The sequence below is a fragment of the Aeromonas sp. EERV15 genome (assembly GCF_900079845.1).
GTDB lineage: Bacteria > Pseudomonadota > Gammaproteobacteria > Enterobacterales > Aeromonadaceae > Aeromonas > Aeromonas sobria.
The window spans coordinates 115,344-169,419 of sequence record NZ_FKKY02000010.1 but is presented as its reverse complement, the minus strand read 5'-3'; the positions used below and the strand labels follow the sequence as shown (position 1 = coordinate 169,419).

At 58.5% G+C, this 54,076-nt stretch carries 64 protein-coding genes and 1 tRNA gene (2 of these 65 only partly in view); 23 read left to right on the top strand and 42 right to left on the bottom strand.

Features of this window, described 5'->3' with window-relative positions:
• From rpsM to rpsJ, 24 genes are all read right to left on the bottom strand, one after another.
• On the bottom strand, nt 1-134 hold the beginning of the coding sequence (gene rpsM / locus BN4575_RS11070; RefSeq protein ID WP_005307991.1) for a 30S ribosomal protein S13. It extends 223 nt beyond the left edge of the window; the window shows 134 of its 357 coding nt (coding positions 1-134); its start codon is at nt 132-134; its stop codon lies beyond the left edge, outside the window.
• Nucleotides 135-273: 139 nt separating this feature from the next.
• Nucleotides 274-387 (bottom strand): 50S ribosomal protein L36, encoded by a 114-nt coding sequence (rpmJ, locus tag BN4575_RS21210; protein WP_005319705.1) that lies wholly within the window; start codon nt 385-387, stop codon nt 274-276.
• Between the two features lie 27 nt (nt 388-414).
• Nucleotides 415-1,743: a preprotein translocase subunit SecY gene (secY, locus tag BN4575_RS11065; RefSeq protein WP_042019379.1), complete on the bottom strand. Its 1,329-nt coding sequence runs from the start codon at nt 1,741-1,743 to the stop codon at nt 415-417.
• A gap of 8 nt (nt 1,744-1,751) precedes the next feature.
• Nucleotides 1,752-2,189, bottom strand: a complete 438-nt coding sequence (gene rplO, locus BN4575_RS11060) for a 50S ribosomal protein L15 (RefSeq protein WP_042019377.1) — start codon at nt 2,187-2,189, stop codon at nt 1,752-1,754.
• A gap of 2 nt (nt 2,190-2,191) precedes the next feature.
• On the bottom strand, nt 2,192-2,371 hold the full coding sequence (gene rpmD / locus BN4575_RS11055) for a 50S ribosomal protein L30 (protein WP_005307985.1): 180 nt from the start codon (nt 2,369-2,371) through the stop codon (nt 2,192-2,194).
• Between the two features lie 6 nt (nt 2,372-2,377).
• Complete coding sequence (gene rpsE, locus BN4575_RS11050; RefSeq protein WP_005319713.1) at nt 2,378-2,878, bottom strand: 30S ribosomal protein S5; 501 nt, start codon at nt 2,876-2,878, stop codon at nt 2,378-2,380.
• Nucleotides 2,879-2,892: 14 nt separating this feature from the next.
• Nucleotides 2,893-3,246, bottom strand: a complete 354-nt coding sequence (gene rplR / locus BN4575_RS11045; protein WP_042019374.1) for a 50S ribosomal protein L18 — start codon at nt 3,244-3,246, stop codon at nt 2,893-2,895.
• 9 nt (nt 3,247-3,255) lie between these two features.
• Nucleotides 3,256-3,789, bottom strand: a complete 534-nt coding sequence (gene rplF, locus BN4575_RS11040; RefSeq protein ID WP_042019373.1) for a 50S ribosomal protein L6 — start codon at nt 3,787-3,789, stop codon at nt 3,256-3,258.
• A gap of 13 nt (nt 3,790-3,802) precedes the next feature.
• Complete coding sequence (gene rpsH / locus BN4575_RS11035; RefSeq protein ID WP_042019371.1) at nt 3,803-4,195, bottom strand: 30S ribosomal protein S8; 393 nt, start codon at nt 4,193-4,195, stop codon at nt 3,803-3,805.
• A 21-nt stretch (nt 4,196-4,216) separates the two neighbouring features.
• On the bottom strand, nt 4,217-4,522 hold the full coding sequence (rpsN, locus tag BN4575_RS11030; RefSeq protein ID WP_042010205.1) for a 30S ribosomal protein S14: 306 nt from the start codon (nt 4,520-4,522) through the stop codon (nt 4,217-4,219).
• A gap of 10 nt (nt 4,523-4,532) precedes the next feature.
• Entirely contained in the window at nt 4,533-5,072 is a 540-nt protein-coding gene (gene rplE, locus BN4575_RS11025; RefSeq protein ID WP_005319725.1) for a 50S ribosomal protein L5, read from the bottom strand.
• Nucleotides 5,073-5,085: 13 nt separating this feature from the next.
• Entirely contained in the window at nt 5,086-5,403 is a 318-nt protein-coding gene (rplX, locus tag BN4575_RS11020) for a 50S ribosomal protein L24 (RefSeq protein WP_042019369.1), read from the bottom strand.
• 11 nt (nt 5,404-5,414) lie between these two features.
• A complete protein-coding gene (gene rplN, locus BN4575_RS11015) occupies nt 5,415-5,783 on the bottom strand; it encodes a 50S ribosomal protein L14 (protein ID WP_005890908.1) in 369 nt (122 codons plus the stop codon).
• A gap of 148 nt (nt 5,784-5,931) precedes the next feature.
• Entirely contained in the window at nt 5,932-6,180 is a 249-nt protein-coding gene (gene rpsQ, locus BN4575_RS11010) for a 30S ribosomal protein S17 (RefSeq protein WP_042019367.1), read from the bottom strand.
• Nucleotides 6,180-6,371, bottom strand: a complete 192-nt coding sequence (rpmC, locus tag BN4575_RS11005) for a 50S ribosomal protein L29 (RefSeq protein ID WP_042019365.1) — start codon at nt 6,369-6,371, stop codon at nt 6,180-6,182. Before rpmC ends, rpsQ begins: the two co-directional genes overlap by 1 nt.
• Nucleotides 6,371-6,784 (bottom strand): 50S ribosomal protein L16, encoded by a 414-nt coding sequence (gene rplP, locus BN4575_RS11000; protein ID WP_005319737.1) that lies wholly within the window; start codon nt 6,782-6,784, stop codon nt 6,371-6,373. Before rplP ends, rpmC begins: the two co-directional genes overlap by 1 nt.
• A 13-nt stretch (nt 6,785-6,797) precedes the next feature.
• A complete protein-coding gene (rpsC, locus tag BN4575_RS10995; protein WP_042019362.1) occupies nt 6,798-7,511 on the bottom strand; it encodes a 30S ribosomal protein S3 in 714 nt (237 codons plus the stop codon).
• A gap of 3 nt (nt 7,512-7,514) precedes the next feature.
• Entirely contained in the window at nt 7,515-7,859 is a 345-nt protein-coding gene (gene rplV, locus BN4575_RS10990; protein ID WP_005890899.1) for a 50S ribosomal protein L22, read from the bottom strand.
• Nucleotides 7,860-7,869: 10 nt separating this feature from the next.
• The gene (rpsS, locus tag BN4575_RS10985) at nt 7,870-8,148 is read right to left on the bottom strand and encodes a 30S ribosomal protein S19 (protein ID WP_005307960.1); all 279 of its coding nucleotides are present in this window, start codon (nt 8,146-8,148) and stop codon (nt 7,870-7,872) included.
• Nucleotides 8,149-8,170: 22 nt separating this feature from the next.
• A complete protein-coding gene (rplB, locus tag BN4575_RS10980) occupies nt 8,171-8,992 on the bottom strand; it encodes a 50S ribosomal protein L2 (RefSeq protein ID WP_033130006.1) in 822 nt (273 codons plus the stop codon).
• Between the two features lie 15 nt (nt 8,993-9,007).
• Entirely contained in the window at nt 9,008-9,307 is a 300-nt protein-coding gene (rplW, locus tag BN4575_RS10975; RefSeq protein WP_345893614.1) for a 50S ribosomal protein L23, read from the bottom strand.
• Nucleotides 9,307-9,912 (bottom strand): 50S ribosomal protein L4, encoded by a 606-nt coding sequence (rplD, locus tag BN4575_RS10970; protein WP_042019358.1) that lies wholly within the window; start codon nt 9,910-9,912, stop codon nt 9,307-9,309. The genes rplW and rplD overlap by 1 nt, the downstream gene beginning before the upstream one ends.
• 17 nt (nt 9,913-9,929) lie before the next feature.
• Nucleotides 9,930-10,562 (bottom strand): 50S ribosomal protein L3, encoded by a 633-nt coding sequence (gene rplC / locus BN4575_RS10965; protein ID WP_042019356.1) that lies wholly within the window; start codon nt 10,560-10,562, stop codon nt 9,930-9,932.
• A gap of 22 nt (nt 10,563-10,584) precedes the next feature.
• Nucleotides 10,585-10,896 carry a 30S ribosomal protein S10 gene (gene rpsJ / locus BN4575_RS10960; protein WP_042019353.1) on the bottom strand — a complete coding sequence of 104 codons (312 nt, stop codon included), beginning with the start codon at nt 10,894-10,896 and terminating at the stop codon, nt 10,585-10,587.
• Nucleotides 10,897-11,274: 378 nt separating this feature from the next.
• Here rpsJ and BN4575_RS10955 point away from each other — a divergent pair, with 378 nt between their 5' ends.
• Nucleotides 11,275-12,201, top strand: a complete 927-nt coding sequence (locus BN4575_RS10955) for a DMT family transporter (RefSeq protein ID WP_068978211.1) — start codon at nt 11,275-11,277, stop codon at nt 12,199-12,201.
• A 52-nt stretch (nt 12,202-12,253) separates the two neighbouring features.
• On the opposite strand, the gene envZ is transcribed toward BN4575_RS10955, so the two are convergent.
• A complete protein-coding gene (gene envZ, locus BN4575_RS10950) occupies nt 12,254-13,564 on the bottom strand; it encodes a two-component system sensor histidine kinase EnvZ (protein ID WP_068978210.1) in 1,311 nt (436 codons plus the stop codon).
• Entirely contained in the window at nt 13,561-14,283 is a 723-nt protein-coding gene (gene ompR, locus BN4575_RS10945; protein ID WP_042019348.1) for an osmolarity response regulator transcription factor OmpR, read from the bottom strand. The genes envZ and ompR overlap by 4 nt, the downstream gene beginning before the upstream one ends.
• A 249-nt stretch (nt 14,284-14,532) precedes the next feature.
• On the opposite strand from ompR, the gene greB reads away from it, so the two are divergent.
• Both greB and BN4575_RS10935 read left to right on the top strand, forming a co-directional pair.
• Nucleotides 14,533-15,006 carry a transcription elongation factor GreB gene (gene greB / locus BN4575_RS10940; RefSeq protein WP_068978209.1) on the top strand — a complete coding sequence of 158 codons (474 nt, stop codon included), beginning with the start codon at nt 14,533-14,535 and terminating at the stop codon, nt 15,004-15,006.
• Between the two features lie 265 nt (nt 15,007-15,271).
• Nucleotides 15,272-17,584, top strand: coding sequence for a Tex family protein (locus BN4575_RS10935; protein ID WP_068978208.1), 2,313 nt, complete (start codon nt 15,272-15,274; stop codon nt 17,582-17,584).
• Nucleotides 17,585-17,640: 56 nt separating this feature from the next.
• Here the strand turns inward: BN4575_RS10935 and BN4575_RS10930 are convergent, their stop codons facing one another.
• From BN4575_RS10930 to bioH, 4 genes are all read right to left on the bottom strand, one after another.
• Nucleotides 17,641-17,919 (bottom strand): hypothetical protein, encoded by a 279-nt coding sequence (locus tag BN4575_RS10930; RefSeq protein ID WP_068978207.1) that lies wholly within the window; start codon nt 17,917-17,919, stop codon nt 17,641-17,643.
• Between the two features lie 86 nt (nt 17,920-18,005).
• Entirely contained in the window at nt 18,006-18,776 is a 771-nt protein-coding gene (locus BN4575_RS10925; protein WP_068978206.1) for a putative metalloprotease CJM1_0395 family protein, read from the bottom strand.
• A gap of 1 nt (nt 18,777) precedes the next feature.
• Entirely contained in the window at nt 18,778-19,011 is a 234-nt protein-coding gene (locus tag BN4575_RS10920; RefSeq protein WP_042019342.1) for a flagellar hook protein FlgE, read from the bottom strand.
• 71 nt (nt 19,012-19,082) lie between these two features.
• Nucleotides 19,083-19,847 carry a pimeloyl-ACP methyl ester esterase BioH gene (gene bioH / locus BN4575_RS10915; RefSeq protein WP_068978205.1) on the bottom strand — a complete coding sequence of 255 codons (765 nt, stop codon included), beginning with the start codon at nt 19,845-19,847 and terminating at the stop codon, nt 19,083-19,085.
• A gap of 38 nt (nt 19,848-19,885) precedes the next feature.
• On the opposite strand from bioH, the gene BN4575_RS10910 reads away from it, so the two are divergent.
• A complete protein-coding gene (locus tag BN4575_RS10910; protein ID WP_068978204.1) occupies nt 19,886-20,614 on the top strand; it encodes a ComF family protein in 729 nt (242 codons plus the stop codon).
• Between the two features lie 81 nt (nt 20,615-20,695).
• Entirely contained in the window at nt 20,696-21,274 is a 579-nt protein-coding gene (gene nfuA / locus BN4575_RS10905; RefSeq protein WP_042019334.1) for a Fe-S biogenesis protein NfuA, read from the top strand.
• Between the two features lie 329 nt (nt 21,275-21,603).
• Here the strand turns inward: nfuA and pntB are convergent, their stop codons facing one another.
• From pntB to yqhD, 3 genes are all read right to left on the bottom strand, one after another.
• A complete protein-coding gene (gene pntB / locus BN4575_RS10895; protein ID WP_042018262.1) occupies nt 21,604-23,088 on the bottom strand; it encodes a Re/Si-specific NAD(P)(+) transhydrogenase subunit beta in 1,485 nt (494 codons plus the stop codon).
• An 11-nt stretch (nt 23,089-23,099) separates the two neighbouring features.
• Nucleotides 23,100-24,623, bottom strand: coding sequence for a Re/Si-specific NAD(P)(+) transhydrogenase subunit alpha (locus tag BN4575_RS10890; RefSeq protein WP_068978202.1), 1,524 nt, complete (start codon nt 24,621-24,623; stop codon nt 23,100-23,102).
• A gap of 508 nt (nt 24,624-25,131) precedes the next feature.
• The gene (gene yqhD / locus BN4575_RS10885; protein WP_068978201.1) at nt 25,132-26,295 is read right to left on the bottom strand and encodes an alcohol dehydrogenase; all 1,164 of its coding nucleotides are present in this window, start codon (nt 26,293-26,295) and stop codon (nt 25,132-25,134) included.
• Nucleotides 26,296-26,452: 157 nt separating this feature from the next.
• Here yqhD and BN4575_RS10880 point away from each other — a divergent pair, with 157 nt between their 5' ends.
• From BN4575_RS10880 to BN4575_RS10855, 6 genes are all read left to right on the top strand, one after another.
• Nucleotides 26,453-27,355 (top strand): AraC family transcriptional regulator, encoded by a 903-nt coding sequence (locus tag BN4575_RS10880; RefSeq protein ID WP_068978200.1) that lies wholly within the window; start codon nt 26,453-26,455, stop codon nt 27,353-27,355.
• A 17-nt stretch (nt 27,356-27,372) separates the two neighbouring features.
• Nucleotides 27,373-27,885: a lipocalin family protein gene (locus BN4575_RS10875; protein WP_068978199.1), complete on the top strand. Its 513-nt coding sequence runs from the start codon at nt 27,373-27,375 to the stop codon at nt 27,883-27,885.
• A gap of 536 nt (nt 27,886-28,421) precedes the next feature.
• Nucleotides 28,422-29,117 (top strand): DUF969 domain-containing protein, encoded by a 696-nt coding sequence (locus tag BN4575_RS10870; protein ID WP_068978198.1) that lies wholly within the window; start codon nt 28,422-28,424, stop codon nt 29,115-29,117.
• Nucleotides 29,117-30,040 (top strand): DUF979 domain-containing protein, encoded by a 924-nt coding sequence (locus BN4575_RS10865; protein WP_068978197.1) that lies wholly within the window; start codon nt 29,117-29,119, stop codon nt 30,038-30,040. The genes BN4575_RS10870 and BN4575_RS10865 overlap by 1 nt, the downstream gene beginning before the upstream one ends.
• Before the next feature lie 17 nt (nt 30,041-30,057).
• Nucleotides 30,058-30,702, top strand: coding sequence for a pyroglutamyl-peptidase I (gene pcp / locus BN4575_RS10860; RefSeq protein WP_068978196.1), 645 nt, complete (start codon nt 30,058-30,060; stop codon nt 30,700-30,702).
• On the top strand, nt 30,699-31,163 hold the full coding sequence (locus BN4575_RS10855) for a gamma-glutamylcyclotransferase family protein (RefSeq protein WP_068978195.1): 465 nt from the start codon (nt 30,699-30,701) through the stop codon (nt 31,161-31,163). Before pcp ends, BN4575_RS10855 begins: the two co-directional genes overlap by 4 nt.
• A gap of 71 nt (nt 31,164-31,234) precedes the next feature.
• Here BN4575_RS10855 and BN4575_RS10850 read toward each other — a convergent pair whose 3' ends face one another.
• Nucleotides 31,235-33,127 (bottom strand): methyl-accepting chemotaxis protein, encoded by a 1,893-nt coding sequence (locus BN4575_RS10850; protein ID WP_068978194.1) that lies wholly within the window; start codon nt 33,125-33,127, stop codon nt 31,235-31,237.
• A gap of 321 nt (nt 33,128-33,448) precedes the next feature.
• A tRNA-Trp gene (locus tag BN4575_RS10845) sits at nt 33,449-33,525 on the bottom strand.
• 201 nt (nt 33,526-33,726) lie between these two features.
• Between BN4575_RS10845 and BN4575_RS10840 the strand changes: the two genes are divergently transcribed.
• From BN4575_RS10840 to BN4575_RS10825, 5 genes are all read left to right on the top strand, one after another.
• Nucleotides 33,727-34,269: a hypothetical protein gene (locus BN4575_RS10840; protein ID WP_068978193.1), complete on the top strand. Its 543-nt coding sequence runs from the start codon at nt 33,727-33,729 to the stop codon at nt 34,267-34,269.
• Between the two features lie 98 nt (nt 34,270-34,367).
• Nucleotides 34,368-34,562, top strand: a complete 195-nt coding sequence (locus BN4575_RS22075) for a hypothetical protein (protein ID WP_176716430.1) — start codon at nt 34,368-34,370, stop codon at nt 34,560-34,562.
• A complete protein-coding gene (pyrB, locus tag BN4575_RS10835; protein WP_005339735.1) occupies nt 34,543-35,463 on the top strand; it encodes an aspartate carbamoyltransferase in 921 nt (306 codons plus the stop codon). Before BN4575_RS22075 ends, pyrB begins: the two co-directional genes overlap by 20 nt.
• A gap of 15 nt (nt 35,464-35,478) precedes the next feature.
• A complete protein-coding gene (gene pyrI, locus BN4575_RS10830) occupies nt 35,479-35,943 on the top strand; it encodes an aspartate carbamoyltransferase regulatory subunit (RefSeq protein ID WP_042018277.1) in 465 nt (154 codons plus the stop codon).
• Nucleotides 35,944-36,143: 200 nt separating this feature from the next.
• Entirely contained in the window at nt 36,144-36,635 is a 492-nt protein-coding gene (locus BN4575_RS10825; protein ID WP_042018278.1) for an arginine repressor, read from the top strand.
• 237 nt (nt 36,636-36,872) lie between these two features.
• Here BN4575_RS10825 and gpsA read toward each other — a convergent pair whose 3' ends face one another.
• Genes gpsA through BN4575_RS10810 form a run of 3 tightly spaced genes read right to left on the bottom strand, consistent with a single transcriptional unit; the run spans nt 36,873 to nt 38,833 of the window.
• Entirely contained in the window at nt 36,873-37,877 is a 1,005-nt protein-coding gene (gene gpsA / locus BN4575_RS10820) for an NAD(P)H-dependent glycerol-3-phosphate dehydrogenase (protein WP_068978192.1), read from the bottom strand.
• 2 nt (nt 37,878-37,879) lie between these two features.
• Nucleotides 37,880-38,350: a protein-export chaperone SecB gene (gene secB, locus BN4575_RS10815; protein WP_042018281.1), complete on the bottom strand. Its 471-nt coding sequence runs from the start codon at nt 38,348-38,350 to the stop codon at nt 37,880-37,882.
• Nucleotides 38,351-38,401: 51 nt separating this feature from the next.
• Entirely contained in the window at nt 38,402-38,833 is a 432-nt protein-coding gene (locus BN4575_RS10810) for a rhodanese-like domain-containing protein (RefSeq protein ID WP_042018282.1), read from the bottom strand.
• Between the two features lie 246 nt (nt 38,834-39,079).
• Between BN4575_RS10810 and gpmM the strand changes: the two genes are divergently transcribed.
• Complete coding sequence (gene gpmM / locus BN4575_RS10805; RefSeq protein WP_068978191.1) at nt 39,080-40,609, top strand: 2,3-bisphosphoglycerate-independent phosphoglycerate mutase; 1,530 nt, start codon at nt 39,080-39,082, stop codon at nt 40,607-40,609.
• A gap of 9 nt (nt 40,610-40,618) precedes the next feature.
• A complete protein-coding gene (locus tag BN4575_RS10800) occupies nt 40,619-42,022 on the top strand; it encodes a peptidoglycan DD-metalloendopeptidase family protein (RefSeq protein WP_068978190.1) in 1,404 nt (467 codons plus the stop codon).
• A 133-nt stretch (nt 42,023-42,155) separates the two neighbouring features.
• Here the strand turns inward: BN4575_RS10800 and BN4575_RS10795 are convergent, their stop codons facing one another.
• Nucleotides 42,156-42,806 carry a Qnr family pentapeptide repeat protein gene (locus BN4575_RS10795; RefSeq protein WP_068978189.1) on the bottom strand — a complete coding sequence of 217 codons (651 nt, stop codon included), beginning with the start codon at nt 42,804-42,806 and terminating at the stop codon, nt 42,156-42,158.
• Nucleotides 42,807-42,894: 88 nt separating this feature from the next.
• Between BN4575_RS10795 and BN4575_RS10790 the strand changes: the two genes are divergently transcribed.
• Complete coding sequence (locus BN4575_RS10790; protein ID WP_042018463.1) at nt 42,895-43,902, top strand: substrate-binding domain-containing protein; 1,008 nt, start codon at nt 42,895-42,897, stop codon at nt 43,900-43,902.
• Between the two features lie 124 nt (nt 43,903-44,026).
• Here the strand turns inward: BN4575_RS10790 and BN4575_RS10785 are convergent, their stop codons facing one another.
• The 3 genes from BN4575_RS10785 to BN4575_RS10775 are packed head-to-tail and all read right to left on the bottom strand — an operon-like array spanning nt 44,027 to nt 46,991.
• Nucleotides 44,027-44,668, bottom strand: coding sequence for a bifunctional 4-hydroxy-2-oxoglutarate aldolase/2-dehydro-3-deoxy-phosphogluconate aldolase (locus BN4575_RS10785; protein WP_042018289.1), 642 nt, complete (start codon nt 44,666-44,668; stop codon nt 44,027-44,029).
• Nucleotides 44,669-44,688: 20 nt separating this feature from the next.
• The gene (gene edd, locus BN4575_RS10780) at nt 44,689-46,485 is read right to left on the bottom strand and encodes a phosphogluconate dehydratase (RefSeq protein WP_042018290.1); all 1,797 of its coding nucleotides are present in this window, start codon (nt 46,483-46,485) and stop codon (nt 44,689-44,691) included.
• Nucleotides 46,482-46,991 (bottom strand): gluconokinase, encoded by a 510-nt coding sequence (locus BN4575_RS10775; RefSeq protein WP_068978188.1) that lies wholly within the window; start codon nt 46,989-46,991, stop codon nt 46,482-46,484. Before BN4575_RS10775 ends, edd begins: the two co-directional genes overlap by 4 nt.
• A 243-nt stretch (nt 46,992-47,234) precedes the next feature.
• On the opposite strand from BN4575_RS10775, the gene gntU reads away from it, so the two are divergent.
• The 4 genes from gntU to BN4575_RS10755 form a co-directional block, all read left to right on the top strand.
• The gene (gene gntU / locus BN4575_RS10770) at nt 47,235-48,575 is read left to right on the top strand and encodes a gluconate transporter (protein WP_068978187.1); all 1,341 of its coding nucleotides are present in this window, start codon (nt 47,235-47,237) and stop codon (nt 48,573-48,575) included.
• Between the two features lie 150 nt (nt 48,576-48,725).
• Nucleotides 48,726-50,075: a CDP-diacylglycerol--serine O-phosphatidyltransferase gene (gene pssA, locus BN4575_RS10765; protein ID WP_068978186.1), complete on the top strand. Its 1,350-nt coding sequence runs from the start codon at nt 48,726-48,728 to the stop codon at nt 50,073-50,075.
• A 180-nt stretch (nt 50,076-50,255) separates the two neighbouring features.
• Entirely contained in the window at nt 50,256-52,325 is a 2,070-nt protein-coding gene (gene recG / locus BN4575_RS10760) for an ATP-dependent DNA helicase RecG (RefSeq protein WP_068978185.1), read from the top strand.
• Between the two features lie 31 nt (nt 52,326-52,356).
• Nucleotides 52,357-54,076, top strand: partial view of an AsmA-like C-terminal region-containing protein gene (locus BN4575_RS10755; RefSeq protein WP_068978184.1) — the 5' portion only. The gene runs 398 nt beyond the window's last position; only the first 1,720 of its 2,118 coding nucleotides appear in the window; its start codon is at nt 52,357-52,359; its stop codon lies beyond the right edge, outside the window.

The window sequence follows — 54,076 nt, the reverse complement described above, 5'->3', positions numbered from 1 at the left end:
ATTTTCACATTCTCAGCGATACCGGCTGCGGCACAGATGGCCTTGGAGCGGGTACGACCGACGCCATAAATCGCAGTCAACGCAATGACTGCATGCTTATGGTCAGGAATGTTAATGCCAGCGATACGGGCCACTATTCACTCCTACATATAGTAGATTACGACCACCACAAAGCCCGTGAGCGGATACGTGGCGGTCAACCAATACACAACAAAAGTTGGCTGGCTATATTAGCCAGCACAACTATTTGTTGCAAGTACTAACCGTAAAAAATTAGCCTTGGCGCTGTTTATGCTTTGGCTCGCTGCAAATCACACGCACCACACCGTGACGCTTGATGATTTTGCAGTTACGGCAGATTGCCTTAACGGAAGCACGAACTTTCATTGCTTAACTCCGTAACTACGCCGACCTTTAGCGGCCGTAGCCCTTCAGGTTGGCCTTCCTCAGAACATCACCATATTGATGAGACATCATATGGGTTTGTACCTGAGCCATGAAGTCCATGATAACTACCACGATAATCAGCAGCGAAGTGCCACCGAAGTAGAACTGTACGTTCCAGGCAGTCATCAAGAACTGGGGTACCAGACAGATAAAGGTTATATAGAGCGCACCTGCCAATGTCAGGCGAGTCATAACCTTATCGATGTAACGTGCTGTCTGCTCGCCCGGGCGGATCCCCGGGATAAAGGCTCCACTCTTCTTCAGATTATCAGCTGTCTCGCGGGGATTAAACACCAACGCGGTATAGAAGAAGCAGAAGAAGATAATGGCTGCTGCATACAGCATCTCGTAAAGCGGTTGACCAGGCTGCAGGACCATAGAGACCTGCTGCAGGATATCAGCGACTTTACCCTCTCCCTGACCAAACCAAGAGGTAATGGTCCCTGGGAACAGGATGATACTGGATGCGAAAATCGCAGGAATCACACCGGCCATATTAACTTTCAATGGCAGGTGTGTGCTTTGCGCGGCGAATACCTGGCGGCCTTGTTGACGCTTTGCATAGTTAACGACGATACGACGCTGACCACGCTCCACAAACACCACAAAGTAAGTCACTGCGAAAACAATCAAGCCCAGCAACAACAACAGCAGGATGTGTAATTCCCCTTGACGTGCCTGTTCGGCCGTAGCGCCAATGGCATGCGGCAGACCAGCAACGATACCCGTAAAAATAATCAACGAGATACCATTACCAATCCCACGCTCGGTAATCTGTTCACCCAACCACATCAAAAACATGGTACCGGTGACCAGACTTACAACGGCTGTGAAGTAGAAACCAAGACCCGGGTGAGACACGAGCCCTTGCATCATATTCGGCAGACCTGTTGCAATACCAATGGCCTGGAAAGTTCCCAAAACCAGCGTGCCCCAACGAGTATATTGGTTAATCTTGCGACGGCCGGATTCACCTTCTTTCTTGAGTTCAGCAAGAGCGGGGTGAACCACTGTCAGCAGCTGGATGATGATCGACGCCGAAATATACGGCATGATCCCCAGCGCAAGAATAGAAGCACGCGATAGTGCACCACCACTGAACATGTTAAACATCTCAATGATGGTGCCCTTCTGTTGTTGGAACAACTCGGCCAGTACGGCGGCGTCAATACCAGGAATCGGCACATAAGAGCCTGCACGGAAAACGATAATCGCCCCGAGAACGAAGAGCAGACGGCTCTTCAATTCACTCAGACCACCCTGTGCTTTAACATCCAATCCTGGTTTCTTAGCCATTGTACTGATTATTCCTCGATTTTACCGCCAGCGGCCTCGATGGCTGCACGTGCACCTTTAGTGACGGACACACCACGAACGGTCACAGCACGGTCAATGTTGCCAGACAGAACAACTTTAGCGAAAACGATGTTCTTAGTAACAACACCGGCTTGCTTCAGAGTGCTCAGATCGACCACATCACCTTCTACCATGGCGATTTCGTTCAGACGCACTTCAGCTGAAATCAGCGATTTGCGAGAGAAGAAACCGAACTTTGGCAGACGGATTTTCAAAGGCATCTGACCACCTTCGAAACCGTTGCGGACTTTACCGCCACCGGAACGAGAGGTTTGGCCTTTAACACCACGACCACCAGTCTTGCCTAAGCCGGAGCCGATACCACGACCACGACGTTGTTTTTCAGGCTTGGAACCAGCGGCCGGAGACAGAGTGTTCAGACGCATGCTTAGCCCTCCACCTTAACCATGTAATAAACCTGGTTGATCATACCGCGTACGCAAGGAGTATCTTCCAGCTCAACGGTGTGACCAATGCGACGCAGACCCAGACCACGCAGAGTCGCCTTGTGCTTTGGCAGACGGCCGATAGAGCTGCGAGTTTGAGTTACTTTTACAGTGTTAGCCATGTCGCATTACCCCAGAATTTCTTCAACGCGCAGACCACGCTTGGCAGCGATCTGGGCCGGGGATTGACCCTGTACCAGAGCGTCTACAGTTGCGCGAACAACGTTGATTGGGTTGGTGGAACCGTAGGTCTTGGCCAGCACGTTGTGGATACCAGCAACTTCCAGAACAGCACGCATGGCGCCGCCTGCAATGATACCAGTACCTTGTGAGGCCGGCTTCATGAACACGGAAGAACCTGAGTGAACACCACGCACCGGGTGGTGCAGAGTGCCATTGTTCAGCTCAACCTTGCTCAGGTTACGCTTAGCCTGTTCCATTGCTTTTTGAATAGCAGCTGGAACTTCACGGGCTTTACCGTAACCGTAACCTACACGGCCGTTACCATCACCCACCACGGTCAACGCGGTGAAGGACATGATACGACCACCTTTAACAGTTTTCGAAACACGGTTGACTGCAATCAGCTTTTCTTGCAGTTCGCCGGCTTGAGATTCGACTTTAGCCATCTTCGACTCCTAGCTTAGAACTGAAGACCAGCGTCACGTGCAGCAGTTGCCAGAGCGGCAATGCGACCATGATACTTGAAACCGGAACGATCGAAAGATACGTTCTGAACGCCTTTGGCAATAGCACGCTCAGCGATTGCTTTACCCACTGCGGTAGCTGCATCAGCATTACCGGAGTGTTTGAGCCCTTCACTGATGGCTTTCTCTACTGTGGAAGCAGAGGCCAGAACTTCGGAACCGTTGGCTGCGATTACCTGCGCGTAGATATGACGCGGGGTACGGTGAACAACCAGACGGGTAGCTCCCAGTTCCTGCATCTTCTTCCGAGCACGAGTAGCACGACGGAGACGAGCTGCTTTCTTGTCCATAGTGTTACCTTACTTCTTCTTAGCTTCTTTAGTACGCACTTGCTCATTGGCATAGCGTACACCCTTGCCCTTGTAGGGCTCCGGAGCGCGGTAAGAACGGATATCGGCGGCGACTTGGCCAACCATCTGCTTGTCGACACCACGCAGAACGATTTCTGTGGCAGTCGGACACTCAGCGGTCACACCAGCCGGCAGCGCATGCTCTACCGGGTGAGAGAAGCCCAGAGCCAGCGCTACAGCATTGCCCTTGATGGAGGCTTTGTAACCTACACCAACCAGCTGCAGCTTGCGCTCGAAGCCTTGGGTAACACCGATTACCATGTTGTTGACCAATGCACGTGCAGTACCGGCCTGAGCGTCAGCACCAGCGATGCTGTCGCGCGGGGCGAACTTCAGTACATTGTCTTCTTTGGTCACTTCTACACCGGCGTGAATAGAGCGAACCAGAGAACCTTTACCACCTTTGATGGTCAGTTCCTGGCCGTTCAGAGTCACCTCTACGCCAGCAGGAATAGTGACGGGTGCCTTAGCAACACGAGACATTTCCTACCTCCTATTAAGCGACGTAGCAGATGATCTCACCGCCCATGCTTGCTTTGCGAGCAGCACGGTCAGTCATCACACCTTTAGACGTGGACACGATAGCAACACCGAGACCGCCCATAACTTTCGGCAGATCAGTAGTGCGCTTGTAAATACGCAGGCCGGGACGGCTCACGCGTTGGATCAGTTCTACAACTGGCTTGCCCTGGAAATATTTCAGTTCAATTTCCAGTTCCGGCTTCACATCACCAGCTACGGAGTAGCCAGCAATGTAACCTTCTTCTTTCAGCACGTTGGCAATCGCCACTTTCAGCTTGGAAGAAGGCATGGAAACCGCAACTTTGCTCGCCGCCTGACCGTTACGGATGCGGGTCAGCATATCCGCGATCGGATCTTGCATGCTCATAAGTCTAACTCCCGAGATTCGTTACCAAGAAGCCTTCTTCAGGCCCGGAATTTCGCCCTTCATGGCATGCTCACGCACCTTGATGCGAGACAAACCAAACTTGCGCAGGAAACCGTGCGGACGACCAGTAATATTGCAACGGTTACGCTGGCGGGACGGACTGGAATCACGGGGCAGCTGTTGCAGTTGCAGTACAGCATCCCAACGCGCTTCTTCAGAAGCGTTCATATCAACGATGATAGCTTTCAGCTCGGTACGCTTGGTGGCGTACTTGGCTACCAGCTTCGCACGCTTTGCTTCGCGCGCTTTCATGGATGTTTTAGCCATAACCCTAACCTTACTTGCGGAATGGGAAGTTAAAGGCAGCCAGCAGAGCACGGCCTTCTTCATCGGTATTCGCGGAAGTGGTGATGGTGATATCCAGACCACGGACGCGATCGACTTTGTCATAGTCGATTTCCGGGAAGATGATTTGCTCACGCACGCCCATGGAGTAGTTACCACGACCGTCGAACGCTTTAGCGTTCAGGCCACGGAAGTCACGGATACGCGGTACGGAGATGCAAATCAGCCGTTCCAGGAACTCCCACATACGCTCGCCACGCAGGGTTACTTTACAACCTATCGGGTAGCCTTCACGAATCTTGAAGCCCGCAACAGATTTGCGAGCTTTGGTGATCAACGGCTTCTGACCGGAAATGGCAGCCATATCGGCAGCAGCATTTTCCAGCAACTTCTTGTCAGAGATCGCTTCACCAACACCCATGTTCAGGGTGATTTTCTCGATCCGAGGGACTTGCATGATAGTCTTGTAACCGAACTGTTTGGCCAGTTCATTTACTACATCTGATTTGTAGTAATCATGCAGTTTCGCCATCGTTAAACTCCAATTACTTCACAAGTTCGCCGGTGGATTTGAAGAAACGAACTTTTTTGCCGTCTTCAATCCGGAAACCAACGCGGTCAGCTTTGCCAGTGGCAGAGTTGAACAGCGCTACGTTTGATACATCGATCGGGGCTTCTTTGGTGATGATACCGCCAGCCTGACCCAATGCGGGTACCGGCTTCTGATGCTTCTTCACCTGGTTGATGCCTTCGACGAATACCTTACCTTTTGCAATCAGGACTTGAGTGACTTTGCCACGCTTGCCCTTGTCTTTGCCGGTAAGTACGATCACTTCGTCTTCGCGACGGATTTTAGCTGCCATCGTTCGACTCCTTACAGTACTTCGGGTGCCAGGGACACAATCTTCATGAACTTCTCATTACGCAGTTCACGGGTCACCGGGCCAAAAATACGAGTACCGATTGGCTGTTGGTTGCCGTTAAGCAAAACAGCCGCATTGTTGTCGAAACGGATGACTGAGCCGTCCGGACGACGAACGCCTTTACGGGTGCGTACGACCACCGCGTTATATACATCACCTTTCTTCACTTTACCGCGAGGAATGGCTTCCTTGATGGAAACTTTGATGATGTCGCCGATGCCGGCGTAACGGCGGTGCGAGCCACCCAGAACCTTAATACACATTACACTGCGAGCGCCGGAGTTGTCGGCTACGCCCAGCATACTTTGCATCTGGATCATTTTAGTGCTCCGCTTTGTTTACTTCTTATCCCTTTCGGGATCTGGCTGCCCTCAAAAGGCGCGAAACTATAACACAGCTTTTTCAGAAAAGGTAGCCTAAAAAACAAACGGCCCCGCAATGGGGGCCGTTTGAAGTACAAAGTACCGATTAGGCCTTTTCTAAGATACCAACCAGGGTCCAGGACTTGGTCTTGGACAGCGGACGGCACTCGCGGATTTCCACGAGATCGCCAGCTTTACACTCGTTGTTCTCATCGTGCACGTGCAGCTTGGTAGTACGCTTGATGATCTTACCGTAGATCGGGTGCTTTACCTTGCGCTCGATAGCAACAGTGATGGATTTCTCCATCTTGTCGCTGATTACACGACCTTGCAGAGTACGGATTTTGTCAGTCATTACGCACCTGCCTTCTCAGTCAGTACAGTCTTGATACGTGCGGCGTCACGACGCACTTGTTTCAGAGTGTGAGTCTGAGCCAGTTGGCCGGTGGATGCTTGCATGCGCATGTTGAATTGCTCACGCAGCAGGCCCAGCAGCTCCTGGTTCAGTTCTTCGACGCTCTTTTGACGCAGATCTTGAGCTTTCATCACATCACCGTCTTAATTACGAAAGTGGTCTGAACGGACAGCTTAGCAGCAGCCAAGGCAAACGCTTCACGCGCCAGAGCCTCAGGTACACCATCCATCTCGTACAGAACCTTGCCAGGCTGGATCGGGCAAACCCAGTATTCCACGTTACCCTTACCTTTACCCATACGTACTTCGAGGGGCTTTTCGGTGATGGGCTTGTCCGGGAACACACGGATCCAGATCTTACCTTGACGCTTAACGTGACGGGTCATGGCACGACGGGCTGCTTCGATTTGACGAGCAGTCAGTTGACCACGGGATGTCGCCTTCAGGCCAAAGGTACCGAAGGATACTTCGTTACCAGTGTTGGCCAGACCGCGGTTACGACCCTTATGGGTCTTGCGGAATTTGGTACGCTTAGGTTGCAACATTTACCGAATCTCCTTACTTAGCAGCGCGGCGCTTGTTGTCACGCTTGGGCTTTGCAGGAGCTTGCTCTTGAGCAGCAGCGGCAGCAACAGCAGCCAGACCGCCCAGAACTTCACCCTTGAAGATCCAAACTTTAACGCCGATCACACCGTAAGTGGTGTGGGCTTCAGAAGTTGCGTAGTCGATGTCGGCACGCAGGGTGTGCAAAGGCACACGACCTTCACGGTACCATTCGGTACGCGCGATTTCAGCGCCGCCCAGACGACCGGAAACTTCCACTTTGATGCCCTTGGCACCCAGGCGCATTGCGTTCTGTACGGCGCGCTTCATAGCACGACGGAACATTACGCGACGTTCCAGTTGGGAAGTAATGCTGTCAGCAACAAGTTTGCTGTCCAGCTCCGGCTTGCGGACTTCGGAAATGTTGATCTGAGCAGGCACGCCAGCAATAACGGCTACAGCTTTGCGCAGTTTCTCAACGTCTTCGCCTTTCTTACCAATCACGATGCCCGGACGAGCGGTGTGAATAGTCACACGGATGCTCTTGGCCGGACGCTCGATGGTGATCTTGGACAAGGACGCGTTTTTCAGTTCCTTGGTCAGGAACTGGCGCACTTGAAAATCGCTGAACAAGTTGTCAGCGAAATCTTTGGTGTTCGCGAACCAGGTAGAATTCCAAGGCTTGGTAATACCCAGGCGAATGCCATTAGGATGTACTTTCTGACCCATTGCTTATCTCCCAGCCTTAGCGTCGGATACCACTACAGTGATGTGAGCGGTACGCTTGAGGATACGATCCGCACGACCTTTGGCACGCGGACGGATGCGCTTCATGGAGGGACCTTCGTCGACCATGATAGTAGCAACACGCAGCGCGTCGATATCGGCGCCTTCGTTGTGCTCAGCGTTTGCAATGGCAGATTCCAGCACTTTCTTAACCAGCACTGCAGCCTTTTTCGGGCTGAAGGTCAGGAGAGTCAGAGCCTTGTCTACAGACAGACCACGTACTTGATCGGCTACCAGACGAGCTTTCTGGGCAGAAGTACGGGCATAACGGTGTTTAGCGATAGCTTCCATCATTTATCCCTTAGCGCTTCTTAGCCTTCTTATCAGCAGCATGGCCGCGATAAGTACGAGTCGGTGCGAATTCACCCAGTTTGTGACCGATCATTTCTTCGGTAACAAAAACCGGAACGTGCTGACGACCATTATGGACAGCGATGGTCAAACCGATCATGTTCGGGATGATCATTGAACGACGGGACCAGGTTTTAACCGGCTTTTTATCCCCGCTTTCCACCGCTTTCTCTACCTTCTTCAGCAAGTGCAGGTCAATAAATGGACCCTTCTTGAGAGAACGTGGCATGGTGATTCCTCTATGTTAACAATTACTTGTTACGACGACGTACGATGTACTTGTCGGTACGCTTGTTCTTACGGGTCTTGAAGCCTTTAGCCTTCTGGCCCCATGGGGACACAGGCTGCATGCCTTTGTTACGACCCTCACCACCACCGTGCGGGTGGTCGACCGGGTTCATCGCCATACCGCGAACGGTCGGACGAATACCACGCCAGCGGTTGGCACCGGCTTTACCCAGTTGACGCAACATGTGCTCGGAGTTACCGACTTCACCGATGGTGGCGCGGCACTCGGCCAGAACTTTACGTACTTCGCCGGAACGCAGACGCAGAGTTACATAGTTACCATCACGAGCCAGGATCTGGATGAAAGTACCAGCGGAACGAGCCAGCTGTGCACCTTTACCAGGCTTCATCTCAACTGCGTGAACAGTAGAACCAACCGGGATGTTGCGCATCGGCAGGGTGTTACCTACCTTGATGGCAGCATCAGCACCAGATGCGATCGCGTCACCAGCTTTCAGGCCTTTCGGAGCCAGGATGTAACGACGCTCACCGTCTGCATACAACACCAGAGCGATGTTAGCGGTACGGTTAGGATCGTATTCCAGGCGCTCTACTTTAGCCGGGATACCGTCTTTGTCGCGCTTGAAGTCGACCAGACGGTAGTGCTGCTTGTGACCACCACCGATATGACGGGTAGTGATACGGCCGTTGTTGTTACGACCACCGGACTTGCTTTTGCTGTCCAGCAGAGCGGCGAAGGGCTTGCCCTTGTACAGCTCTTGATTGACGATCTTGACGACGTGACGGCGGCCCGGAGAGGTAGGCTTGCACTTAACGATTGCCATTTTTGAGAACTCCTCTTACTCGGCTGCGCCCATGAAGTCGATGTCCTGACCAGCTTTCAGGGTCACATAAGCCTTTTTCCAATCGGAACGACGGCCTACGCGTGCACCTGCGCGCTTGGTTTTACCCTTCATGTTCAGGGTACGGACGGTCTCAACTTCAACCTCGAACAGTTTCGCAACTGCTGCTTTGACTTCCGCTTTGGTAGCATCAACAGCAATTTTGAACACGATAGTGTTCTGCTTTTCTGCGACCATAGTGCTCTTTTCAGAGATATGCGGAGCCTTCAGAACTTTCAACAGACGCTCTTCGCGGATCATGCCAGCATCTCCTCGATTTGCTTAACTGCATCAGCAGTCATCAGAACCTTGTCGAAAGCGATCAGGCTGACCGGGTCGATACCGGCAACATCACGCACGTCAACTTTGTACAGGTTGCGAGCAGCCAGGAACAGGTTCTCATCGACTTCAGCTGTCACGATCAGAACGTCTTTCAGTTCCATCTCTTTCAGCTTGGCGATCAGTTCTTTGGTCTTAGGCGCATCGATACCGAATTTCTCGACAACGATCAGGCGCTCTTGACGTACCAGCTCGGACAGGATGCTACGGATAGCGCCGCGGTACATCTTCTTGTTTACTTTCTGGCTGTGATCTTGCGGCTTAGCTGCAAAAGTCACACCACCGGAACGCCAAATGGGCGAACGGATGGAGCCAGCACGGGCACGACCAGTACCCTTCTGACGCCACGGCTTTTTGCCGCCACCAGACACTTCAGAGCGAGTCAGCTGCGCACGAGTACCCTGACGGGCACCTGCGGCATATGCAACGACGACCTGGTGAACCAGAGCTTCGTTGAATTCGCGCCCGAAGGTAGTCTCGGAAACTTCAAGAGCGCTCTTGGCGTCTTTCATTACCAATTCCATTACTATCTCCTCAGACGTTACGCTTTGACGGCAGGTTTAACGATCACGTTGCCGTTGGTCGCACCCGGAACTGCACCTTTAATGAGCAGCAGGTTACGTTCAGCGTCAACACGAACCAGTTCCAGGTTCTGAGTAGTTACACGCTCAGCACCCATGTGACCAGCCATCTTTTTGCCCTTGAATACACGGCCCGGAGTCTGGTTCTGACCGATAGAACCCGGAGCGCGGTGAGACAAGGAGTTACCGTGGGTCATATCCTGGGTGCGGAAGTTGTGGCGCTTAACGCAACCAGCAAAACCTTTACCCTTGGATGTGCCAGTAACGTCTACCAGCTTAACGTCAGCGAGAAGATCTACTTTCAGCTCGTTACCAACAGTGAAAGTTTCACCGTTGTTCAAGCGGAATTCCCACAGGCCGCGACCGGCTTCTACGCCAGCTTTGGCGAAGTGGCCAGCTTCAGGCTTGGTTACACGGCTGGCTTTTTTGGCGCCAGTGGTAACCTGAATAGCGTTGTAGCCGTCGGTTTCTACAGATTTGACCTGAGTTACACGGTTAGCTTCAACTTCGATAACAGTCACCGGGATAGAAACGCCATCTTCAGTGAAGATGCGAGTCATACCCACTTTGCGACCTACAAGACCGATTGTCATTGTTATCAACCTCTTTCCGTAATTAACCCAGGCTGATCTGGACGTCTACACCAGCTGCCAGATCCAGACGCATCAGAGCATCTACGGTCTTGTCAGTCGGCTCAACGATGTCTACCAGACGCTTGTGAGTGCGGATCTCATACTGATCACGCGCGTCTTTGTTGACGTGCGGGGAAGTCAGAATGGTGAAGCGCTCTTTGCGAGTCGGCAGCGGGATAGGACCGCGAACCTGCGCGCCAGTGCGCTTTGCAGTTTCAACGATTTCCGCTGTAGATTGATCAATCAGGCGATGATCAAAAGCCTTCAGGCGAATACGGATTCTTTGGTTCTGCATTGACAGAGCTCCAATAGATAAAAGAACATAAACCAGCACCGCCCGACCGAGATTGCTCCCGCCAGAGGTGTGATTTTTCACGTTTCCTCCCATATCGGGAGGACTGTATGGCTGGCTCTCGTAAACGAGGAGCTCAGCAGCAGACATATCGTCTGGCTTACCTCATGGGTAAGCGGGGGAGAGTATACGGATTTTTCAAATTTACGCAAGGGAGCGCGCACACATTGTGCACAATTTTATGTGGCAGATGGATCTCTGTCAGGCGGCCTGCCATTACCTTCGCAGCGAGCTAATCCCATCAAGGAATGTCCGGCGTCACGACAAGCTCATCGCCAGACTGATAGACTGCGACTTTCTTCCGTTTATGACATAACAACGATGATCAAAGATCAAAAGAAAGCCTACCAGTACGCGCTCTGCGCGGTGGCCCTGTGGTCAACGGTGGCCACCGCCTTCAAAATTTCCCTCGCCTATTTTGCGCCGGTGCAGCTGCTACTGGTTGCTGCGCTGACCTCTACCCTGCTGCTGGGGGGGATCGTGCTCAAGCAGGGTAAACTGCCGCTGCTGTGCAGTTATCTGCGCAGCCGCCCGTTTTATTATCTGATGCTGGGGGTAATGAACCCCTTTCTCTATTATCTGCTGCTGTTCAAAGCTTATGATCTGCTGCCTGCCCAGCAGGCGCAGACCCTCAGCTACACCTGGGCCATCACTCTCACCCTGCTATCGGTGCCGTTCCTCGGCCAGACCCTGCGCCGCCGCGATGGTGTTGCCATCGTGCTGGGTTATTTCGGCGCGCTGGTGATCGCTACCAAGGGTGACGTCTTCGGCCTGCATTTTGACAATCCATTGGGGGTGGCGCTGGTGTTGCTCTCGACCCTCATCTGGGCCAGCTACTGGATCCTCAACACCCGCAATCAGGGAGACCCCATCGTCAGCCTGCTGCTCGGTTTCATTATTAGCCTCCCCTTTATCGTGCTCGCCACCTGGCTACTGGCTGACTTCCAGCTGACCGCCTGGCAGGGATGGTTAGGGGCCATTTATGTCGGGATCATCGAGATGGGATTTGGCTTTGTGCTGTGGCTGATGGCGATGCGCCATGCCACCAACACAGCTCCTATCAGCAACCTTATCTTCATTTCACCATTCGCCTCACTGGTACTGCTCAACCTGCTGGTTGGCGAGGCAATCGATCCCGCCACCCCGATCGGGCTGGGGTTGATTGTGGCGGCACTGCTGATCCAGCAGCTGAGATATGGCAAGCGCTATCGCAAGGCGGCCGCCACCACTGCGGAGAAAGTGCTCTAATAAAAAGTGGTCTGATAATGCAGAAGGGCGTATCCACCGATACGCCCTTCTTTCAATCCATCCACTCCTGCGGCTGATTTTTCGGCAACCGTATATCTACCAGCAAGCCCCCAAGTTCAGCATTACCCAACCTGATGGTGCCGTGGTGCTGAGCGACTATCTTGGCCACGATGGCCAATCCCAGACCACTGCCTCCCTCGGTGCGAGCCACATTCCCCTGAGTGAAAGGTTTGAGCACTCTGGAATAGTCCTGCTCCGGAATACCGGGGCCATCATCAGACAATCGCAAACGAACCCAGTGACCATCATCTTTCAACTCGGCATGTAAACTGCTCGCCCCATAGCGCAGTGAGTTGCTGGCAAGATTACTCAATACCCGTCGCATACTGACCGGATTGCAGGCAACCAGTACCGCCTCTTGCGGCAACATCAAGTCAACCTCCAGTCCCTGCTCTGAGTGGATCAACAGGGTATCGTGGATCAACTGAGTCAGGTCGATCGGTACCAAATCCTGCCCTTCATCCGGACGGATGTAGTCGATGAACTGATCGATAATGGCGTTGGACTCATCAATGTCGGAGTTGATGCTCTCTTTGAGGTACTCATCACCGGACGACATCATCTCGATCGCTAACCGAATGCGGGTCAGCGGCGTACGCAAATCGTGAGATACCCCGGCCATCATCAGGTTGCGCTCTTCGATCAGGCTCTTGATGGAGTGCGACATATGGTTGAAGGTTCGGGTCAGGCGACGCACCTCCCGCGACCCCAGTTCTCCCAGCGCATCCGGGAAATGCCCTTTGGCCACCGCAACCGCACCCGCCTCAAGATCCTCAAGCGGGCGCACCAGTTGCCGGGCAAAACGCCAGGCTGCAAACAGGGTGATCACCAGCAACACGCTCAGATAGATAATGAGGGGTTCGATATCGTCATCTTCAATCTCGGTCAGCGGGATCCGCACCCAAATTTTGCTGGCCTGGGGCGGCTGGATCCAGATGATGTAGTGATCCTGGATCTCGACCCGCACCTTGGCGTCCCCCCCCAGTTCACGGCTGATATTCTCTTCCAGATAGGGATAAGGCTTTGCATTGCTGAATCCATGCTGGATTGCCTCGCTCTGGGTATAGATATCGGTACCGGTCGTCACATAGACCAGCGCCTCGGCATCTTCACTCAACGCCAACTGCTCACTGTTGAGCGGCAAGATCAGCTTGACCTGATTGGCCAGCAGATGACTGATCTGTTTGACTGTCGGGGCCAGTAGATAATTGTAAAACGTGACGTAGGAGACGGCCTGATAGACCACCAGCACGGCGGCCAGAAACCAGAGCATGCGCGAGAACATGCTGCCGATTTTTTTCATGTTCTGTCACCGTCCGGGACAAATACATAGCCCAAACCCCAGACGGTCTGCAAATAGCGAGGCTGGGTTGGATCTTGTTCCAGCAAGCGGCGCAAGCGGGATACTTGCACATCAATACTGCGTTCGGTGGCGGTGTATTCACGGCCACGAGCCAGATTCATCAGCTTGTCGCGAGAGAGGGGTTCGCGCGGATGGCTGACCAGTACTTTCAGCACCGCAAACTCGCCACTGGTGAGCGCCATTGGCTCACCATCACGGCTTAGCTCGCGGGTCGCCAGATTGAGCTGGAAGGCACCGAAGTTGACCACCTTCTCTGCTGCAGAGGGGGCCCCCGGCAGCTCGACGGTATGGCGACGCAACACGGCACGGATCCGCGCCAGCAGTTCGCGGGGGTTGAACGGCTTGGGCAGATAGTCATCGGCCCCCATCTCGAGCCCGACGATGCGATCCACTTCATCCCCCTTGGCAGTGAGCATCAGCACCGGGATCTGGTTGCCCGCTTCCCGCAGACGACGGCAGATGGAGAGCCCATCCTCCCCCGGCAACATCAGGTCGAGCACCATCAGGCTGAAGTTTTCACGAGTCAGCAAGCGATCGGCCTGCTCGCCATTGGCCACGCCGCGCACTACGAATCCCTGCTCGGTGAGATAGCGTTCCAACAGGGAACGTAATTTCAGGTCATCGTCCACGACCAGGACCTTGTATTGCTGCTGACTCATTGCTTTGCCTCTTCATTCTTTAGCTGCCCCCAATACTAGGGGGGGATATAGCGGGAGCAAAGCACAAATATGTTACCGGTTATTACCCATCCCGAGAGCGTGACGGCCATCAAGTCACCGCTCTGGCCATCCACTCCCTGAATGGCGCCAGCCGAGCCATCACGATTTCCCTCGACAGCAAGAGGACAAAAGCTAATATTCCCGAGCAGTTAGCGATGAATACCCCTCTTTGACTAGGTCCGCATCACCATGAAGACAAAGCTGATCACCCGCGAAGGCTACAACAAGCTCAAAGATGAGCTCGATTTTCTGTGGCGTCAGGAGCGCCCCGAAGTCACCAAGAAGGTGGCATGGGCCGCCAGCCTGGGAGATCGCAGCGAAAATGCCGACTACCAGTACAACAAGAAGCGGCTGCGGGAGATCGACCGGCGGGTGCGCTACCTGCGCAAATGCCTCGAAGAGCTGGGGATCGTCGACTATGCCCCTGCCCAGGAGGGCAAGGTGTTCTTCGGTGCCTGGGTCGAGGTGGAGAACGACGAAGGTGAGACCAAGCGCTTTCGCATCGTTGGCTATGACGAGATCTTCGAGCGCAAGGATTACATCTCCATCGACTCCCCCATGGCCCGCGCCCTGCTCAAGAAAGAGGTCGGGGATGAGGCCGTGGTGCCTACGCCAGTTGGTGACGCCTGCTGGTATATCAACGAGATCAGCTACCCCAAATAAGGCACCTTCACGCCACCGCACACTCCCCAGCTGGCAGGCGACCTACAAGCCGAGCCGCCGATTCGGGATGGAAACAGCACCCTCTGTCGGGACTGGCATCCCGCAGCCCGACCCCATATAGTGCTCACACTCGGCGCCTTGTGGCGCCAACCGGCACGCGCGGCAGTGGCCTGGTGGTACCTTGAGTTCCGCCAGGACAGACCCCCTGTACGGCGATATCGCCCCGCGCCAATCCGTTGACCAGGACCCGACCAAGAGATCTTCGATGCAAAGCCACGTAATAGAACATCAGATTGCCGGTGAGCTCAATGCTCGCCCGGAACAGGTGCAGGCTGCAGTGCGCCTGCTGGATGAAGGCTCGACCGTGCCCTTTATCGCCCGTTACCGTAAAGAGGTGACCGGGGGTCTGGACGACAGCCAGCTGCGTACTCTGGAGAGCCGCCTCGGCTATCTGCGTGAGCTGGAAGATCGCCGCAAGGTGATCATTCGCTCCATCGAGGAGCAGGGCAAGCTGACCCCCGAGCTGGCCCGCGAATTGAACGGTGCCGACAGCAAGACCCGGCTGGAAGATCTCTACCTCCCCTACAAACCCAAGCGCCGCACCAAGGGGCAAATGGCCATTGAGGCTGGGCTGGAGCCGCTGGCCAACCTGCTGTTCAGCGACCCGATGCAGGATCCCGAGCAGGCTGCCGTTGACTTTATCAATGCCGAACAGGGGATTAGCGACAGCAAGGCCGCCCTCGATGGCGCCCGCTACATCCTGATGGAGCGCTTCGCCGAGCAGGCCGATCTGCTGGAAAAGCTGCGCGACTACCTGTGGCAACACGCCACCCTGCAGGCCCGCGTGGTGACCGGCAAAGAGCAGGAAGGGGCCAAATTCAAAGACTACTTCGAACATGACGAACCGCTGCACAAAGCGCCCTCTCACCGGGTGCTGGCCATGCTGCGCGGACGTAACGAGGGGATCCTCAATCTGGCACTGGTGACGGGCGAGGAGACAAGCGCCAGCCCCTGCGAAGGGCTCATCGCCCACCACCTCAAGCTCAATCTGCAGAACCGCCCGGCCGACAAGTGGCTGCAAGGGGTGGTTAGCTGGACCTGGAAGATCAAGCTCTCCCTGCAGATGGAGACCGAACTGGTCGGCCGCATCCGCGAATCGGCAGAGGACGAGGCAATCAAGGTGTTTGCCATGAACCTCAAGGATCTGCTGATGGCCGCCCCGGCCGGTATGCGCTGCACCATGGGGCTGGATCCGGGCATCCGCACCGGGGTCAAGGTGGCGGTGGTGGATGCCACCGGCAAGCTGGTCGATCACGCCACCATCTATCCGTTCGAACCGAAACGCCAGATTGATCAGAGCCTCAAGACCCTGAGCGAGCTGTGCCAGAAACACAAGGTCGAGCTAATCAGCATCGGCAACGGCACCGCCTCGCGGGAGACCGACCGACTGGTCAGCGATCTGTTCGAGCGCTACCCCGCCGCCAAGGCGCAGAAAATCGTGGTGAGCGAAGCGGGGGCCTCGGTCTACTCCGCCTCGGAGCTTGCCTCTCAGGAATTCCCGGATCTCGACGTGTCGATCCGTGGCGCCGTCTCCATCGCCCGTCGCCTGCAAGACCCGCTGGCCGAGCTGGTCAAAATCGACCCCAAGAGTATCGGGGTCGGCCAGTATCAGCACGACGTTGGCCAGAGCCAGCTGGCCCGCCGACTGGATGCGGTGGTCGAAGATTGCGTAAACGCGGTCGGGGTCGATGTGAATACCGCCTCGGTCGCCCTGCTCAACCGGGTTTCCGGCCTCTCCCAGACCCTGGCCCAGAACATCGTTGCCTATCGGGATGAACACGGCGCCTTCAAGAGTCGTCAACAGTTACTGAAAGTGAGCCGGCTCGGCCCCAAGGCATTCGAGCAGTGCGCTGGCTTTATGCGGATCCGCGACGGCAGCAACCCCCTCGACAGCTCGGCGGTCCACCCGGAGTCCTATCCGGTGGTGGAGCGGATCCTCGCCAAGCTGGCACAAACCGTGGACAGCCTGCTCGGCAATAGCGGTCTGTTGCGCAGTCTCAAGCCTGCCGACTACACCGACGCGCAGTTCGGCATACCCACAGTGACCGATATCATCGGCGAGCTGGACAAGCCGGGCCGCGATCCGCGCCCCGAGTTCAAAACCGCTACCTTCAAGGAAGGGGTGGAGAAGATCAGCGACCTGGTGCCCGAAATGGTGCTGGAAGGGGTGGTCACCAACGTCACCAACTTCGGCGCCTTCGTCGATATCGGTGTCCATCAGGATGGGCTGGTGCACATCTCATCCCTGACCGACCGTTTCATCAAGGATCCCCGCGAGGTGGTCAAGGCGGGTGACATTGTGCGGGTCAAGGTGCTGGAGGTGGATGCCCCGCGCAAGCGGATCAGCCTGACCATGCGGCTCAACGAGAAAGCGGGACAGCCTGCTCGCAGACCGGCGCAATCGCGCACGCCGGATGCCTCCAACAACAAACCCAAGCCTGAGTCGCGCCCAAGCTCACCCGTCGGCGGTGCCATGGGCAACGCCTTCGCCGCCGCCCTCTCCAAGACCAGGAAATAACTCCCTCAGTAATGAAAAAGCCCCGCGAGGGGCTTTTTTAACAGTAAAGATCCGGCTCATTGCGCAAGGGCAGCAAGAATGCTCTCGGGCTCGCCATGCTGTGCTAACACTCCCCGTAGCCGATTGAATGCCTTGCAGGCCTCCTGCGGATACTTGCCATAAGAGACGACGCCGGTGTGGCTCCAACCAGCCGCCAGCATCACTTTTTTCTTGAAATGGGTTCCTTCGGTTCCCCCTCCTCCAAGCTGCATCAGAAATTGCTCCATCTGCAGGTGAGGTGGCGGCACACGGGAGAAGGTGGTGAAATCTTCCGCTTTGACTTCATCGAAATGCATGACAGCTCCTGTGAAATAGTGATGGGCCTGATCTTCAGGTTAGTTGCAAAACACTTACCACTCGATGAAAGTTTGGCGAGACAGACTCAGATATGCAGGCTGAGGGACTTGGTAGCGGCCGGACTGACGGCCTGTTGATAGTGGCCCGCGATGACGCTGTTGCGCTTGTCCATATAGGCACTCAACACGCCACCCGATTTCGCGCTCTGCTCGGCCATCAACTCTTTGCGCGCCTTGGCTTCACTCGCAGCAGCACTGCGCGCGACCGACAGGTCTTGAGCGGAGGGCTCGGCCGGCGCCAGCGCCGCAGAGCGGATCTGCTGCATCTTGGCGATGGTAGCGGCGGGGTCGCCGGGCACAGCGCTGGTATCGATCTGAACTTCACCGCCCGTCGCGTAACGCTTGCCATCCGGGCCTTGAGTAAACTGGTAGGTTGGAGAGCTGGCATGCTCACCGCCTGCCGACTGGTGAGCCTGCTCGTGAGTGCGCACCTCCTTGTCCCGATCAACCAGATCCTGAACCTGCTGCTCTTGCCGCTGTTGCTGTTCCTGCTGTTTAGGATCTTGCTGCTTGCGCTGCCCCTCTTCACCAGTCGCCTCGACAAAACGGTAATCCAGAGAGTTTTGCACCGCAGGCTGGTTGCCATCACGGCTACCTTGGGTCGCCGGATTACTGTTGGCCGCCTGACTGGCTTTGGATTTCTCTTTCTGGGAGCCGACTTCAGATTCGGCACTGGAGGCTTGACCCGAACGGGCCTGCGGGATCAGCTCTGCCCGGCGATTATCCGTCCTGGCCGCTTCCACCTGGGGTTGCAGCTGCGTAGGGATAAGGGGGGGCAGACTGACATTGATGTTCATCTCACACCCGGATGTCGATCAGGGTTCCCATCACATCGCTGGCGGTCTGCACTACCTTGGCGGAAGCGCCAGCCTGCTGTTCGGCCACCTTGAGATTGACGAGCTCATCGGTCACTTGCACCTGATCCCCGCTGGGGGTATTGAGGCGGGCGATCTGATTGGATGCCTTGTCGGCAATCTGCTCGGCTCGCTGAAATCCCTGTACCCCACTGTTGAAGGCTGAATCAATACGCATGATGTTACTCCTCTGGTCACAGCTTAATTATCCGCCAGACCAGAGGATTTATGAAGCCTGCAGGCTATTTTTTAGCCAACAAAATCTCTAACGATTTCAATGAATTTGTCAGGGTGGGAAATAAAGGGTGCGTGTGAGGCTTTGTTAAGAGTCACGCTGTGGCTGGCAGGGTAGAGATTGTCCAGCAGGGGAATGGCCGCCTTGGGTACCAATGAATCCAGTCGGCCATAGATCCGCAACCAGGGCAGATCCAGCCCGCGTAGCTGTTCGCGCAGGTCAATGTCGGCCAACAATGTCAGCCCGGCCTCGAGTGCGACAAACTGGGGCGCCGGGCGCTCGGCCAGCCAGTGGCGCAACTGGCGGATATCGTCCCGGGCATGTTCGCTGCCCATCGCCTGGATCGCCAGAAAACGCTCTATGGTCTGGCGAAAATCCCCCGCCAGCATCTGGTTGAAGCCGGTCAGCACCTTGGGGGCAATCCCCGGCCACTCGTCGCGAGCCATGAAACAGGGGGAGCTGGCCACGGTGATCAGGGAGTGCAGCCGCTCGGGATGGGTCAATGCCAACTGGCTTGCCACCAGACCGCCGAGGGACCAACCGAGCAGATGGCACTTATCCGGCAAGATGGCGGCCACCTGCTCGGCAAGCCAGGGCAGGCTGTAATCCACCTCGTCTGCCAGCTGACTGTTGCCAAAGCCGGGCAAGTCCACCAGATGAACCCTGTAGTGGGCCGCCAACTGTTGGGCAATCCCATGCCACACCGCGCCGTTCATGCCCCATCCGTGCAACAGCACCAAATCGGGCCCCAGGCCAAACTGCTCTACCGATATGCTCATCTAGACTCAAGATCCCTGTTCATGCTCTTGGGGTCAGCATGTTAAAGCGACTGCTCGCTAAAGCAAGCCCACTGCTCGGCAGCCACGACGACTGGCAAGGGAGCTGTCTGCTTTGCCATCAAGCTTGCGACAATGAACCCCTGCTCTGCAGCTGGTGTCGGCAGTCACTGCACCAGTCCCAGCCCAAATGCCGCCTCTGCGCCGCACCGCTGGCTGACCATATAAAAGAGAGCATACCGGTCTGCGGCCGCTGCCAGCGCAGGCCTCCCCCTTGGGAGCGGTTGCAAGTGATCGGCGACTACCAAGCCCCCTACCCCATGCTGATCCCACGGCTCAAATATTCCGGCCAGATCTTGCTGGCGCCATTGCTTGCCCGCCTGTTGGCCGATCATCTGGATAGCAGCGATCCTCCTGAGGCGATCATTCCTGTTCCCCTGCACTGGTGGCGAAAATGGCGACGGGGTTTCAATCAAGCGGAGGAGATCGCGCAACCCCTTGGCGAGCTCACCGGCATCCCCTGCGACAACACCCTGTTGCAGCGCATCAAGGCGACCCCGCAGCAAACAACTCTCAGCGCCGGGCAGCGGCGGCGCAATCTGCGCGGGGCATTCAGTATCCAGCCTCACCAGTACCGCCACGTCGCGCTGCTCGATGATGTGGTGACCACCGGAGCCACCGCTGGCCAGCTTGCCCGCGTGCTCCATGAGAGCGGCATCACAAAGGTAGAAGTGTGGGCAATCTGTCGTACCCTCCGGCACAGCAAGTAGCCATCGCCATGGCTACCCAAGCATTAATAACCGCGTTATCATGAATACCCTAGTCGTACACTCAGGTTTATGAGGATAGTGATGATCAGCATTTCCGACGCCGCCCAGGCCCATTTCCGTAAACTTCTGGAAAAACAGCCTGATGGCACCAACATCCGGGTGTTTGTGGTCAATCCGGGAACCCAGAATGCCGAGTGTGGCGTATCTTATTGCCCACCCGATGCAATGGATCCGGAAGATCAAACCCTGCCCTTCAGCGGTTTCGACTGCATGGTTGATACCTTGAGCGCCCCCTATTTGATCGATGCCACCATCGACTTCGTCACCGATCAGATGGGATCCCAGCTGACCCTGAAAGCCCCCAATGCCAAGATGCGCAAAGTGGCCGATGATGCACCACTGATCGAGCGTATCGAGTATGTGCTGATGTCCGAGGTCAACCCCATGTTGGCCGGTCACGGTGGCAAGGTCACCCTGGTCGAACTGACCGATGACAAACTGGCTATTCTGCAGTTTGGCGGCGGCTGCAACGGTTGCTCCATGGTCGATTACACCCTCAAAGAAGGGATCGAGAAGCAGCTGCTGGAAAAATTCCCGGGCGAGCTCAACGGCGTAAAAGACGCGACCGAGCATCAACGCGGCGACCACTCCTACTATTGATCAGCCCCGTTTGCTCGGCCCCACCATTCTGAGGCTGATGCCAACGCGCATATAAGCAACGTCTGTTTGCATTAAAAAATCCGACACCAATTCATTGGTGTCGGATTTTTTAATGCCCATGGCGCCCTTCTGAAACGACGCTATGAGCGCTACTGGTGCTCGATATGAGCCCCCTGCCACCTCGTTACACCTGAATTCTCTTCTCACCAAGTCATGAGGCTGACAGATCACCACGCCAGTTAACCAACGGCCCATAAAAAATGCCAGTCAGCGTTAACTGACTGGCATCAAGGCCGAAGCCTGTTTGAGGTGCGATACCTGACGGGTGCTTACAGCGCCTTGAGGATCGCCTCGACGCTGGCCTTGGCATCGCCAAACAGCATCTGGGTATTCTCTTTGAAGAACAGCGGGTTCTGGACACCGGCATAGCCAGTGTTCATGGAGCGCTTGAAGCCGATAACGTTCTGCGCTTTCCACACTTCCAGTACCGGCATACCGGCGATCGGGCTGCCCGGATCTTCCATCGCGGCCGGGTTAACGGTGTCGTTGGCACCGATCACCAGCACGGTGTCGGTATCGGTGAAGTCGTCGTTGATCTCGTCCATTTCCAGCACGATGTCATACGGGACTTTCGCTTCCGCCAGCAGCACGTTCATGTGGCCTGGCAGACGACCGGCAACCGGATGGATACCAAAACGCACCTTGATGCCGCGATCACGCAGCTTCTGGGTGATTTCAGCCACCGGATACTGGGCCTGCGCCACCGCCATGCCGTAGCCCGGGGTGATGATGACGGAGCTGGAGTTCTTCAGCAGGTCAGCCACTTCCTCGGCGCTGGTTTCGCGGTATTCACCCATCTCCTGATCAGCCGTGGAGGCCACGCCATCGGAGCCGAAGCCACCGGCGATGACGGAGATAAAGGAGCGGTTCATCGCCTTACACATGATGTAAGAGAGGATCGCACCGGAAGAACCTACCAGCGCACCCACCACGATCAGCAGGTCGTTGGAGAGCATGAAGCCCGCCGCCGCAGCCGCCCAACCGGAGTAGGAGTTGAGCATGGAGACCACTACCGGCATGTCGGCACCACCGATGGAGGCAACCAGATGCCAGCCGAAGGCGAAGGCGATCAGGGTCATCACCAGCAGGGCGAAGGTAGAACCACCCGCGTTGACGAAGTAGACCATCAGCGCCAGAGAGGCGACCACCGCCAGCAGGTTCAGCTTGTGGCGGTGCGGCAGCATCAGTGGCTTGGAGGAGATCAGACCGCGCAGTTTGCCGAAGGCAACCACGGAACCGGTGAAGGTCACGGCACCGATGAAGACGCCCAGGAAGATCTCGACCAGGTGGATGTTCAGCATGGCGCCGGTGAGGTGCTCGACCTGGGCGACGCTGGCCGCCTGTTCGAACGCCGCACGGGCGGCTGCCAGTGTCGCATCCAGATTGGAACCGACGGACACCACCACTTCAGCAGGGGCAGAGGGGTGCAGATCGATGAAGCTGTTGACGCCCACCAGCACCGCGGCCATACCGACGAAGCTGTGCAGCACAGCCACCAGCTCGGGCATCTCGGTCATCTCGACCTTGAGTGCCAGACGCACGCCGATGGCACCGCCGATCACCATGGCCAGGATGATCCAGTGCACGCCACTGGTCTCCGGGTTGAATACGGTGGCGAGCAGGGCGATAGCCATACCCGCGATACCGAACAAGTTGCCATGCTTGGCCGTTTCTTGCTTCGACAGTCCCGCGAGACTGAGGATGAAGAGCACGGCGGCAACGATATAGGATGCTGTTACCAGTCCTTGAGACACGTTAAACCCCCTTAATCCTTACGGAACATCTTCAGCATGCGCTGGGTGACGGTGAAGCCACCAAAGATGTTGATACTGGCAATCAGCACAGCGACAAACGAGAGCGCAGTGACGAGCGTAGAACCCTGACCAATTTGCAACAGGGCACCGACCACGATAATGCCGGAGATGGCATTAGTGACCGACATCAGCGGCGTATGCAGGGAGTGGGAGACGTTCCACACCACGTAGTAACCGACCACACAGGCCAGAATAAATACGGTGAAGTGAGAGAGGAACGCGGCAGGTGCCACCGAGGCGATCCAGCCAAAGGCCGCGATGCCGAGGGCGCCAAACACAAACTTCTTGTTGGAAGCTTGCTTTGCTTCGGCCTTCTTGATCGGGGCTGCCACAGGTTTCTGCGGTGCGGCAGAGACAGCGATGGCGGGCGGCGGGAAGGTCACTTCACCGGCCTGGATCACCGTCATGTTGCGCTGAACCACGTCTTCGAAGTTGATGGCTACGTTGCCGTCCTTCTCCTTGCACATCAGCTTCATCAGGTTGACCAGGTTGGTACCGTAGAGCTGGGAGGATTGGGCAGGCAGGCGACCCGGCAGATCGGTGTAACCGATCACCTTGACGCCGTTGGGGGTGACGAACAGCTCGGTCGGCTTGGTGTATTCACAGTTGCCGCCGGTTGCTGCAGCCAAGTCCACGATGACGGAACCCGGCTTCATGCTGTCGACCATCTCCTTGGTGATCAGCTTGGGAGCTGGACGACCAGGGATCAGGGCGGTGGTGATGATGATGTCCACCTCTTTGGCCTGCTGGGCAAACAGCGCCATCTCGGCTGCGATGAACTCATCAGACATGACCTTGGCATAACCATCGCTGGATGCGCCGTCTTCACCACCGAAGTCCAGCTTGAGGAATTCCCCACCCATGGATTCGATCTGCTCGGCTACTTCCAGACGGGTATCGAACGCACGCACGATGGCACCGAGGGAACCGGCAGTACCGATGGCAGCCAGACCGGCTACGCCGGCACCGATCACCAGCACCTTGGCAGGTGGCACTTTACCGGCTGCGGTGATTTGACCGGTAAAGAAGCGACCGAACTGGTGCGCAGCTTCAACCACGGCGCGATAGCCACCGATGTTGGCCATGGAGGAGAGGGCATCGAGGGACTGGGCACGGGAGATCCGCGGCACCATATCCATCGCCATCACATTGATGTTGCGCTCGGACAGCTTCTTGACCAGCTCAGGGTTCTGGGCAGGCCAGATGAAGCTCACCAGAGTGGCACCATCTTTAATTTGTGCGATCTCGGCATCGGTCGGTGCATTGACCTTGAAGATAAGGTCGGCTTGCCAGACGCTCGGCACCACGCTGGCACCGGCAGCCTCGAAGGCGGCATCATCGAAGCTGGCCAACTGGCCTGCGCCGGACTCGATGGCGACCTCAAAGCCGAGCTTTTTCAGCTGCTCGACGGTAGCCGGGGTCGCTGCGACCCGGGTCTCACCGGCGAGACTCTCTCTCGGTATTCCAATCTGCATGACTATTCCCTGATGGTTAATAAACAATCGCTGCCCAGTGTCTCACTTCTGATGAAACAAGACATGACCAAAGTGCAGGTCCAGGGCTCTTTGTTATGAAAATCAGTAGGCTTTACCTCAACCTCCTGTCATGGTCAGGCCCCCCGCTTTTCAGGCGCGAAGGTGATTAGTATCAAATTTTGGAGTTTTATTACAACCGCAGTCCCGACGGCACTCGTACAGAATTCAGCCCATCCCAGGCTACGATTAAAAAAAACAAACCAAATTAGAGGCTTATACCAGTAAAAACGGCTGAAAAAAGTGATCCAACCAGTCAAAAAAAATGTTTTACCGGCCCTCTATCTTAGCGTTTTTTGTTCTTACGAAATCCGCTTTCGTCTCACTAATCGTATCGAAATGCCCAGAAGTAACATTTTCTCAACAAAAACGGGGCCACCTCGCCGCCAGATGGCGGGAGACGGCCCCGACAATTCAATCGTTTCGCCCCTGTGGCGCCGATTGGCTGCCCTTACCAGGCAGCTTGATAAATATGCTGGCTCTGCACCAGATCGATATCGCCATGCTCGCCCAGACGGGTCATGCCGTGCTCACCCAGCTTGCCAATCAGGGTATCGATACCCAGATCGTTGAGGCCATAGTCACGCAGTCGGGTCTTGACCCCCATCCGTTCGAAGAAGTCGCGGGTCGCGGCGATGGCATCATCGATGCGCTCCGCTTCGCTGCCGCTGCGCAGACCCCACACCCGCTCTGCATATTGCAGCAGCTTGGCATGCTTCTGTTTACGCTTGGCCTGCAACAGAGCGGGCAGTACCGCCGCCAGGGTCTGGGCATGGTCGAGACCATGCAGGGCAGTCAGTTCATGACCCAGCATGTGGGTGGCCCAGTCCTGCGGCACACCGGCACCGATCAGACCATTCAGCGCCATGGTGGCGCTCCACATGATGTTGGCGCGCACCTCGTAGTTTTGCGGCTCGGCCAGCGCCTTGGGGCCCTCTTCGATCAGGGTCAGCAGCAAGCCTTCGGCGAAGCGATCCTGCACCTTGGCATTGACCGGATAGGTGAGGTACTGCTCCACGGTATGAACGAAGGCATCCACCACCCCATTGGCCACCTGACGCTCGGGCAGGGTGTAAGTGAGCACCGGATCCAGCACGGCGAAGCGCGGCATCACGAACGGCGAGAAGAAATGCACCTTGTCGCCACTGCTGCGACGGGTGATGACGGCGCCCATGTTCATTTCGGAGCCGGTCGCCGGCAGGGTCAGCACTGAGCCCAGCGCAATGGCGGAGCGCACTTCGCTGCCGACGGTCTCGAGAATGTGCCAGGGCTCTTTGGCCAGATCGTAGTGCGCGGCAGCGGCGATAAACTTGGTGCCATCGAGCACGGAACCGCCGCCAACGGCGAGCAGGAAGTCGACCCGCTCGGCACGGGCCAGCTCAACGGCACCCATCAGGGTCTCGTAGGCCGGGTTGGGTTCGATACCGCCAAATTCAAACAGGGTCATGCCAGCCAGTTCGCTGCGGATCTGCTCCAGCAGGCCGCTGCGCACCACACTGCCACCGCCATAGGTGATCATGATGCGGGCATCGCTGGGGAGCTGCTCGCGCAACTGGGCGATCTGCCCTTGGCCGAACAGGATTTTGGTCGGGGTATGGAGCGTAAAGTTGTTCATCGACATTGCCTTCTTCTGATAGTCAGGGCGGCCAGGCCGCGAAATCGTGATTGCATTTTTCTCCAGAACCACCCTACCATCAAGACAACATCCTGCTTGATTCTTGCCTATTTCTACAAAGCAGCGAAAACCGGAACAGTTGAATCAAAGAGCGCCCATGCAAAACCGTTACAGCGACCTCGCCGCCAGAGTGACCCGCCACGTCACCGCCCCCGGCATCACCCCCTCCCCGGTGGAGCAGGTGAATTTCATCTACACCACCGAGTACCACGGCCGCACCCCGGTGCTCTACCAGCCGCGGATGATCGTGATCCTGCAGGGGCACAAGGTGGGTTATCTGGCGGATCAGGTATTTCGCTACGACCCCAACCACTACCTGCTGATGACCTTGCCGCTGCCCTGCGAGTGCGAGTGTTTCGCCTCCCCCGAGCAGCCGCTTATCGGTTTTACCATCGAGATCAACATGGTCACCCTGCAAGAGCTGCTGCTGGAGCTGGGAGACGCCCTGCCCGCTCCCGCCCCGCAGAAGAGCGGCGTCCTCTCGGTGCCCCTGTCAGAGGCGATGTTCTGCGCCGCCGAACGGCTGATCGATCTGATGGACAACCCCCTGCACGCCAAGGTGCTGGGGCCGCAGACGGTGCGGGAGATGCTGTTTCACGCCCTCATCGAGGGGGGTGGCCCCGCCTTACAGGCGCTCGCCAATCGCCACAACCATGTGGGCCAGATCGCCCGGGTGCTGCGTATGATAGAGTCGCGTTATGCCGACAACCTCACCATGGAGGAGCTGGCGCGGGAGGTGAACATGAGCGTCTCCGCCTTTCACCACCACTTCAAGGCGGTCACCGCCACCTCGCCGCTGCAGTACATCAAGTCGTTTCGGCTCCACAAGGCGCGCATCATGATGCTGCACGACGGCATCAAGGCGGGCACCGCAGCGGCCAGAGTCGGTTACGAGAGCAACTCCCAGTTCAGCCGGGAGTACAAGCGCTTCTTCGGCAGCACGCCGACAGATCAGGCCTCCCGCTTTCGGGATGGCCAGCTGCGCATCATCGAGGGATAACTAGAGAGGGATTACCTATGCGTTCACTACTTTGCCTGTTCACCACCCTGCTACTGACGGCCTGTACCGGGATTACCGACGGCATCCGCCCCGTCACCGGCTTTCAGCTCGATCGCTATCTCGGCACCTGGTACGAAGTCGCCCGCCTCGACCACAGCTTCGAGCGGGGGCTGGAGCAGGTGAGCGCCACCTACAGCCTGCGGGACGATGGCGGCGTCAAGGTACTCAACCGCGGCAAACAAAGCGATGGCAGCTGGCGCGAGGCCGAGGGCAAGGCCTACTTCGTCGGCAACCCGGACGAGGCGCGGCTCAAGGTGAGCTTCTTCGGCCCCTTCTACGGCGGCTACAACGTCATCGATCTTGACCCCGACTACCAGCTCTCGCTGGTGACCAGCTACAACCACGACTATCTCTGGATCCTCTCCCGCTCCCCCAATCCGCCCAAGGAGAAGGTGGACGCGCTGATCGCCAAGGCCAAGGGGCTGGGCTTTGCCACCGACCAGCTGATTTGGGTCAAGCAGACCCCTTGAAGCCGAACGGGGAGCCCTGCTGGCTCCCCGTTTTTTGCAACCTCCCCCGCCTTTGCCCCCATCCTTGCTGCAAACCGCTCCGATTCACCCCCTGCCTGACTGCTGCGCACTGCCGGTTTTGGTGCGTTGAATTGCCCTCTTCGGTCAACCCAGATTCATGACGACAGCGCGCACCGCCTCATCACCTTATTAACAACCTCTATATGACAGCACACCAACATATCGTCAGATTATTAACAGATACCTATCGATGAAAATGAAAAGACAACACCAGATATCGGCATAACCACTATTTTCACGGCCAGCCAACATATATTCCCCGCGCTGCCAAATGCTGTCGCAGAAAGGGACTGATATGAGCCTTTTATATTCTCCTCTCGCTTTAAATCTGCACAACAAACCAGCAAACAGACTTCAGGAAACCCCAAACGACGCCGCTTTAACTGATTAATTGTTGCCATCATTTTTGTTCGGTGATAAACAGCTAATCATTTAAAAATTACTCATAAATATTCAAATAGAGAGAGGTGGTCAATTTGGAATGGATTAAACTGAGCGGCATACTCATTATCTTGCTGGGTTTTTACTTCAGGCTCGATACCCTGGCCGTCGTGCTGGTCGCCGCCGTCACTACCGCTCTGGTCTCCGGTCTCTCCTTTACTGAATGCCTCTCCCTGCTGGGTGAAGCCTTCGTCTCCAACCGCATGGTGACGCTGTTTTTGCTGACCCTGCCGATGATCGGCATCTGCGAACGCTACGGCCTCAAGCAGCAGGCGGTCACCCTGATCGAGCGGATCAAGAAGCTCACCCCGGGCAAGTTCATGACCCTCTATATGTTTATCCGCGAGCTGGCCGGTCTCTTCTCGGTGCGAGTGCAGGGTCACACCCAGTTTATTCGTCCGCTGGTCAACCCGATGACGCAGGCTGCCGCCAGCAAGGTGCATGGGGAATTAACTGAAGAGGACGAGGAATATATCAAAGCGCGGGTGTCAGCCACCGAAAATTACGGCAACTTCTTTGCCCAAAATACCTTCGTCGCCTCCGCCGGGGTATTGCTGATTGTCGGCACCTTCGACTCGCTGGGATATAACGTCTCCGCCGTCGATATTGCCAAGGCCTCCATGCCGATTGCCATCATAGCCCTGTTTATGGTCGCCGCCTCCAATATGTGGTACGACCGTCAGATGGCCAAAAAATATGCATCGAGCAATAGCAAGGGAGGTCAACAGTAATGGCTGCACTCATCCCCAATATGCTCGAATTCTTCTATGTGCTGATCGGCGTCATTCTCTTTAGCAGCGCCTGGCGCGTCCTGCGTGATGGCAACCACCCGGCTCGAGTCGGCACCGCGCTGTTCTGGAGCATCCTCGGGGTGCTGTTCGCCTTCGGCAGCTATATCCCCAGCATGATCAACGGGATACTGATCCTCGCTATGGGGGTCATCACCCTGCTAAAGCAGGTGAAGATCGGCAAGCTGGAGCAGGCGAGCGAAGAGGAGTCCCAGCGCCACGCCAACCGCATCGGTAACCGGATCTTCCTGCCCTGCGTATTGCTGGCCCTGCTGGCGGTGGTGATCGCCCAGTTCACCCCCCTCGGCGGTCAGGTCGGTATCGGTCTGGCGGCGGTGATCGCCTTCGTCATCACTGTGCTGCTGACCCGCGCCACACCTTCCACCGTGGTGGGAGACTCCGACCGGATGATCCAGCAAGTGGGCATCACCGGCATCCTGCCCCAGTTGCTGGCCGCCCTCGGGGTGATCTTCAACAAATCCGGGGTCGGTGACGTCATCTCGCAGGGGATCTCCACCGTGGTCCCTATGGGCAGCCCCTTCATCGGGGTAGTGGCCTACTGCCTCGGGATGATGGTCTTCACCATGATCATGGGCAACGCCTACGCCGCCTTCACCGTCATCACCGCCGGGATCGGTATCCCCTTCGTGGTCGCGCAGGGCGGTGATCCGGTGATCGCCGGTGCGCTGGCCATGACCGCCGGTTTCTGCGGCACCCTGATGACCCCCATGGCCGCCAACTTCAACGCCCTGCCCGCCGCCCTGCTGGAGATGAAAGATCTCAACAAGGTGATCAAGGTGCAGGTGCCGATGGCACTGACCCTGGTGCTGATCCATATCGCCCTCATGTACTACTGGGCATTTTGAGAATTCGGGAGACGATGATGAAAGTTCTGATTACCGGTTTTGACCCCTTCGGCGGCGAGCCCATCAACCCGGCCTGGGAGGCAGTAAAGCGCCTGCCCGACACCATTCTGGATGCCACCGTGATCAAGGCCCAGATCCCCACCGTATTCGGCAAGTCGGCCACCCTGCTGGCGGCGCTGATGCACCAGCACCAGCCGGATGTGGTGATCAACGTCGGTCAGGCGGGCGGTCGCTTCGCCATTACCCCGGAGCGGGTCGCCATCAACCTCGATGACGCCCGCATCCCCGACAACGAGCAGCAGCAGCCCATCGATGAAGTGATTCAGGCCGATGGCGCACCGGCCTACTTCTCCCGCCTGCCCATCAAGGGGATGGTGCAGCGCATCAAGGAGAACGGTATTCCGGCAGCGGTCTCCAACACCGCGGGCACCTTCGTCTGCAACCACATCATGTACCAGCTGCACTACCTGATCGAACAGCAGTTCCCGGCGGTGCGCGGCGGCTTTATCCACGTCCCCTACATCACCGAACAGGTGGCGGACAAAGTGAACCAGCCCTGCCTCGCCATGAGCGACATCACCCGTGCGCTGGCGCTGGCGATCGAGGCAGTGGTGCTGCAGCAGGATGGCGACCTCAAGGTCGTGGGCGGCGAAATTTCATGACGCTTTGCCAGCCACGCCCGCTGTTCGTCTACGGCAGTCTGATGGACGGGCTCTTCAACTACCGGCGCTATCTGGCCGCTCATGTGAACAAGCCGCCGCGGCGCGCCCGGGTGCGCGGCGCCCTCTATCACCTGCAGCACAAAGGCTATCCGGCCCTGCTGCCGGGTGATGACTGGGTCTATGGCGAGCTGTTTGTGCTGGACGACTTCCCCGCCGCCATCGCGGCGCTCGACGAGATGGAGAACTTCCACGGCGAGGATGATCCCCAGAGCGAATATCTGCGCCAGCTGGTCGAGGTAGAGATCTTCGACCCGCAGCAAGGGCGCTATGTCGGTCAGCAGCGGGCCTACCACTACCGCTACGTGGTGCAGCACGACCCCAAGTGGCAGCAGGGCAAGCACTACCTGCCCGACGGCAACTGGCGCGCCTTCCATCTGGCGCAGCTGGAGAGCGCCGCCTGACGGCCACCGGCAATAAATAAACAAAGGGCAGCCCGCGGGCTGCCCTTTCTGTTGCTGGAGTGGCGGGATGATCAGAGCCGGAAGCGGCCGATCTCCTGCTCCAGTCGCTCGGTCAGTGACTTGAGTTCGGCTGCCTGCGCCGCCTCGTTGCCCGCCTGCTCAGCCAGCTCTTGCGAGACGTGGCGGATATTCTCGGTATTGCGGCTGATCTCGCCGGTCACCGAGGTCTGCTCCTCGGCCGCCGCCGCGATCTGGGTCGCCATATCGCTGATGGAGCCGATCGCCTCGTTGATCCGGCCAAGGCTCTGGTTGGCGGCTTCCGCATCCTCCACGCTGGTGCCCGCCAGCTGACGGCTGGTCTCCATGCCCCCCACGGCGCGACGGGTAGTCTGCTGCAGGGTTTCGATCATCTGCTGGATCTCGTCGGTGGAGTCGTGGGTACGGCGCGACAGCACCCTTACCTCGTCCGCCACCACCGCAAAACCACGGCCCTGCTCACCGGCCCGGGCCGCTTCGATGGCGGCATTGAGCGCCAGCAGGTTGGTCTGCTCGGCGATGCCGCTGATGGTGGCCAGAATACCGCTGATCTTCTGAGCATGGCTGTCGAGCTCGTTGATCACCTGACTGGCATCGGCCACTTCGTCCGCCAGACCGGTAATGCTGCGCTGACTCTGACCAACCTGGGATTGACCGGCGACCGCCAGTGCGACCGCATCGGTGGCGGTGGCGGCGGCAAACTCGGCGTTGCCGGCGATCTCCTGAGTGGCGGAGGCCATCTCGGTCACCGCGGTCGCCACCATCACGATCTCGTCCTGCTGCTGACGCACCCGCTGACTGCGGGCCTGCGCCCCGGCCGCCTGGGCGCGGGACTGGGCCGCCAGCTCGACGGTCACATCCCGCAACCGGCTGACGATACCGTGCAGCCGCGCCACGAACTGGTTGAAGTTCTGGGCCAGCTGACCCACCTCATCCTTGCTGTGGGTGTTGATGTGAACGGTGAGATCCCCCTCGCCGTGGGCGATGTCGTGCAGGGCGTGCGCCACCCGACCGAGATCGGCGAACAGGTATTTGAAGGTGGCGGTGAGCAGGGCACTGAACACCAGCATCAGCACCAGCGTCAGCCCCACCAGCTGCCACAGCAGGTTGCTGAGCGGCGCCTCCAGCACATCGCGATACATCACCATAGCCAGCAGCCAGTCGGTGCCCGCTACCGGTTGTACCGCCAGCAGCACATCCCGCCCGTCGAGGGTGGCGGCGTGCAGCTCGCTGTTCTCGCGACCCCACTGCTGGAAGGTGGCGGCAGAGAGTCCCGGCGCCAGCTCGGCGATGGGTTTGAGCGCCAGATCCTTTTGCGGATGGCCGACGATGAGGCCGCTGCTGTCGAGCAGCATGGCATAGCCCTCACCCTGCACCTTCATCGCCAACACCTCGTCGATCAGCTTGTCGAGCGCCAGATTGGCCCCCACGGCACCGACCAGCTCGCCCTGATGGCGCACCGGTTCGGAGAGGGTGACCACCAGCTTCTGCATGGTGACGCTGACATAGGGGGCGGTCACGATCAGCTGCCCCGCCTTCACCGCATCCTGATACCAGGGGCGTTCCCGCGGGTCATAGTTGCCGGTGTTGAGGGAGGGATCCTGCCGGGTCATCACCCCCTGCGCGGAACCGAAATAGGTAAGACCAAAGCTGCCGGAGGTATAGGCCTGCTTCAGGTGTGGCACCAGTTCGGCTTGGGGGTTGTCGCTGATCAGGTTCACCAGCGCGTGGACCGTGTTCTTGCGATCCGCCATCCAGTCGCCGATCGCCACCGAGTAAGCGTGACCATAGTTGACCGCCTCGCTCTGAATGGCGCTCATGGTACGGGATTTGAGGGTGTGAAAGGCAACGATGCCGAGCAGTGATGCCATCAGCAGCACCACGCCAAGACTGGTGGCCAGCAGCTTGCCGCGCAGAGAGAGGGTCATGACGACGAATCCTTGTTGTTGTGTCAGGCAGGGAAAACCCCGTGAGATCTGGGCTATCGGCCGCAATATGAACAGACTTTAGTGAATCTGTATATTTTTACATCTATCAACAACAGGAACCGCTGCAAGCTGTAGGGAGATCACTATTCCATGCTATTCAGTGCCGAATAAGTGCCGGAGTAATCAGATCGAAGGGCAAAGGCCATACCCCGCGAACCACTGGGGCCAGGGAAAATGATGGATAACAAAGAGGGGCAACAGCACAGGAGGGAAATGTCAGAAATGCGAAAGGCCAGCTCAATGAGCTGGCCTTTCTGAAAATGGCAGGGGCGGCAGGACTCGAACCCGCAACCATCGGTTTTGGAGACCGCTGTTCTACCAATTGGAACTACGCCCCTGCAACAAACGAGGCGAATTATACAAAGTGAGGGTCAAAGGTAAAGGCTTTTTTTGCACTTTCAGTGCAATTGAACAATTCCCGAACAGGCTACGGCTATTTGTGCAGCAAACAAGGATAACTTGCTGTATTTGCAGCCCTGTCGGGGTAGGAATGGGACATAAATGGGGGTAGGGTGAAATCAGGTACCGGGAGGCCACTTATGCTCAATTACCGATTGCTCCAACAACTGGCGCCCCTCAACTTCAGGGATGAGCGCAAGACAGAGTCCCTGCCCGCCTATCTTGAACGGGTCGCGCCGCTGGTGCCCTTTATTCCGGAAAATGTGCTCTCCCAGTGGATTTACCGTCATTGGCGCGGTTTTGAGTCCAACTGGAGCTTTATCGATCTCGCCAGCCATCAGTTCAGCTGCGAAAGCTGGCCCACCGCGCAACTGGTGGATCAGGTAGGCTCCCGCCATATGGAGGTGATCGAACGCTGGGGCGAGATGCTGCGCAGCAACCGCTATGTGCGCCGCTCCTGGCTCGGCGAGAAGATGCTGAGCGAAGGCACCTGGCCCGAACCTGTCATCGTGCTGGCACCAGCCGAGGGGAGCAGTTACCCGAACGGGCAACCGCTGCCGCAACCCTACTGCCTGCTGGAAGGGCACCACAGACTCGGTTATTTGCGCGCCATGGCCCGCGATGGGGAACCGCTGCAAGAGACGCACAGGGTGTGGATTTGTCGTCCTGTTCCCACCACTTAAACGTTTTTCATGCTGAAATTGGCATCAGAAATAAAATTTTGACAATTAAAAAAGCGGCCCTATAATCTGTCCGGTTTAAAAAAGGTCGGGACGAGACGATGCAGTTTTTGATTCAGAAAACAGCCTTGCAAACGGGTGGTGCGCACCAGAGCGGCCCCGTTGTTTCCAGTTCCCACCCCAACGATCCCCAGTTATTTTTAAAAAAAGCCCCTGTTTCAGGGGCTTTTTTTTGTGCCCGAAAAACCTCCAATGATGTCAAAGGGAATGCAGACGATGACCAATCCACTCTATAAGAAACATGTCATCTCCATTTCGGACCTGACCCGGTCAGAAATGGAACTGGTAGTCTCAACCGCACAACGGTTGAAGGCTGAACCTGACACCAGCCTGTTGAAAGACAAGCTGGTTGCCAGCTGCTTCTTCGAAGCCTCCACCCGCACCCGCCTCTCGTTCGAGACCGCGGTACAGCGCCTCGGCGGCAACATCATCGGCTTCGCCGACGGTGGCAACACCAGCGCCAAGAAAGGCGAGACGCTGGCTGACTCCATCAAGATCATCGGCTCCTACTCGGATGCAGTGGTGATGCGCCACCCGAAAGAGGGCGCGGCCCGTCTGGCTTCCGAGTTCTCCCGGGTGCCGGTGATCAACGGCGGCGACGGCTCCAACCAGCATCCGAGCCAGACCCTGCTCGACCTGTTCACCATCCATGAGACCCAGGGTCGTCTGGACAACCTCAACGTCGCCTTCGTCGGTGACCTGAAATATGGCCGCACCGTGCACTCGCTGGCCCAGGCCCTCAGCCTGTTCAACTGCCGCTTCTTCTTCATCTCCCCGGAAGCGCTGGCGATGCCGGACTACATCTGCGAAGAGCTGGAAGAGAAAGGCATCCAGTTCAGCGTCCACCAGACCATGGAAGAGGTGATGCCGGAGCTGGACATCCTCTACATGACCCGCGTCCAGAAAGAGCGCTTCGACGAGACCGAATACAAGCACATGGCTGCCAAGTTCATTCTGGAGCTGGCGACTCTGGAAGGAGCCAAGCCCACCATGAAGATCCTGCATCCCCTGCCCCGCGTCGACGAGATCGATGTCGCGGTCGACAAGACCCCCCACGCTTGCTACTTCCAGCAGGCGGAGAACGGGGTGTATGCACGCCAGGCGCTGCTGGCACTGGTACTGAACGAAACTGTCTGAGCTTAGGGGAATATCATGTCTGACAAGAACCAACTGCAAGTCGAAGCCATCCGTCACGGCTCCGTCATCGATCACATCCCCGCTGGCCAGGGCATCAAGATCCTCAAGCTGTTCCAGCTGGTCGAAACCCAGGAGCGGATCACCGTCGGCTTCAACCTGAAATCCGGCGCGCTCGGCAAGAAGGATCTCATCAAGATCGAGAACACCCGCCTGACCGAGCAACAGGCCAACCAGCTGGCGCTGTTCGCCCCGAAAGCGACCGTCAATATCATTGAAGAGTTCAATGTGGTGAAGAAGCACCAACTGGAGCTGCCGGAGTTCATCACCGGGGTGTTCCACTGCCCCAACTCCAACTGCATCTCCCACAACGAGCCGGTGGACAGCTACTTCCGGGTGCGCGAAGTGAAAGGCGTGGTGCGGATGAAGTGCAAATATTGCGAGAAGTCCTTCACTCAGGACATCGTCAGCGAGCGTTACTGATATCTGATTGGGCCCTGCGGGGCCCATCTTTGAACCCTGTCACATCACCGAATTTCCAGTCAGCTATAATTTGCCATCCCAAGATGGTAATGCCCGCTCATTCCCTGCATATAGATGGATTATCAGTGTTTTTGGCTGATAACTGACAGCTATGACAGATATCGCGCGTTTACCTCCGGTCATCATCAAAGGAATTCGCCGTGGTCAAAACTCTCAGTCGTCCCGTTGCCCAAGAGCCCGATCTGGCCCAGCTGGATGCCTGTCGCCAGATCATCGGTCAGCACTGCTACAGCACTCAGGAAGAGATCCGCCACCAGCTGTCAGAGCGCGGCTTTGCCGACATTAGCCAGTCCACCATCTCCCGCCTGCTACGCCGCCTCGGTGTCGCCAAGGCCCAAAATGCCAATGGCAAGAAGGTCTACACCCTGGTGGACGATCAACTGGAGCCCGCTGGCAGCACCCGCTCGATCCACGACATGGTGCGCGACGTGGTACACAACCAGCAGATGGTGCTGATCCTCACCACCCCGGGCGCCGCCACCGTGGTTGCTCGCCTGCTGGATCGCAACGCCAATCCCGAAATCATGGGCGCCGTCGCAGGCAACGATGTGGTGCTGGTCGCACCGCGCCATATCAGCCGTACCCGTCAGGCCCACGCCGCCGTGGTACGCACCCTGGCGCAAGCACGCTAAACCAGTCATCCGGTCAGGCGATCCGCTTTCACCTTGTCATTCAAACATGCAACGCCATCTTGATACCCTGGTGGCGGCTCGCGTCCCCCATCAACAGGGATACAAAATTGCACCGCCGCGTGAAGCCAATCCCGCGGAGTGATGGCGCTAGCGGCCCATAAAAACAATGCCAGTCAGCGTCACTGACTGGCATTACACCCTCTGGCGTGGGCCTGTTGAATGGCACAACACCTGCGACTACTCGTCCTTCTTGTCTCGCGACAACAGGGCGATGGCCGCCTCTTTCGGGTTCTTACCCTCGTATAGCACCTTGAAGATCTGCTCGCAAATGGGCATCTCCACACCGTTGCGGGCCGCCAACAGATGGACCTCCTTGGTGTTGCGATACCCTTCGACGACCTGACCGATCTCGGTCATGGCGGTATCCACATCCTTGCCAGCCCCGAGAGCCAGCCCGAAGCGGCGGTTGCGCGACTGGTTGTCGGTACAGGTGAGCACCAGATCCCCGAGCCCCGCCATCCCCATAAAGGTTTTGGCATCAGCACCGAGGGCGGCCCCCAGACGCTGCATCTCCACCAGACCCCGGGTGATCAGCGCGGTTCTGGCATTGGCGCCAAAACCGAGCCCGTCGGAGAGACCGGCGCCGATGGCGATGACGTTCTTCACCGCACCACCCAGTTGCAAACCGACGAAGTCCGGGCTGGTATAAACCCGGAACGAACGGCCACAGTGCAGCAGTCGGGAGAGATCGTCGGCGAAATCGTCATGGGTCGAGGCAACCGAGATAGCCGTCGGCAGACCGGCAGCCAGCTCCTTGGCGAAGGTGGGACCGGAGATCGCCGCCAGCGGCATCTCGTCTCCCAGCACCTCACGCGCCACATCCTGCAGCAGGCGGCCACTGTCCGGCTCCAACCCCTTGGTGGCCCAGGCGATACGGGTATCGGGACGCAAGAAAGGTTTGATCTGAGCCAATACCTGACCAAACACGTGGCTCGGCACCACCAGTAGCAGCACAGGGGCGGCTTGCACCGCATATTGCAGATCCGCAGTCAGCTGCAGATCGGCGGGAAAAGGGACATCAGGCAAAAATGCCTTGTTGCAGCGATCTTGTTCCAGCACGGCGACATGAGCAGGATCGTGACCCCACAGCAGGGTCGGATGACCGTTGCGCGCCAGAGAAATGGCAAGGGCGGAGCCATAAGACCCCGCCCCCAAGACCGAGATAGCGATCTGGTCAGCCATTATCAGGCTTCCGCAGTCGCCTGCTGGGCCTGTGCTTGCGCCATATGCTGGGCAAACAGAGCATCGAAGTTAACCGGTGCCAGGTTCAGCTGCGGGAAGGAACCTTTGCTCACCATGTTGGCAACAGCTTCGCGGGCGTACGGGAACAGGATATTCGGGCAGAAAGCGGCCAGGCAGTGAGCCAGCTGCGGCTCTGGCAGGTTACCGATGGTGAAGATACCGGCTTGCTGAACTTCGCACAGGAAGGCGGTTTCGGTTTCCAGTTTGCAGGTCACGGTCAGGGTCAGGACAACCTCGTACACGTTGTCAGCCAGAATATTGGTCTTGGTATCCATGTCCAGCTTGACGTCCGGCTGCCACTCTTTCTGGAAGATGTGCGGGGTGTTCGGCGCTTCGAAAGAGACATCCTTGGTGTAGACACGCTGGATGTTGAATTCCGGTTGTACTTCCTGGTTGTTGATCTCGTCAGCCATTTCGTTTGATTCCTTTATATAGGGATAAGTGGGCACAGGCCCTTAAATCAATCAGCGCTTTTTGGTTACCGGCAGATTGTCTGCACGCCATTGAGCCATACCACCGCTGAGCACATATACCTGCTTGAAACCGGCCTTGCTCAGCTGACGACCCGCGCCGCCCGCAGTCATGCCCGACTCGCACACCACTATGATGGGGGCATCTTTATGCTTTTCAACCGGGCCCAGATTATTGCTCTGGATCTGGGTCAGCGGCAGATGCTGGGCACCGGCCAGATGGCCCTTGGCGTACTCTTCCTGACTGCGAATATCCACTACAGTGGCATTCTCACGGTTGATCAGCAGAGTGGCTGTGTGGTTATTGACGGTTTTTACCGGAGAAAAACGGGCACGCACAGTGGTGTAAACCAGGGTGCCAGCCAGACCCAACCAGGCTGCGGTCAGCAGCGGGTTACGGGTCGCAAAATCCAAATACTCTTGCATCTTCTACTATCCAGGGACCAAGACAAGGGCCCGAGTATACATGGGGGTATTGATAAGATCAGCCATCTTGGCGGCAAAGCGCGAGCAGGCTCCCATCATCAGCAGACAGTGAGCATGGCAAGAAGGGCGTGGCTTGCGGGGGCTCGGGAGCGCCCCTTGGCTATCAGGTGACTATTTCGGCAGATGTAGTAATATTACGCTAGTTTCATTTCCCGCATTTTTTCCAATCCGAGAGGACATAGTCTTATGTCAACAGCTAAGAAACCTTTGGTTCTGGTCATCATGGACGGTTGGGGCTATAGCACCAAGCAAGAGCACAACGCCGTCGCTGCCGCCAAGACTCCCAACCTCGATCGTCTGGCCCGTGACTACACCAGCACCCTGATCTCCGGCTCCGGCCTGGATGTCGGTCTGCCGGATGGCCAGATGGGTAACTCCGAAGTGGGCCACGTCAACATCGGCGCCGGTCGCATCGTCTATCAGGAGCTGACCCGCATCTCCAAAGACATTCAGGATGGCGACTTCTTCCAGAACGTCGAGCTGGCCAAGGCTGTTGATGCTGCCGTGACCAACGGCAAAGCCGTCCACATCATGGGCCTGATGTCTCCGGGTGGCGTACACAGCCACGAAGAGCACATCATGGGCATGATCGAAATGGCCGCCAAGCGTGGCGCCGAGAAGATCTACCTGCACGCCTTCCTGGATGGCCGTGACGTTCCGCCGCGCTCCGCCCAGTCCTCTATCGAGCTGTTCGACGCCCTGTTCGCCAAGCTGGGCAAGGGGCGTTTCGCCTCCATGATCGGCCGTTACTTCGCTATGGACCGTGACAACCGCTGGGATCGCGTGCAGCAAGCCTATGACCTGATGACTCAGGGCAAAGGCGAGTTCACCGCCAACAGCGCCACTGAAGCGCTGGCTGCCGGCTATGCCCGTGACGAGAACGACGAATTCGTCAAGGCCACCCGTATCGGCGAAGCTGCACCGATGGAAGACGGCGATGCGCTGATTTTCATGAACTTCCGTGCCGACCGCGCCCGTGAAATCACCCGCGCCTTCGTGGATGCCGACTTCACCGGTTTCGCCCGTGCCGTAGAGCCAAAGCTGAACTTCGTGATGCTGACCGAATACGCGGCCGACATCAAAACTGCCTGTGCCTACCCGCCGACTGCCCTGGTCAACACCCTGGGTGAGTGGCTGGCCAAGCAGGGCAAGACCCAGCTGCGCATCTCCGAGACCGAGAAGTACGCGCACGTCACCTTCTTCTTCAACGGTGGCGAAGAGTCCTGCTTCACCGGCGAAGATCGCGAGATCGTCGCCAGCCCGAAAGTGGCTACCTACGACCTGCAGCCGGAAATGAGCTCCGAAGAGCTGACCGACAAGCTGGTTGCGGCCATCAAGAGCGGCAAGTACGACGTCATCATCTGTAACTACCCCAATGGCGACATGGTCGGCCACACCGGCGTGTTCGATGCCGCCGTCAAAGCCTGTGAAGCCGTTGACCACTGTGTTGGCCGCGTCACCGAAGCCCTGCGCGAAGTGGGTGGCGAGTGCCTGATCACCGCCGACCACGGCAACGCCGAGAAGATGCAGGATGAAGAGACCGGTCAGGCCCACACCGCCCACACCAGCCTGCCAGTTCCGCTTATCTATGTCGGCCGCAAAGCCGAGGTCGCTGAAGGTGGCAAACTGTCCGATCTGGCCCCCACCATGCTGACCCTGATGGGTCTGCCGGTGCCGCCGGAAATGACTGGTAAGCCCCTGATGATTCTGAAATAATCCGTCCCCATGCGGGGATGCGAAGTTATTTCACAGAAAACCAGTCGCGTCGGCCTGTTGGCCGGCGCGCTGTTTTTTTGTCTGTCGTTTGGCGCCAGTCCGGCTATTGCCGCCAATCAGCAGCTGGGCGCCATGCAGTCCCAGATCAAAGAGCAACAAAAGACCATCAAGCTCAGCAAAGAGGAGCTTGCCAAGCTCAATACCCAACTCAAAGCTGACGAGCAGGCTATCTCGACGGCCGCCGCCAAGCTCAACCAGACCAAGCAGCAACTGCAGCAGAACCAGCAGAAGCTGGCGACCCTGCAAAAAGACAAGCTGGGACTGGAACAACAAGCCAAACATCAGAAGCAATTGCTGGCCAAACAGGCGGAAAGCGCCTTTCTGGCGGGCAACCACGACTACCTCAAACTGCTGCTCAACCAGCAGGACCCGGCCAAACTGAGCCGCTCCCTCGACTACTACGACTACCTCAACAAGGCCCGCATCGAGGCCATTGACGCCCTGCGCGCCACCCACGACAAGCTGGCGAAAAACCAGCGGGCCACCAAAGAGACCGAAACCAGACTGCAATCTCTGCTCGGCGAACAGCAAGAGCATCACCAGACCCTGCTGGCCAGCCAGCAGAGCCGGGCCAAGGTGCGTAACCAGCTGCAGCAATCGGTACAGGATGATGAACAGAAGCTCACCAAGCTGGTCAAGGCGGAGAAAGCGCTGAAAGCTCGGCTGGAAGAGCTGCGCCGCAAGCGCGAAGAACAGGAGCGCCGTGAACGGGCCGAGCGGGAACGCCTTGCCAAGTTAAAAGCAGAGCAAGAGCGCCAGCGCCGTCTCGAGGCGCAACGTCTGGCCGCCGAACAGAAGCGAATTGCCGAACAACAGCGGATCGCGGCGCAACAGCAGAAGATCGGCGAACAGCAACGGCTCGCCGCCGAGCAGCAGAAAGTCGCCAAGCAACAGAACCGGGTGGCGGAACAGCAAGCCGCCGCGCGCAACAGCGCCAAGGCCAGTACTGGCGGCTACGGTGGGCTTAGCACCAATGGCAGCCTGCGCTGGCCGGTACAGGGGCCGATCCTTATCTCCTACGGTTCACCACGCACCGCCCAGCTCAAGTGGAAGGGCACTTTGATCGGTGCCAGTGAAGGGACCCAGGTCAAGGCGGTGGCAGCCGGTCAGGTGGTGTATGCCGATTGGCTGGATGGCTTCGGGATGCTGCTGGTGATCGACCACGGTAAGGGCTACATGAGCCTCTATGGTCACAATCAGTCGCTGCTGCGCCAAGTGGGTCAGAATGTGGAACAGGGTGAACCGGTGGCACTGGTGGGTGACAGTGGTGGCCAGGACAGGCCCGGCCTCTACTTCGAGATTCGCCATCAAGGCGAAGCCATCAACCCGACCAAGTGGCTGGCCAAGGGTTGAGTTAACCCGACCGACAAGCGCGTCATACGCTCACTACAAAAAGCCTGCATCACGCAGGCTTTTGTCGTTTCAGGAGCACCGCCACTCACTGTCGGTCCCCATTTGATGAAAAATTACCTATTTTTCGGTCAACTCAAGGGAAGACGACCAGACCGATCTGCTCCAGCAACGTCTGCTGCTGATCCTCGTTGATCTGCACCCCTTGCAGATCGACCCGACGCAGATCCAGCCCCGGCAGATCGCACTGGCGCAGATCGCAGCCCTGCAATTTAAAGCTGGTCCACTCGATCTGGCCAAACTCGGAGCCACTGAGATCGGAACCCGCCAGCGAGGCGCCGAACAGGTTGGCCCCCTGCCAGCGGTTGCCGGTCAGCTCGCACTTTTCGAGCAGGCAGCCCTCGAAGCTGGCGTAGCTGAAGTTGTTGTCGGTCAGATGGGCCTCGCAGAAGTAGCTCTTGGCGGTGATCTGGTTGGCAAAGCTGGCGTGGCCGAAGTTGATGCCGACCGCCTGACAATCGCGCATCTCCAACCCCAGACACTGGCTGCGGCTGCAATCGGCCATGGTGAGATCGCAACGCAGAAAGCTGGTCTCCCGCAGGTCGCAGCCCTGTAACAAACAGCCCCGCTCGCTCTCCCGATCGTAGAAGCTGCAATCGATGAAACGGCTATCGCTCAGATCCAGCCAGGAGAAGTTGCAGCCAATAAAGCGGCACTCCGAGAACTGCTCCCCCTCCACATCCTGCTGCTCGAACCGGACATCCACGAACTGCTTGCCTCTGATCATCGAAAACTCCTCTTACTACGGTTTCATATGCTGACTTTGTCGGCCGAAAACGGTAATGTTACATGTAACATCCATGCTGGACACCCCGATGAACACCACCCGCAAGCGCCGCCCCACCCTGCAAGATATCGCCGACCAGACTGGCGTGACCAAGATGACTGTCAGCCGCTATCTGCGCGACCCGCAGACCGTGGCGGAGGGTACCCGCGAGCGGATCGCGGCGGTGGTGGAAGAGCTGGGCTATATCCCCAACCGGGCGCCGGATATTCTCTCCAACGCCACCAGCAAGGCGATCGGTATCCTGATCCCCTCCCTCTCCAACCAGGTCTTCTCGGCGGTGATCCACGGCATCGAATCGGTCACCCGCCCTGCCGGGTATCAAACCCTGCTAGCGCACTACAGTTACAGCCCGGAACGAGAGGAGGAACAGATCGCGTCGCTGCTCTCCTATCATGTTGATGGCCTAATCCTCTCCGACAGCCAACACACCGAGCGCACCCGCAAGATGATCGCCACCGCTGGCATTCCGGTGGTCGAAACCATGGATCTGCCACCCAATCCCATCGACATGGTGGTCGGCATGGATCACCGGGCCGCGGCCCGGGCCATGGTATCAGAGATGCTGCGCCGGGGCAGGCGTCAGGTGGTCTATCTGGGGGCCCGGCTCGACGTGCGAACCCAGCTGCGGATGGAGGGCTATTATCAGGCGATGGCTGACTTCGGCCTCACCGGCCAGCATCTGCTGACCGAACAGTCCTCCACCTTTACCCTCGGCGGCGAGTTGCTGGATCAGGCGCTGGTGCGCTATCCCGACCTCGACGGCCTGTTCTGCACCAACGATGATCTGGCGGTCGGCGCCCTGCTGCAGTGCCAGGCCAAGTGGATCCCGGTGCCACAACAGATCGCCATCGCGGGTAGCAATGCCCTCGATATCGGCCACGCCATGACCCCCAAGCTGGCCAGTATTGCCACCCCGCGGGAAGCGATCGGCATGGAGGCAGCCACCATGCTGCTGGCCCGTCTCAGCGGCCAGCCACAGACCGAGACACGCAAAGATATCGGCTTCTCCCTCTATCTGGGAGAAAGCTTGGGCTAACCCCTTCCTGCACCGGTTGGTGTCGCGGCCCACTCCTGCTGTGCCCCCCGTATGACCGCCATTAGCCGATAACAGAACAGGCCACCCGAGGGTGGCCTGTTTGATTTTTCTGAATGGCTAGCGCTTAGCGTTTAACCATTTCAACCGCAGCGCGGGAGAGGCGAGTCACCTCTTCCCAGTTGCCGCTCTTGACCGCATCGGCCGGCAACATCCAGGAGCCGCCAACGGTGGCGACGCACTTGAGCGCCAGATAGTCGGCCACGTTGTGTGGGCCGATACCGCCGGTGGGGCAGAACTTCACCTGGGGCAGCGGGGCAGCAATGGCGGAGAGCGCCTTGGTGCCGCCGTTTGCTTCGGCCGGGAAGAACTTCAGGTGGTCGTAGCCCGCTTCCAGTGCCTGCATCACTTCAGACGGTGTCGCAACGCCCGGGATCAGCGGCGCTGTGCTATTGGCCGCGTGGGCCAGCAGGGCCGGAGTCATCCCCGGGGAGATGACGAAGCGGGCACCGGCTGCCACGGCAGCGTCAAACTGCGCGCAGTTGAGCACGGTACCGGCACCGACCATGGCATCCGGCATCGCCTTGGCGATGAGGGCGATGGCGTCGAGGGCTACCGGAGTGCGCAGGGTGATTTCGAAGACGGAGATGCCGCCGTCGAGCAGCGCCTTGGCCATCGGCAGGGCCTGATCCAGCTCGTTGATAACCATCACGGGCACCAGCGGAGAGGCGGCAAACACTTCGGCAGGGGTCACTTTCCAGTTCTGCATAGCTCTTCCTTAGTCAGCTCTTAATCAAAAATGGTGGCGCCACACTCGGCGCTCGATACTGCGCGACGCATCACGCTAAACAGTTCACGACCCCACCCCTCTTGTTCCAGAGTGAGGTCAATTTCGGCCTGGGTGCGGCCACTCAAATCGGTCAGGCAGTCGAGGCGGCCGCTCACTGCATCCACTCGCAGCAGATCGCCATCTTGCAGCAGGCCGATGGCCCCGCCGTGCAGCGCTTCTGGTGTGATGTGAATGGCAGCCGGGATCTTGCCGGAGGCGCCGGAGAGACGGCCATCGGTGACCAGCGCCACCTTGTGACCCGCCTTCTGCAGGTTGCCGAGCACCGGCATCAGCTTGTGCAGCTCCGGCATGCCGTTGGCGGCTGGGCCGTTGTGGCGCACCACGATAACGGCGTCCTGATTGAGCTCGCCCGCCTGGTAGGCGGCTTCCACCGCATGCTGGGAGGAGAAGACCCGCGCCGGGGCTTCAATCACCCGATATTCGGGGGCGACGGCGGAGACCTTGACCACGGCGCGGCCCAGATTACCCGCCAGCAGCTTGGTGCCACCGGTGGCCTGGAACACGCAGCCAGAGAGAGAGAGCACGCTCGCGTCGCTGCTTTCGCCAACCGGCTGCCACAGCAGCTTGCCATCGACCAGCGCCGGGCGGCTGAGGTAATCCTGCATCTCGCCAAAGACCGGGGTGGCATCCATGTGGATCAGCCCATCTTCGGCCAGACGGCGCATCATCCCGGGCACACCGCCCGCCTGCTCGAAGGCGTTGACGTCGGCCGGGCCGTTCGGGTACATGCGCACCAGCAGCGGCACCACGTCGGAGAGATCGCTGATGTCATCCCAGGTCAGTACCAGACCGGCCGCGCGGGCCAGCGCCACCATGTGAATGCTGTGGTTGGTGCTGCCGCCGGAAGCGAGCAGGGCCACCAGACCGTTGACCAGCGAGCGCTCGTCCAGCACTGTGCTGAGCGGGCGATAAGCCGGAGATCCCGGGATCATGGCGCTGATGCGGCGGGCGGCCTCATCGGTGAGGGCACGGCGCAGTTCGCTGTGCGGGTGCACGAAGGCGGAGCCCGGCAGCATCAGGCCCATGGCTTCGAACACCAGCTGGTTGGTGTTGGCGGTGCCGTAGAAAGTGCAGGTACCCGCCGCATGGTAGGCGCCGCACTCCATCTCCAGCAGTGCATCGCGACCCACTTCACCGGCTGCGTACTGCTGACGCACCTTCACCTTCTCATCGTTGCTGATACCGCTCGCCATCGGGCCGGCAGGAACAAATGCCGTCGGCAGGTGGGCGTGGGAGAGCGCCCCCATGATCTGGCCCGGGGCGATCTTGTCGCAGATGCCGAGCAGCAGGGTGGCGTCGAAGGTGTTGTGAGAGAGCGACAGCGCGGTCGCCTGGGCGATCAGATCGCGGGAGAAGAGGGACATATCCATCCCCGGCTGACCCTGAGTCACCCCATCGCACATGGCGGGCACACCACCGGCGACCTGAGCGCTGTGGCCCAGCTCGGCCAGCGCGGCCTTGATCTGGTCCGGATAGCCCTGATAGGGCTGATGGGCACTCAGCATGTCGTTGTAGGCGGTGACGATGCCGACGTTGGCACGGGTCATGTCGAGAATGCGACCCTTCTCGTCACTGCTGCAGGCAGCTACGGCGTGCGCCAGGTTGCCACAGGCCAGTGCGGCGCGGGTCTTGCCCTGCTCGGCCTGACGCTGGATACGGGCCAGAAAAGCCTGACGACGGGCGGCACTGCGCTCGCGGATACGGGCGGTGACGTCGGAAATTACCTGATGAATCATTGGGCTTGCTCCAATGCAGTGACGGCGCGATCAACCACCTGTTCGAAGGTGCCGTCAATATCAATGTGGAATACACCGGCTTCGCCCTCGGGGCGCTCCAGAGTATCGAACTGACTTTGTACCATGGTTTCCCGCATGAAATGGCCTTTGCGGGCGCGCATCCGCTCGAGGATCAGCGGCTGGCTGCCATCGAGGAAGATAAAGCTGACCGACTCGTTACCTTCGCGGATCTGGTCGCGGTACTGCTTTTTGAGGGCGGAACAGACAATGATGCCGGTCTCGTTCTTCTGTTCGAGACTGTAGGCGGCATCGCGGATCCGCTCCAGCCAGGGGGCACGATCCTCATCGTTGAGGGGATTGCCGCCAGCCATCTTCTGGATGTTGGCCTTGGGGTGCAGATCATCGCCATCAATGAACTTGGCATTTAGCGCCTCGGCTACTTTCATGCCAACGCTTGATTTGCCGCTGCCACATACACCCATCACGATAATGCACTTACCCGCCATAATTTGACCTCTGTCCCACTTTTCAAAAAACCAGCTGTTGATGGGTTCTAATCTACCACGTTACCGGTAACATGTTACCGGTAACGCCTGAAAATGTGAAGTCGGCCACAGACTGAAACTAACACTCGCCGGCCCCGTGCCTGATGCTGCAGACTAGCCATATATACAAATAAATCATAATGTTATGGTTAGTAATGAGTCCTGCGGCATTGCCACTGAACAACTAACAAGGAACAGAGAACAATGTCGGATATCTCTTTGATCATGACGGCCGCCGGCTCGATCGTGCTGCTGCTCTTTCTGGTAATGAAGGCCCGGCTCCACGCCGTAGTCGCCCTGATCCTGGTCTCCATGGTGGCGGGTCTCGCAGCTGGCATGAACCCGGCCGATATTGCCGCCACCATCCAGAAAGGGATGGGTGGCACCCTCGGCTTCGTCGCCGTGGTGGTGGCGCTGGGCGCCATGTTCGGCAAGGTGATGGAAGTGACCGGCGCCCTCGACCGGGTGGCCCACACCCTGCTCGGCAAGTTCGGCGTCCAGCGCGCCAACTGGGCCATGGCGCTGACCGGCTTTGTCTGCGCCCTGCCGCTCTTCTTCGACGTGGCTGTGGTGCTGCTGATTGGCGTCGCGTTCGCCATCGTCCGTCGTGGCGGCGGCAGCGTGGTGAAGATCGGTATCGCCCTGCTGGCGGGTATCGCCACCTGTCAGGCGTTCCTGATCCCGGCGCCGGGCCCGATCCTGGTGGCGTCCCAGCTGGGTGCCGACTTCGGCTACATGATCCTGTTCGGTCTGATCGCCGCCGTACCGGCGCTGATCCTGGCAGGCCCGCTGTTCGGTGACTTCATCAGCAAGATCGTCGATGTGCCGCTGCCTGCCGATGCCCAGAACAGCGTCCACGATGGCAGCAAATCCCTGCCCTCCTTCGGGCTGGCGATGGGCCTCATCGGTCTGCCGCTGCTGTTGATCGGCCTCAAGACTATCGTCGGTCGCTTCGTCGAGACCGGCTCCACCCTGCACAACTGGCTGGAGTTCATCGGCCACCCCTTCACCGCCATCATGGTCGCCTGTCTGGCCGCCTTCTACCTGCTGGGCATTCGCCGTGGCATGTCCCGTGACGAGGTGATGAGCGTCTGCAACAGCGCCATCCAGCCAGCCGGTGTGATCATCCTGGTGACCGGTGCCGGTGGCGTGTTCAAGCAGGTACTGGTGGATTCCGGCGTGGGCGCTGCCCTTGGCAACATGCTGGCTGACTCAGGTCTGCCCATAGTCGCGCTGGCCTTCATTCTGGCGGCCGCGGTGCGGGTGATTCAGGGCTCCGCCACCGTCGCCATGCTGACTGCCTGTGGCTTGGTGCTGCCGATGCTGGAACCCCTCGGTCTGAACGGTGCCCAGCTGGCGGCTGTCACCATCGCCATCGGCGGCGGCTCCATCGTGCTCTCCCACGTCAACGACTCCGGTTTCTGGCTGGCCAACCGCTACCTTGGCCTCACCGAAAAGCAGACCCTGCAAACCTGGACCGTGATGGAAACCATCATCGGAACCACCGGTGGTGTGATGGCGATGATCATCTACAGCTTCCTCTGATAAGAGGTAAAAGCTGACAAAAAGGCCTCACTTGTGAGGCCTTTTTCATCTTTCTGACGATTCTTGCTTTGGCCCAGAGGGTGAGATTGCTAGAATCGCCTATTCATCGCTCCGAGCGGAACGCTTAATCCCGTGATTTCAGGTTTATCTATGCATTCATCGGCCCATTATCGACAACTGCTGGCACGGCTGCCCCAGATCGCCGTGGTGGCGGATCAGTTTGAGGTGCTCTACAGCGCCGAGGATTTCAAACGCCGCATTCTTGCGCTGATCGCCAGTGCCACCCGACGCATCTATCTGGTGGCGCTCTATCTGCAGGATGACGAAGCAGGCCGGGAGATCCTCTCCGCCCTCTACGCCGCCAAGCAGCGCAATCCGGCTCTCGACATCAAGCTGTGCGTCGACTTCCACCGTGCCCAGCGCGGCCTGATCGGCAAGGGCAAGCAGGGTGGCAACCATCTGATGTATCAGGAGATGGCCGCCAGCCACCAGCACCAGATCGAAATTTACGGCGTTCCGGTCAAAGGACGTGAGCTGCTCGGGGTGCTGCACCTCAAGGGCTTCATCTTCGATGACGTGGTGCTCTACTCCGGCGCCAGCCTCAACGACATCTACCTGCACCAGCAGGAGCGCTACCGCTTCGACCGCTATCACCAGATCACCAGCCCGGAGCTGGCCCGCAGCATGGTCAACTATGTGGATGACCTGTTCGTGAAGAGCGACGCGGTGCAGCGGCTGGATCACAGCGACATCCCCAGCGCCAAGCAGCTGAAGGGGCCGATCCGCCGCTTCAAGCAGAGCCTGCGCCAGAGCCAGTATCGTTTCAGCGCCATGCCGGTCAACACTCAGGAAGTGGCCGTCACTCCCATGGTGGGTCTGGGCAAGCGCAACAACCAGCTCAACCTGATGATCCGCAATCTGGTGCGCTCCACCGAGCGGGAGATCTTCATCTGCACCCCTTACTTCAATCCCCCCAAGGAGTTGAGCAAGGATATCGAAGATCTGCTGCAGCGCGGCTGCAAGGTGACGATCGTGGTGGGCGACAAGACCGCCAACGACTTCTTCATCCCGCCGGAGGAAAAATTCTCCACCATCGGCGGTCTGCCCTATCTCTACGAGACCAACCTGCGCAAGTTTGCCGAGCACAACCAGCGTCACATCGACGACGGTCGCCTTAACCTGATGCTCTGGTGTTGCGAACGCAACTCCTACCATCTCAAGGGGATCTTCGTGGACGACGAGTGGGCCCTGCTCACCGGCAATAATCTCAATCCTCGCGCCTGGACGCTGGATCTGGAAAACGGCCTGCTGGTGCACGATCGCCGCCACCTGCTGCGCCCCCAGTTCAATGCCGAGCGGGAGAATATTCTGGCCAACACCAAGCGGATCAGCCACTTCGATCAGGTAGAGCAAATTCAGGACTACCCGGAACAGGTACGCAAGCTGTTGGGACGGATCCACAGAGTGAAGGCGCATTTGCTGCTAAAACGCATCATCTGACCCCAGGGTGCATCGCACTCACCGGCAGCTACCCAAAGGCCTCCCGTTTTCGGCAGGCCTTTGTTATATCCGCCGTTTCCCCCGCAGCGGCGGCCCTGCCAGCAGCAACTCGGCTTGCATCGGGCCAGCAACAACCCCTATCATCTGGACATATTTACAGTGCTTTTGGGCATCTAATTGATGAAATTGGATAAAATCTCCCTCGACAGCCTCAAGGGCGTCGGCAGCAAGATGCAGGAAAAACTCGAGCGACTGGGGCTGGCCACGGTACAGGATCTGCTGTTCCACCTCCCCCTGCGCTACGAGGATCGCACCCAGGTGTGGCCCATCGGCGATCTGCCGCCCGGACTGCACGGCGCTGTCGAGGGCGAAATCCAGGACACTCAGCTGGTGATGGGGCGCCGTCGCATGCTGGTCTGTCGCATCAGCGATGGCACCGGCACCCTCACCCTGCGCTTCTTCAACTTCACCGCCGCCCAGAAGAACAGTCTGGCGGCGGGCCGCCTGATCCGCTGTTTTGGTGAGGTGCGCCCCGGCAAATACGGGCTGGAGATGGCCCACCCCGAGTACAAGCTGCTCGGCGAGGAACAAGCCGGTCAGACCGAAGAGGCGCTCACCCCCGTCTACCCGACTACCGAAGGGCTGCGCCAGCTCACCCTGCGCAACCTCACCGATCAGGCGCTGGCCCAGCTCGACCTCTACGGGGTCGAGGAGCTGCTGCCCGCCGGACTCTATCCCCACCAGATTGAACTGGCCGCCGCCCTGCGCCTGCTGCACCGCCCGCCCCCCTCGGTGGCGCTGCCACTGCTGGAAAGCGGTCAGCATCCGGCCCAGCAACGGCTGGTGCTGGAGGAGCTGCTGGCGCACAACCTCTCAGTCCTCAAGGTGCGGGCTCAGGCGCAAACCCAGCTGGCCCGCGCCCTCAAACCGGCGCCCGCGCTGGTTGAACAGCTGCTCGGCGCCCTGCCGTTCAAGCCCACCGGCGCCCAGAGCCGGGTGGTGGCGGAGATAGGTAAGGATCTGCAGCAGAGCCACCCCATGATGCGACTGGTGCAGGGGGATGTGGGCTCCGGCAAGACGCTGGTCGCGGCGCTGGCCGCCCTGCAAGCCATCGGCAACGGCTGTCAGGTGGGGCTGATGGCGCCGACCGAGCTGCTGGCGGAACAGCACGCCATCAACTTCGCCAAGTGGCTGGAACCGCTCGGCATCGGGGTCGGCTGGCTGGCAGGCAAGCAGAAAGGCAAGGCGCGGGAAGAGTCGCTGGCTGCCATCGCCAATGGCAGCGTCAAGATGGTGGTGGGTACCCATGCCATCTTTCAGGAGCAGGTGGTGTTCCAGCGTCTGGCGCTGGTCATCATCGACGAACAGCACAGATTCGGGGTGCATCAGCGGCTCGCCCTGCGCGAGAAAGGGGAGCGGGAAGGGGTACATCCCCATCAACTGATCATGACCGCCACCCCCATCCCCCGCACCCTGGCGATGACTGCCTATGCCGATCTCGATACCTCGGTCATCGACGAACTGCCGCCGGGCCGTACCCCCATCACCACGGTGGCACTGCCCGACAGCCGTCGCGGCGATGTGATCGAACGGGTCAAGCTCGCCTGCACCGAGGGCAAGCAGGCCTACTGGGTCTGCACCCTGATCGAGGAGTCGGAGGTGCTGGAGTGCCAGGCCGCCGAGGATACCGCCATCGAACTGCAAGCCCAGCTGCCCGGCCTGCATATCGGGCTGGTGCACGGCCGGATGCGGCCGGTAGAGAAACAGCGGGTGATGGAGGAGTTCAAGGCGGGCATACTGCAACTGCTGGTCGCCACCACCGTCATCGAGGTGGGGGTGGATGTGCCCAACGCCAGCCTGATGATCATCGAAAACCCGGAGCGACTGGGGCTGGCGCAGCTGCACCAGCTGCGCGGCCGGGTTGGCCGGGGATCGGTGGCCTCCCACTGCGTGCTGCTCTATCATGCTCCCTTATCCAAAACGGCCCAGAGCCGGCTCGGGGTGCTGCGGGAGACCAACGACGGCTTCCTGATCGCCCAGCGCGACCTGGAACTGCGCGGCCCGGGGGAACTGCTCGGCACCCGCCAGACCGGCCTTGCCGACCTCAAGATCGCCGATCTGGTGCGCGACCAGCCGCTTATTCCGCAGGTGCAAAAAATGGCGAGATTCCTGATGGATCGTCATCCCAACCATGTCGAACCCTTGATCCGCCGCTGGCTCGGTCTGCGGGACCACTACTCAAACGCCTGACAACACACCCCAAAACAGGAGGAAAGCATCCATGAATTCCTGGCTACGCGGCCTGCTCTACACCTTCGCCTTCCTGCTGTTGTTGGTCTGGGTTGCCCTCGGCCTGTTCGACGCCGAGCGCGCCAAAGGCCCTATCGCCAGCTGGATCAGCCAGCAGGCCGGCGTGCCGGTCACCATAGGGCGGCTGGTGTTCAACCCGCTTCACCCCTACACCCTGCTGGCGGAGCAGGTGCGCTACGGCGATGCGATCTCCCTCGACAAGATCTATCTGGAGATCGAGAGCATCGACTGGCTGAGCCGCGACGTGCGCATCGCCCATCTTGATCTCATTCGCCCGGCCATCAAGCTGCCGCTGCCCAACCAGCTGCCGAGCCTGCCGGTGCACTCCCTCACCATCAGCGACAGCACTATCGATCGCCTCAGTCTGGAGAGCAGCGAGCTGACCCTGCGCGGCCTCAATGCCACCCTGAGCGACTGGGAGCTGATCGACCCGAAACGGCAGCCACAGGCCAACCTGAGCCTCAACATTGGCCAGCTGGAGACCCCGCAATTCACCTTGGCCCGTCTCAACCTGCAAGGACGGCTGGAGGGGGAAGTGCTGCGCACCGACAAGCTGGTGACCAATCTGTTCGACGGCCTGCTGGAGACCGGCATGGTGCTGGACTGGCCCGCCCGCACCCTGCAACTGCACGATCTCAAGGCGCGCGGCATGCGGGTAGAGCTGGGGGATCTGACACAGCAAGGCTTCCCGTTGCAAAGCGTGTCGCTGGATCGCGGCCAGCTGGATGCCGTGAGCCTCAACGACATCAATCAGGAGCTCTCCTTCAACAACTTCAGCGGCCAGCTCACCGCCTTCAACTGGCAGGCGGGCAGCCAACCCACCGGCTATCTGACCGGCACTCTTGGCGACATGGGGCGCGGCCTGTTCCAGCTGGAGGAGATCAAGGGCAAGCTCGCTTTCTCCTCCCAGCAGATCGATGCCGAACTGCAGGGCAAGGCCTATGAAGGGGAGTTCAACGTCGAACTATCCCTCGATAGCCAGCAGCAGAAGCTGACCCTGAAAGACGTGGCGCTGAGCGGCATGGATATCAGCCTGCCGCAGGGGTGGCGGCAGGATTGGCAGAGCTGGCGCCCGCAGCAGGTGGATATCCGCAAGCTGGCGTTCGACAAGCTCAAGGTGCTCTCCTTCGACGATACCCTGCCCCTGTCGCTGACCGGCTGGCAGCTCTATCTGAGCGATCTCGCCCTGCGCGATAACCAGCCCGGCCCGCTGCTCGGCCGTGCCCGCATCGAGAGCAAGTGGTTCGAGCTGGTGTGGGATGGCCTCAGCGCCCGCAACGGCGAGCTGGATGGGGAACTGACCCCCAGCTCCTGGCAACTGGGTAAACTCACCAGCTCGCTGCCGGATGAGGGCAGCCTCAATCTGAGTGGCCAGTGGGGCCGCGAGCCGGGCCAGAGCAGCCGCCTGCAACTGCAGGCGACCAAGCTGGATCTGCAGCAGTGGGGCAAGATACTCCACGCCCCTCTCTCCTTCGCCGGCAAGGCAGATCTGAGCGCCGACCTGCAAGCCGAGCACGGCAAGACGGCGGGCGAGTGGCGCCAGACCCTGCAGGGCAACTTTGCCCTCGATGCCGACGAGCCGTTCTGGGACAAGGTGAAGATAGACCCGCTGCTGGATCAGTGGTTCAAGGGGGCGACCCCGCCCACCCTGACTCCGGATCAGCTGTGGCAAGGGATGCAGGAGGGGGATA

What these genes read in the sequence shown, in the direction of transcription:
- BN4575_RS10955 (WP_068978211.1), top strand. Translation starts at nt 11,275, where the DNA reads ATGATCAAAGATCAAAAGAAAGCCTACCAGTACGCGCTCTGCGCGGTG.
- rpsE (WP_005319713.1), bottom strand. Translation starts at nt 2,878, where the DNA reads ATGGCTAAAGTCGAATCTCAAGCCGGCGAACTGCAAGAAAAGCTGATT.
- rplX (WP_042019369.1), bottom strand. Translation starts at nt 5,403, where the DNA reads ATGGCAGCTAAAATCCGTCGCGAAGACGAAGTGATCGTACTTACCGGC.
- rpsJ (WP_042019353.1), bottom strand. Translation starts at nt 10,896, where the DNA reads ATGCAGAACCAAAGAATCCGTATTCGCCTGAAGGCTTTTGATCATCGC.
- secB (WP_042018281.1), bottom strand. Translation starts at nt 38,350, where the DNA reads ATGGCTGACGAGATCAACAACCAGGAAGTACAACCGGAATTCAACATC.
- rplB (WP_033130006.1), bottom strand. Translation starts at nt 8,992, where the DNA reads ATGGCAATCGTTAAGTGCAAGCCTACCTCTCCGGGCCGCCGTCACGTC.
- BN4575_RS10850 (WP_068978194.1), bottom strand. Translation starts at nt 33,127, where the DNA reads ATGACCCTCTCTCTGCGCGGCAAGCTGCTGGCCACCAGTCTTGGCGTG.
- pcp (WP_068978196.1), top strand. Translation starts at nt 30,058, where the DNA reads ATGAAAGTTCTGATTACCGGTTTTGACCCCTTCGGCGGCGAGCCCATC.
- BN4575_RS10865 (WP_068978197.1), top strand. Translation starts at nt 29,117, where the DNA reads ATGGCTGCACTCATCCCCAATATGCTCGAATTCTTCTATGTGCTGATC.
- edd (WP_042018290.1), bottom strand. Translation starts at nt 46,485, where the DNA reads ATGATTCATCAGGTAATTTCCGACGTCACCGCCCGTATCCGCGAGCGC.
- secY (WP_042019379.1), bottom strand. Translation starts at nt 1,743, where the DNA reads ATGGCTAAGAAACCAGGATTGGATGTTAAAGCACAGGGTGGTCTGAGT.
- rplR (WP_042019374.1), bottom strand. Translation starts at nt 3,246, where the DNA reads ATGGACAAGAAAGCAGCTCGTCTCCGTCGTGCTACTCGTGCTCGGAAG.
- BN4575_RS10925 (WP_068978206.1), bottom strand. Translation starts at nt 18,776, where the DNA reads ATGAACATCAATGTCAGTCTGCCCCCCCTTATCCCTACGCAGCTGCAA.
- gntU (WP_068978187.1), top strand. Translation starts at nt 47,235, where the DNA reads ATGTCGGATATCTCTTTGATCATGACGGCCGCCGGCTCGATCGTGCTG.
- rpsS (WP_005307960.1), bottom strand. Translation starts at nt 8,148, where the DNA reads ATGCCACGTTCTCTCAAGAAGGGTCCATTTATTGACCTGCACTTGCTG.
- BN4575_RS10880 (WP_068978200.1), top strand. Translation starts at nt 26,453, where the DNA reads ATGCAAAACCGTTACAGCGACCTCGCCGCCAGAGTGACCCGCCACGTC.
- rplO (WP_042019377.1), bottom strand. Translation starts at nt 2,189, where the DNA reads ATGCGTCTGAACACTCTGTCTCCGGCCGCTGGTTCCAAGCCTGAAAAA.
- rpsC (WP_042019362.1), bottom strand. Translation starts at nt 7,511, where the DNA reads ATGGGTCAGAAAGTACATCCTAATGGCATTCGCCTGGGTATTACCAAG.
- rpsH (WP_042019371.1), bottom strand. Translation starts at nt 4,195, where the DNA reads ATGAGCATGCAAGATCCGATCGCGGATATGCTGACCCGCATCCGTAAC.
- rplF (WP_042019373.1), bottom strand. Translation starts at nt 3,789, where the DNA reads ATGTCTCGTGTTGCTAAGGCACCCGTCACTATTCCTGCTGGCGTAGAG.
- bioH (WP_068978205.1), bottom strand. Translation starts at nt 19,847, where the DNA reads ATGAGCATATCGGTAGAGCAGTTTGGCCTGGGGCCCGATTTGGTGCTG.
- BN4575_RS10920 (WP_042019342.1), bottom strand. Translation starts at nt 19,011, where the DNA reads ATGCGTATTGATTCAGCCTTCAACAGTGGGGTACAGGGATTTCAGCGA.
- BN4575_RS10790 (WP_042018463.1), top strand. Translation starts at nt 42,895, where the DNA reads ATGAACACCACCCGCAAGCGCCGCCCCACCCTGCAAGATATCGCCGAC.
- gpmM (WP_068978191.1), top strand. Translation starts at nt 39,080, where the DNA reads ATGTCAACAGCTAAGAAACCTTTGGTTCTGGTCATCATGGACGGTTGG.
- BN4575_RS10935 (WP_068978208.1), top strand. Translation starts at nt 15,272, where the DNA reads ATGCAAAGCCACGTAATAGAACATCAGATTGCCGGTGAGCTCAATGCT.
- rpsN (WP_042010205.1), bottom strand. Translation starts at nt 4,522, where the DNA reads ATGGCTAAAACATCCATGAAAGCGCGCGAAGCAAAGCGTGCGAAGCTG.
- BN4575_RS10875 (WP_068978199.1), top strand. Translation starts at nt 27,373, where the DNA reads ATGCGTTCACTACTTTGCCTGTTCACCACCCTGCTACTGACGGCCTGT.
- rplN (WP_005890908.1), bottom strand. Translation starts at nt 5,783, where the DNA reads ATGATCCAGATGCAAAGTATGCTGGGCGTAGCCGACAACTCCGGCGCT.
- rpmC (WP_042019365.1), bottom strand. Translation starts at nt 6,371, where the DNA reads ATGAAAGCTCAAGATCTGCGTCAAAAGAGCGTCGAAGAACTGAACCAG.
- rpmD (WP_005307985.1), bottom strand. Translation starts at nt 2,371, where the DNA reads ATGGCTAACACTGTAAAAGTAACTCAAACTCGCAGCTCTATCGGCCGT.
- rplD (WP_042019358.1), bottom strand. Translation starts at nt 9,912, where the DNA reads ATGGAATTGGTAATGAAAGACGCCAAGAGCGCTCTTGAAGTTTCCGAG.
- rpsQ (WP_042019367.1), bottom strand. Translation starts at nt 6,180, where the DNA reads ATGACTGACAAAATCCGTACTCTGCAAGGTCGTGTAATCAGCGACAAG.
- nfuA (WP_042019334.1), top strand. Translation starts at nt 20,696, where the DNA reads ATGATCAGCATTTCCGACGCCGCCCAGGCCCATTTCCGTAAACTTCTG.
- pyrI (WP_042018277.1), top strand. Translation starts at nt 35,479, where the DNA reads ATGTCTGACAAGAACCAACTGCAAGTCGAAGCCATCCGTCACGGCTCC.
- rplV (WP_005890899.1), bottom strand. Translation starts at nt 7,859, where the DNA reads ATGGAAGCTATCGCTAAACACCGTTATGCCCGTACTTCTGCCCAGAAA.
- ompR (WP_042019348.1), bottom strand. Translation starts at nt 14,283, where the DNA reads ATGAGTCAGCAGCAATACAAGGTCCTGGTCGTGGACGATGACCTGAAA.
- gpsA (WP_068978192.1), bottom strand. Translation starts at nt 37,877, where the DNA reads ATGGCTGACCAGATCGCTATCTCGGTCTTGGGGGCGGGGTCTTATGGC.
- pyrB (WP_005339735.1), top strand. Translation starts at nt 34,543, where the DNA reads ATGACCAATCCACTCTATAAGAAACATGTCATCTCCATTTCGGACCTG.
- yqhD (WP_068978201.1), bottom strand. Translation starts at nt 26,295, where the DNA reads ATGAACAACTTTACGCTCCATACCCCGACCAAAATCCTGTTCGGCCAA.
- BN4575_RS10890 (WP_068978202.1), bottom strand. Translation starts at nt 24,623, where the DNA reads ATGCAGATTGGAATACCGAGAGAGAGTCTCGCCGGTGAGACCCGGGTC.
- rpmJ (WP_005319705.1), bottom strand. Translation starts at nt 387, where the DNA reads ATGAAAGTTCGTGCTTCCGTTAAGGCAATCTGCCGTAACTGCAAAATC.
- envZ (WP_068978210.1), bottom strand. Translation starts at nt 13,564, where the DNA reads ATGAAAAAAATCGGCAGCATGTTCTCGCGCATGCTCTGGTTTCTGGCC.
- recG (WP_068978185.1), top strand. Translation starts at nt 50,256, where the DNA reads ATGAAATTGGATAAAATCTCCCTCGACAGCCTCAAGGGCGTCGGCAGC.
- BN4575_RS10810 (WP_042018282.1), bottom strand. Translation starts at nt 38,833, where the DNA reads ATGCAAGAGTATTTGGATTTTGCGACCCGTAACCCGCTGCTGACCGCA.
- BN4575_RS10785 (WP_042018289.1), bottom strand. Translation starts at nt 44,668, where the DNA reads ATGCAGAACTGGAAAGTGACCCCTGCCGAAGTGTTTGCCGCCTCTCCG.
- BN4575_RS22075 (WP_176716430.1), top strand. Translation starts at nt 34,368, where the DNA reads ATGCAGTTTTTGATTCAGAAAACAGCCTTGCAAACGGGTGGTGCGCAC.
- BN4575_RS10800 (WP_068978190.1), top strand. Translation starts at nt 40,619, where the DNA reads ATGCGGGGATGCGAAGTTATTTCACAGAAAACCAGTCGCGTCGGCCTG.
- BN4575_RS10910 (WP_068978204.1), top strand. Translation starts at nt 19,886, where the DNA reads ATGTTAAAGCGACTGCTCGCTAAAGCAAGCCCACTGCTCGGCAGCCAC.
- rplP (WP_005319737.1), bottom strand. Translation starts at nt 6,784, where the DNA reads ATGTTGCAACCTAAGCGTACCAAATTCCGCAAGACCCATAAGGGTCGT.
- rplE (WP_005319725.1), bottom strand. Translation starts at nt 5,072, where the DNA reads ATGGCGAAACTGCATGATTACTACAAATCAGATGTAGTAAATGAACTG.
- BN4575_RS10840 (WP_068978193.1), top strand. Translation starts at nt 33,727, where the DNA reads ATGCTCAATTACCGATTGCTCCAACAACTGGCGCCCCTCAACTTCAGG.
- BN4575_RS10795 (WP_068978189.1), bottom strand. Translation starts at nt 42,806, where the DNA reads ATGATCAGAGGCAAGCAGTTCGTGGATGTCCGGTTCGAGCAGCAGGAT.
- greB (WP_068978209.1), top strand. Translation starts at nt 14,533, where the DNA reads ATGAAGACAAAGCTGATCACCCGCGAAGGCTACAACAAGCTCAAAGAT.
- rplC (WP_042019356.1), bottom strand. Translation starts at nt 10,562, where the DNA reads ATGACAATCGGTCTTGTAGGTCGCAAAGTGGGTATGACTCGCATCTTC.
- BN4575_RS10775 (WP_068978188.1), bottom strand. Translation starts at nt 46,991, where the DNA reads ATGGCGGGTAAGTGCATTATCGTGATGGGTGTATGTGGCAGCGGCAAA.
- BN4575_RS10930 (WP_068978207.1), bottom strand. Translation starts at nt 17,919, where the DNA reads ATGCATTTCGATGAAGTCAAAGCGGAAGATTTCACCACCTTCTCCCGT.
- pssA (WP_068978186.1), top strand. Translation starts at nt 48,726, where the DNA reads ATGCATTCATCGGCCCATTATCGACAACTGCTGGCACGGCTGCCCCAG.
- BN4575_RS10855 (WP_068978195.1), top strand. Translation starts at nt 30,699, where the DNA reads ATGACGCTTTGCCAGCCACGCCCGCTGTTCGTCTACGGCAGTCTGATG.